Origin of the sequence: Magnetospirillum fulvum MGU-K5 (genome assembly GCF_000442515.1) — a bacterium.
GTDB lineage: Bacteria > Pseudomonadota > Alphaproteobacteria > Rhodospirillales > Magnetospirillaceae > Phaeospirillum > Phaeospirillum fulvum_B.
This window is the reverse complement of record NZ_AQPH01000004.1, coordinates 1-56769: the sequence shown is the minus strand read 5'-3', so window position 1 is coordinate 56769 and position 56769 is coordinate 1. Positions and strand designations below refer to the sequence as shown.

General features: G+C 64.2%; 51 protein-coding genes and 1 pseudogene. 28 read left to right on the top strand and 24 right to left on the bottom strand.

All coding sequences use genetic code 11. The features are described from left to right. Window positions 1-184 precede the first annotated feature (184 nt). Complete coding sequence (locus K678_RS02035; RefSeq protein WP_021130794.1) at window positions 185-721, top strand: DUF3833 domain-containing protein; 537 nt, start codon at window positions 185-187, stop codon at window positions 719-721. Window positions 722-791: 70 nt separating this feature from the next. Here K678_RS02035 and K678_RS02030 read toward each other — a convergent pair whose 3' ends face one another. The 9 genes and pseudogenes from K678_RS02030 to pap all read right to left on the bottom strand — a co-directional run bounded on the left by K678_RS02030 (window position 792) and on the right by pap (window position 13083). After that, a complete protein-coding gene (locus tag K678_RS02030) occupies window positions 792-1625 on the bottom strand; it encodes a peptidylprolyl isomerase (RefSeq protein WP_021130793.1) in 834 nt (277 codons plus the stop codon). Between the two features lie 136 nt (window positions 1626-1761). Then, window positions 1762-2520 (bottom strand): precorrin-4 C(11)-methyltransferase, encoded by a 759-nt coding sequence (cobM, locus tag K678_RS02025; RefSeq protein ID WP_021130792.1) that lies wholly within the window; start codon window positions 2518-2520, stop codon window positions 1762-1764. A gap of 70 nt (window positions 2521-2590) precedes the next feature. Then, window positions 2591-3781 (bottom strand): phosphoglycerate kinase, encoded by a 1191-nt coding sequence (locus K678_RS02020; protein ID WP_021130791.1) that lies wholly within the window; start codon window positions 3779-3781, stop codon window positions 2591-2593. An 18-nt stretch (window positions 3782-3799) separates the two neighbouring features. Continuing rightward, window positions 3800-4807, bottom strand: a complete 1008-nt coding sequence (gene gap, locus K678_RS02015) for a type I glyceraldehyde-3-phosphate dehydrogenase (RefSeq protein WP_021130790.1) — start codon at window positions 4805-4807, stop codon at window positions 3800-3802. Between the two features lie 368 nt (window positions 4808-5175). Next, a complete protein-coding gene (locus K678_RS02010) occupies window positions 5176-5841 on the bottom strand; it encodes a LolA family protein (protein ID WP_021130789.1) in 666 nt (221 codons plus the stop codon). Window positions 5842-5855: 14 nt separating this feature from the next. Next, window positions 5856-8230: pseudogene (locus K678_RS02005) on the bottom strand (FtsK/SpoIIIE family DNA translocase). A gap of 4 nt (window positions 8231-8234) precedes the next feature. Beyond that, complete coding sequence (locus K678_RS02000; RefSeq protein WP_021130787.1) at window positions 8235-9437, bottom strand: aminotransferase class I/II-fold pyridoxal phosphate-dependent enzyme; 1203 nt, start codon at window positions 9435-9437, stop codon at window positions 8235-8237. A gap of 129 nt (window positions 9438-9566) precedes the next feature. Beyond that, a complete protein-coding gene (lepA, locus tag K678_RS01995) occupies window positions 9567-11369 on the bottom strand; it encodes a translation elongation factor 4 (RefSeq protein ID WP_021130786.1) in 1803 nt (600 codons plus the stop codon). 178 nt (window positions 11370-11547) lie between these two features. Beyond that, window positions 11548-13083 carry a polyphosphate:AMP phosphotransferase gene (gene pap / locus K678_RS01990; protein WP_021130785.1) on the bottom strand — a complete coding sequence of 512 codons (1536 nt, stop codon included), beginning with the start codon at window positions 13081-13083 and terminating at the stop codon, window positions 11548-11550. A 239-nt stretch (window positions 13084-13322) separates the two neighbouring features. Between pap and K678_RS01985 the strand changes: the two genes are divergently transcribed. The 6 genes from K678_RS01985 (at window position 13323) to recN (ending at window position 21450) form a co-directional block, all read left to right on the top strand. After that, complete coding sequence (locus tag K678_RS01985) at window positions 13323-14555, top strand: LL-diaminopimelate aminotransferase (RefSeq protein WP_021130784.1); 1233 nt, start codon at window positions 13323-13325, stop codon at window positions 14553-14555. Beyond that, a complete protein-coding gene (locus tag K678_RS01980; protein ID WP_021130783.1) occupies window positions 14552-15844 on the top strand; it encodes a homoserine dehydrogenase in 1293 nt (430 codons plus the stop codon). The genes K678_RS01985 and K678_RS01980 overlap by 4 nt, the downstream gene beginning before the upstream one ends. Window positions 15845-15892: 48 nt before the next feature. Beyond that, complete coding sequence (gene glpX, locus K678_RS01975; protein WP_021130782.1) at window positions 15893-16885, top strand: class II fructose-bisphosphatase; 993 nt, start codon at window positions 15893-15895, stop codon at window positions 16883-16885. Further along, on the top strand, window positions 16882-18660 hold the full coding sequence (recJ, locus tag K678_RS01970) for a single-stranded-DNA-specific exonuclease RecJ (protein WP_021130781.1): 1779 nt from the start codon (window positions 16882-16884) through the stop codon (window positions 18658-18660). Before glpX ends, recJ begins: the two co-directional genes overlap by 4 nt. 188 nt (window positions 18661-18848) lie before the next feature. Beyond that, window positions 18849-19775, top strand: a complete 927-nt coding sequence (locus tag K678_RS01965; protein ID WP_021130780.1) for an outer membrane protein assembly factor BamD — start codon at window positions 18849-18851, stop codon at window positions 19773-19775. A 4-nt stretch (window positions 19776-19779) separates the two neighbouring features. Further along, window positions 19780-21450, top strand: a complete 1671-nt coding sequence (gene recN, locus K678_RS01960; protein WP_021130779.1) for a DNA repair protein RecN — start codon at window positions 19780-19782, stop codon at window positions 21448-21450. A gap of 20 nt (window positions 21451-21470) precedes the next feature. Here the strand turns inward: recN and K678_RS01955 are convergent, their stop codons facing one another. Continuing rightward, a complete protein-coding gene (locus K678_RS01955) occupies window positions 21471-21836 on the bottom strand; it encodes a response regulator (protein ID WP_039851840.1) in 366 nt (121 codons plus the stop codon). 242 nt (window positions 21837-22078) lie between these two features. Here K678_RS01955 and nadA point away from each other — a divergent pair, with 242 nt between their 5' ends. The 8 genes from nadA to dnaQ all read left to right on the top strand — a co-directional run bounded on the left by nadA (window position 22079) and on the right by dnaQ (window position 30344). Beyond that, on the top strand, window positions 22079-23098 hold the full coding sequence (gene nadA / locus K678_RS01950; protein ID WP_021130777.1) for a quinolinate synthase NadA: 1020 nt from the start codon (window positions 22079-22081) through the stop codon (window positions 23096-23098). Next, window positions 23088-23939, top strand: a complete 852-nt coding sequence (gene nadC / locus K678_RS01945; protein ID WP_021130776.1) for a carboxylating nicotinate-nucleotide diphosphorylase — start codon at window positions 23088-23090, stop codon at window positions 23937-23939. The genes nadA and nadC overlap by 11 nt, the downstream gene beginning before the upstream one ends. Before the next feature lies 1 nt (window position 23940). Then, window positions 23941-25563 carry an L-aspartate oxidase gene (nadB, locus tag K678_RS01940; RefSeq protein WP_021130775.1) on the top strand — a complete coding sequence of 541 codons (1623 nt, stop codon included), beginning with the start codon at window positions 23941-23943 and terminating at the stop codon, window positions 25561-25563. A 5-nt stretch (window positions 25564-25568) separates the two neighbouring features. Next, complete coding sequence (locus K678_RS01935) at window positions 25569-25955, top strand: cyclic nucleotide-binding domain-containing protein (RefSeq protein WP_021130774.1); 387 nt, start codon at window positions 25569-25571, stop codon at window positions 25953-25955. Between the two features lie 11 nt (window positions 25956-25966). Further along, entirely contained in the window at window positions 25967-26368 is a 402-nt protein-coding gene (locus K678_RS01930) for a hypothetical protein (RefSeq protein WP_021130773.1), read from the top strand. 276 nt (window positions 26369-26644) lie between these two features. After that, window positions 26645-28327 carry a sensor domain-containing diguanylate cyclase gene (locus tag K678_RS01925; RefSeq protein ID WP_231376187.1) on the top strand — a complete coding sequence of 561 codons (1683 nt, stop codon included), beginning with the start codon at window positions 26645-26647 and terminating at the stop codon, window positions 28325-28327. A gap of 9 nt (window positions 28328-28336) precedes the next feature. Continuing rightward, entirely contained in the window at window positions 28337-29620 is a 1284-nt protein-coding gene (locus tag K678_RS01920; protein WP_021130771.1) for a DUF2336 domain-containing protein, read from the top strand. Between the two features lie 34 nt (window positions 29621-29654). Next, window positions 29655-30344, top strand: coding sequence for a DNA polymerase III subunit epsilon (dnaQ, locus tag K678_RS01915; protein WP_021130770.1), 690 nt, complete (start codon window positions 29655-29657; stop codon window positions 30342-30344). 212 nt (window positions 30345-30556) lie between these two features. Here the strand turns inward: dnaQ and secB are convergent, their stop codons facing one another. Beyond that, window positions 30557-31021: a protein-export chaperone SecB gene (gene secB / locus K678_RS01905; RefSeq protein WP_021130769.1), complete on the bottom strand. Its 465-nt coding sequence runs from the start codon at window positions 31019-31021 to the stop codon at window positions 30557-30559. Window positions 31022-31148: 127 nt separating this feature from the next. On the opposite strand from secB, the gene K678_RS01900 reads away from it, so the two are divergent. Further along, window positions 31149-31655: a mismatch-specific DNA-glycosylase gene (locus K678_RS01900; protein WP_021130768.1), complete on the top strand. Its 507-nt coding sequence runs from the start codon at window positions 31149-31151 to the stop codon at window positions 31653-31655. Here K678_RS01900 and K678_RS17505 read toward each other — a convergent pair. Together K678_RS17505 and K678_RS01890 are read right to left on the bottom strand one after the other, a co-directional pair. Further along, window positions 31652-32068 (bottom strand): hypothetical protein, encoded by a 417-nt coding sequence (locus tag K678_RS17505; protein ID WP_021130767.1) that lies wholly within the window; start codon window positions 32066-32068, stop codon window positions 31652-31654. The two genes, K678_RS01900 and K678_RS17505, sit on opposite strands and share 4 nt — an antisense overlap. Beyond that, entirely contained in the window at window positions 32065-32757 is a 693-nt protein-coding gene (locus K678_RS01890) for an EI24 domain-containing protein (protein ID WP_021130766.1), read from the bottom strand. The genes K678_RS17505 and K678_RS01890 overlap by 4 nt, the downstream gene beginning before the upstream one ends. 129 nt (window positions 32758-32886) lie before the next feature. Here K678_RS01890 and K678_RS01885 point away from each other — a divergent pair, with 129 nt between their 5' ends. From K678_RS01885 to dapB, 3 genes are all read left to right on the top strand, one after another. Beyond that, window positions 32887-33633 carry a 3-deoxy-manno-octulosonate cytidylyltransferase gene (locus K678_RS01885; RefSeq protein WP_021130765.1) on the top strand — a complete coding sequence of 249 codons (747 nt, stop codon included), beginning with the start codon at window positions 32887-32889 and terminating at the stop codon, window positions 33631-33633. Between the two features lie 11 nt (window positions 33634-33644). Then, the gene (locus K678_RS01880) at window positions 33645-34514 is read left to right on the top strand and encodes a prephenate dehydratase (protein WP_021130764.1); all 870 of its coding nucleotides are present in this window, start codon (window positions 33645-33647) and stop codon (window positions 34512-34514) included. Between the two features lie 96 nt (window positions 34515-34610). Next, window positions 34611-35408 carry a 4-hydroxy-tetrahydrodipicolinate reductase gene (gene dapB / locus K678_RS01875; protein WP_021130763.1) on the top strand — a complete coding sequence of 266 codons (798 nt, stop codon included), beginning with the start codon at window positions 34611-34613 and terminating at the stop codon, window positions 35406-35408. Between the two features lie 33 nt (window positions 35409-35441). Here dapB and K678_RS01870 read toward each other — a convergent pair whose 3' ends face one another. From K678_RS01870 to K678_RS01850, 5 genes are all read right to left on the bottom strand, one after another. Continuing rightward, complete coding sequence (locus tag K678_RS01870) at window positions 35442-36317, bottom strand: glucosaminidase domain-containing protein (protein ID WP_021130762.1); 876 nt, start codon at window positions 36315-36317, stop codon at window positions 35442-35444. A gap of 238 nt (window positions 36318-36555) precedes the next feature. After that, complete coding sequence (locus K678_RS01865; protein WP_021130761.1) at window positions 36556-37101, bottom strand: NifU family protein; 546 nt, start codon at window positions 37099-37101, stop codon at window positions 36556-36558. Window positions 37102-37193: 92 nt separating this feature from the next. Continuing rightward, window positions 37194-38972, bottom strand: coding sequence for a patatin-like phospholipase domain-containing protein (locus K678_RS01860; protein WP_021130760.1), 1779 nt, complete (start codon window positions 38970-38972; stop codon window positions 37194-37196). Between the two features lie 199 nt (window positions 38973-39171). After that, complete coding sequence (typA, locus tag K678_RS01855; protein ID WP_021130759.1) at window positions 39172-40995, bottom strand: translational GTPase TypA; 1824 nt, start codon at window positions 40993-40995, stop codon at window positions 39172-39174. Window positions 40996-41046: 51 nt separating this feature from the next. Then, the gene (locus K678_RS01850) at window positions 41047-42066 is read right to left on the bottom strand and encodes an adenosine kinase (RefSeq protein ID WP_021130758.1); all 1020 of its coding nucleotides are present in this window, start codon (window positions 42064-42066) and stop codon (window positions 41047-41049) included. Between the two features lie 324 nt (window positions 42067-42390). Here K678_RS01850 and K678_RS01845 point away from each other — a divergent pair, with 324 nt between their 5' ends. The 3 genes from K678_RS01845 (at window position 42391) to hslU (ending at window position 45384) form a co-directional block, all read left to right on the top strand. Further along, window positions 42391-43410, top strand: coding sequence for a DNA/RNA non-specific endonuclease (locus tag K678_RS01845; protein ID WP_021130757.1), 1020 nt, complete (start codon window positions 42391-42393; stop codon window positions 43408-43410). Between the two features lie 109 nt (window positions 43411-43519). After that, window positions 43520-44068, top strand: coding sequence for an ATP-dependent protease subunit HslV (gene hslV, locus K678_RS01840; protein WP_021130756.1), 549 nt, complete (start codon window positions 43520-43522; stop codon window positions 44066-44068). After that, a complete protein-coding gene (gene hslU, locus K678_RS01835; protein WP_021130755.1) occupies window positions 44065-45384 on the top strand; it encodes an ATP-dependent protease ATPase subunit HslU in 1320 nt (439 codons plus the stop codon). The genes hslV and hslU overlap by 4 nt, the downstream gene beginning before the upstream one ends. 337 nt (window positions 45385-45721) lie before the next feature. Here the strand turns inward: hslU and K678_RS01830 are convergent, their stop codons facing one another. Then, window positions 45722-46351, bottom strand: coding sequence for a LysE family translocator (locus K678_RS01830; protein WP_021130754.1), 630 nt, complete (start codon window positions 46349-46351; stop codon window positions 45722-45724). Window positions 46352-46424: 73 nt separating this feature from the next. Further along, entirely contained in the window at window positions 46425-47285 is an 861-nt protein-coding gene (pdxY, locus tag K678_RS01825; RefSeq protein WP_021130753.1) for a pyridoxal kinase PdxY, read from the bottom strand. 103 nt (window positions 47286-47388) lie between these two features. On the opposite strand from pdxY, the gene K678_RS01820 reads away from it, so the two are divergent. Both K678_RS01820 and K678_RS01815 read left to right on the top strand, forming a co-directional pair. Beyond that, entirely contained in the window at window positions 47389-48285 is an 897-nt protein-coding gene (locus K678_RS01820; protein WP_021130752.1) for an HpcH/HpaI aldolase/citrate lyase family protein, read from the top strand. Then, complete coding sequence (locus K678_RS01815; protein WP_021130751.1) at window positions 48282-49352, top strand: MaoC family dehydratase; 1071 nt, start codon at window positions 48282-48284, stop codon at window positions 49350-49352. The genes K678_RS01820 and K678_RS01815 overlap by 4 nt, the downstream gene beginning before the upstream one ends. A 58-nt stretch (window positions 49353-49410) precedes the next feature. On the opposite strand, the gene coaE is transcribed toward K678_RS01815, so the two are convergent. From coaE to K678_RS01795, 4 genes are read right to left on the bottom strand one after another with little or no spacing between them, the layout of a single operon-like run. After that, complete coding sequence (gene coaE, locus K678_RS01810) at window positions 49411-50025, bottom strand: dephospho-CoA kinase (RefSeq protein WP_021130750.1); 615 nt, start codon at window positions 50023-50025, stop codon at window positions 49411-49413. Beyond that, on the bottom strand, window positions 50022-50864 hold the full coding sequence (locus K678_RS01805; RefSeq protein WP_021130749.1) for a shikimate dehydrogenase: 843 nt from the start codon (window positions 50862-50864) through the stop codon (window positions 50022-50024). Before K678_RS01805 ends, coaE begins: the two co-directional genes overlap by 4 nt. After that, window positions 50861-51451 (bottom strand): Maf family protein, encoded by a 591-nt coding sequence (locus tag K678_RS01800; protein ID WP_021130748.1) that lies wholly within the window; start codon window positions 51449-51451, stop codon window positions 50861-50863. Before K678_RS01800 ends, K678_RS01805 begins: the two co-directional genes overlap by 4 nt. Next, the gene (locus K678_RS01795) at window positions 51448-52278 is read right to left on the bottom strand and encodes a pyruvate, water dikinase regulatory protein (RefSeq protein ID WP_021130747.1); all 831 of its coding nucleotides are present in this window, start codon (window positions 52276-52278) and stop codon (window positions 51448-51450) included. Before K678_RS01795 ends, K678_RS01800 begins: the two co-directional genes overlap by 4 nt. 408 nt (window positions 52279-52686) lie before the next feature. Between K678_RS01795 and hemE the strand changes: the two genes are divergently transcribed. From hemE to rho, 4 genes are all read left to right on the top strand, one after another. Further along, entirely contained in the window at window positions 52687-53727 is a 1041-nt protein-coding gene (gene hemE, locus K678_RS01790; protein ID WP_021130746.1) for a uroporphyrinogen decarboxylase, read from the top strand. Then, window positions 53724-54755: a ferrochelatase gene (hemH, locus tag K678_RS01785; RefSeq protein WP_081673139.1), complete on the top strand. Its 1032-nt coding sequence runs from the start codon at window positions 53724-53726 to the stop codon at window positions 54753-54755. Before hemE ends, hemH begins: the two co-directional genes overlap by 4 nt. Further along, window positions 54749-55186, top strand: a complete 438-nt coding sequence (hemJ, locus tag K678_RS01780; RefSeq protein WP_021130744.1) for a protoporphyrinogen oxidase HemJ — start codon at window positions 54749-54751, stop codon at window positions 55184-55186. Before hemH ends, hemJ begins: the two co-directional genes overlap by 7 nt. A gap of 254 nt (window positions 55187-55440) precedes the next feature. Next, a complete protein-coding gene (gene rho / locus K678_RS01775; protein WP_002728900.1) occupies window positions 55441-56697 on the top strand; it encodes a transcription termination factor Rho in 1257 nt (418 codons plus the stop codon). The last annotated feature ends 72 nt before the right edge of the window (window positions 56698-56769 follow it).

The window sequence follows — 56769 nt, the reverse complement described above, 5'->3', positions numbered from 1 at the left end:
TTGTCCGGGAGGGTCACCCCTCCCGGTTTTCTTTTGCGGCCGGAACCGAGCGCCCGGACGGTGGGCGCGATCCGCCGTCCGTATTTATCGTCGCTTGCTCAATCGCCCTGGCTCCGGTCACGATGACCCGACGGGCTCGTCGGTCTCTCGATCATCCGCCGACAGCCATGGAGGGTTCGACACCATGACTACCCTGCTCACCCTTGTTGCCATCGTCGTTGCGCTGATTTTTCTGCGCAGCTTCATCCGGATGCGGCCGTCCGACTTCGCCGAATCCGCCACTCCGCTGCGGCTGGAGGAGTATTTTACCGGCCGGGCTCGGGCCTGGGGGATGTTCGAGGATCGCTTCGGCCGAATCCGTCGCCAATTCACCGCCGAGACAATCGGACGGTGGGACGGCCAGACGCTCGAACTCGAGCAGGACTTCACTTACAGCGACGGCGAAACTCTGCGGCGGGAATGGGCCATCACCCGGCGCGAGGATGGCAGCTATAACGCCACCGCCAACGATGTGATCGGCAGCGCCAACGGGCAGTCGTCAGGCAATGCCCTGTCGCTGCGCTACATCGTGAAGCTCAGCTATTTCGGCATTCCGCTGCGGGTCAATGTCGAGGATTGGATGTTTCTGCAACCCGGGGGCGTGCTGCTCAACCGGGCCAGAGTGTCGAAATGGGGCGTGACGCTGGGACGGGTAACCCTGGTCTATGCCACCGATTTCTAGATCGGTAAGGCCGACACCCCGCCGCGAGCCCGCAACCGGACCGCGACGGGGGTAAGCCTCAGACGTCAGATTACTTCTTGTCGCCTTCGGGCAGAGCCGCGCCGTCGGGACCAAAGCGCTTGATCTTCGCCTTGTCGCGCAGTTCGGTCACCGTCTGCTGCGCCACCACTTCGGCGAGCTGCTGGCTGATCGGGCCCTTGGCCTGTTCGAAGCTGGGCAGCGACGACATGCGACGGTCTTCGACCTTGATGACATGCCAGCCGAACTGGGTCTTGACCGGGGTCTTCGACACCTGACCGGGCTGCATCGCAAAGGCGGCGGCGGCGAATTCCGGCACCATGTCCTTCTGAGCGAAGTAACCGAGGTCGCCGCCATTCTGGGCACCCGACGGGTCCTTCGACTTGGTGCGGGCCAGATCGGCGAAATCGACGCCCTTGTTGAGATCGGCGATCACCGCCTTGGCGGCGTCTTCGGTCTCAACCAGGATGTGGCGGGCGTGGACTTCCTCGGCCGGGACGAAATCCTTGGCCAATTGGTCGTAGCGGGCGCGGACCGCCTCTTCGCTGACGGCGGAGCGCATCTTACGGGCGATCCAAGCCTGGCGCATCAGCGAGCTTTCCGCCTGCTTCAGGGCCGCCTTGACCTCGGGATCGGCGTCCAGCTTTTCTTTCTTGGCCTGCTCGAGCACCAACTGATTGTTGATGACGACCTCAAGCAGAGCCTCATAAGGGGGCTGGCCGAGGTTCGGAGGCAATTGCCGGGCGAAATCCGCCATCTGCGACATACGCAGTTCGGTCCCGTTGACCACGGCAACAACCGTGTTCTTGTCGGCGGCAAGGGCGGGGGCGGCGACCAGGCCCAAGGCCAGGACCAGCGCCTGACCGCTCGCGGACAGCTTGTTCATTGGCGGTTTTTCCTTTTTGCGCGAAAGACCGGAGGGCGTTCAAACTGCCACGGCCTGACTAGGATAGTAGGGGTTGAAGCACAACCGGAGGTCCGGCACAAGGCCCGCGATGACGTCGCCGCCCAAGCAAAACCGTTCAGGCCAGCTGTTCGGCGGTTCGACCATGACCGCGGGAATAAAGGCATGAATCCTTGAAATCCTTCGCCCCGAGAACGCGGCCGACCAAAATCAGCGCGGTCCGCGTCACCCCGGATTCGGCGACCTTGCCCTCGATATCGGCAAGGCAGCCCCGCACCAGACGCTGGTCGGGCCAGCCGACCCGAAAGGCAACCACAACCGGGCAATCGGCACCGTAACGCGGGGTCAGCTCGGCGACGACATGGGCGATGTTATGAACGGACAGATGGATCGCCAGGGTGGCGCCGCTGGCCCCCATCGTGGCCAGGGTCTCGCCGTCCGGCATCGGGGTCGCCCGCCCGGTGGTGCGGGTCAGCACCAGCGACTGGCTGATTCCCGGCAGGGTCAGTTCGGTCGCCAGGGCGGCGGCGGCGGCGGCAAAGGCCGGAACGCCGGGAGTGACGTCATACTCGATGCCCAAATCATCAAGGCACCGCATCTGTTCGCCAATTGCGCTGTAGATCGACAGATCGCCGGAATGCAGCCGGGCAACATCCAGACCGGCATCGCGGGCGGCGGAAAATTCGGCGGCGATCTGATCCAGCTCCATCAGAGCAGTATCGACGATCCGGGCATCGGCAGGGGCTTCGGCGATCACCTCGCGCGGGACCAGGGACCCGGCATACAGCACCACCTTGCAGCGGCGGATCAGGTTGAGTCCCCGAACGGTGATCAGGTCGGGGGCTCCGGGTCCGGCCCCGATGAAATGGACCTTCATGACGGAACGGACTCCGGTACCCCTCTCCCGCCCAGGCGGAAGAGGGGAAGCGAGTGACGGGAACCTGGGATCAGGCCCCCTGGGACAACGCAACGATACCGGGCAGTTCCTTGCCTTCGAGCCATTCGAGGAAGGCACCGCCCGCAAGCGAGACATACGAGAACTTGGCTTCGACGCCCGCCTTGGCCAAGGCCGAAACGGTATCGCCACCGCCCGCGACGGTCAACAGGCGACCCTGAACGGTCCGCTCCGCCGCCCACACCGCGACCGCGTTGGTCGCCTTGTCGAACGGCACGATCTCGAACGCACCGAGCGGGCCGTTCCACACCAGGGTCTTGCAGCCGCCCAGGCGATCAATGATCGCTTCGGCCGACGCCGGGCCGGCATCCAGGATCATCTGATCTTCCGGCACCGCATCGACGCTGACCACCTGGGTCTCGGCATTCTCGCCGAAACGGTCGGCCACCACGACATCGACCGGCAGGACGATGTGGCAATGGGCCTCGCGCGCCTTGTCGAGAATCTCGCGGGCAGTATCGGCCAGCTCGCGCTCGCACAACGACTTGCCCACCGCCTTACCCTGAGCGAACAGGAAGGTGTTGGCCATGCCGCCGCCGATGATCAGATAATCGACCTTGGTGACGAGGTTGCCGAGCAGATCGAGCTTGGTCGAAACCTTCGACCCGCCGACGATCGCGGCCACCGGCTTCTCGGGCTTCTCCAGCGCCTTCCCCAGGGCCTCAAGCTCGGCCTGCATCAGCAGACCGGCCGCCGACGGCAGCAGGTGAGCCAGTGCCTCGGTCGAGGCGTGGGCGCGATGGGCGCAGGAAAACGCGTCGTTGACGTAGAAATCACCGAGCGCCGCCAGTTCACGGGCGAAAGTGGGGTCGTTCGCCTCTTCCTCGGGATGGAAGCGGACGTTTTCCAGCAGGCAGATTTCACCGTCGCGCAACGATCCGACCAACCGGGCGGCGTCGCGGCCAACGCAATCGTCGGCCCACAGCACGGTCTGACCGACCGCCTGTGACAGCGGATCGACCAGAAAGCGCATCGAGAAGGCGGCATCGACGCCCTTGGGGCGGCCGAAATGGCTCATCACCACGACGCGGGCGCCGCGCCGGGCCAGATCGCAAAGGGTCGCGGCCGAGCGCTCGATCCGGGAGGCGTCGGTGACGATTCCGTCCTTGGCCGGAACGTTGAGGTCGGCGCGGACCAGGACGCGCTTCCCTCTGACGTTCAGCTGATTGAGAGTACGAAACATCGCGGCGATCCTTTCGCGTCAGATCAGCTTGGCGATGGCAATCGCGGTGTCGGCCATGCGGTTCGAGAAGCCCCATTCGTTGTCGTACCAGGACAGAACCCGGACGAAGGTGCCGTCGATGACCTTGGTCTGGGTCAGATCGAAGGTCGAGGAATTGGGGTTGTGGTTGAAATCGACGCTGACCAGTTCGGCGGATTCGGCACCGAGCACGCCCTTCAGGCGGCCCTTGGCGGCGTCGGCCATCGCCTGATTGATCTGCTCGGCGGTGACCGGACGTTCGGTGACGACGACGAGATCGATCATCGAGACGTTGGGGGTGGGGACGCGGACCGAGGTTCCGTCCAGCTTGCCCGCCAGTTCCGGCAGAACCAGACCGATCGCCTTGGCCGCGCCGGTCGAGGTCGGGATGATCGACAGCGAGGCGGCACGGGCGCGACGCAGATCCTTGTGCAGGGTGTCGACGGTGCGCTGATCGCCGGTGAAGGCGTGGACGGTGGTCATGAAGCCGTGCTTGATGCCGCCCAGCTCGTTGAGGATCTGCGCCACCGGAGCAAGGCAATTGGTGGTGCACGAACCGTTCGAGACCACGAGGTGATCGCGGGTCAGCTTGTCGTGATTGACGCCATAGACGACGGTCAGGTCGGCACCGTCGGCCGGGGCCGACACCAGAACCCGCTTCGCACCGGCGGTCAGATGCGCGGCCGCCTTATCGCGCTTGGTGAACAGCCCGGTGCATTCGAGCGCCACATCGACGTTCAGTTCTTTCCACGGCAGCTGGGCCGGGTCGCGTTCGGCGATGACGCGGATCGCCTTGCCGTCGATCGTGATCGAATCGGCGGTGGCCGAAATCTCGTTGGCAAGAACGCCGTGAACCGAGTCGTACTTCAACAGATGGGCGTTGGCCTCAGCCGACCCCAGGTCGTTGATTCCGACGACTTCGATATCGCTGCGCTTCGATTCGACAATGGCTCGCAACACCAGGCGGCCGATGCGGCCGAAGCCATTAATGGCAACGCGAACAGTCATAGAAATCCTCCACAGGGTCCGGGACGGGGCGGGAGATCATATTGCACAGACTCGGCCCCAAATCCAGCCCTCAAACCGGAATTTTCCATCCCGATCAAGGGGGAGAGCATGGGGATAAACCGAGGGGACGCCCGGCCATGGGGGATAGCCGGGCGTCGCGCTCCTTGGGGGGGAGCGTGCGGCGGGGGCGTGCGCGGAGGGAGGGGAAGCGCCCCGCCGCAACCGGGCCGCCGGTGAAAACGGCCCGGTCTCGATCCATAAGAGGTAGGCCGTCGCGCCCCTTAACGCATCCCTGACCTCGGCATGGCTTACATGCCCAATCGACATGAAGCAGGGCGAGCGAGGCGCGAAAGCGGCTCTGCTCCGGCTTAATGATCGTTCAGGTTGAGAGGCGATTTCGTCATGTTGGGATCGACGAACTTGAACAGCTTGGGATCGAGCGTCACGCCGGTCCGGCTTTCGAACAGCGACACCGTCGTCACCTGATGCTGGGCGTCGCGCACCTGCCACTGGCGCAATTCGAACGGGCGGTCGGAAAACACCAGGGTGATCTCGCCCGAGCTCGGGTCTTCGGTCTCGACCGCCGAAATCCGCACCACACCGGGCAGCCGCGCCACCCGCGTCACCGTGACCGAGCCGCCGGTCAGGCGCAAATTAGGCTGCACCAGCATCCCGGCCGGGGTCGAGCCGAGCGGAATATAACTGGGCGCGCCCAGCTCGCGGTCGTGAACGATCAGAAAGCTGCCATCGGCGACCACCAGCAACGGGCTGGGCGGATCGTATTGCATCCGCAACCGGCCGGGCCGCGACAGATAGGCATCGCCTTCGACCGAAACGCCGTTAGGCGAGGTCTGGAGAAAGCGGGCCTTGAGCGTGGTGATCGCGTTCAGATAGTCCTCGGCGCGAACGACATCGGCGCGGTCATCGGCCGACAGCGGCACCGCCTTCGGTTCGGCCGCCACCGCCGCGCCGGTGGTCAGCGCCAACCCCAGCAGCAGCGCCAGGAAGATCGTCCGGAACCTGTCCCGGGTCATGGTGTCGCCTTTCATCAATACTCGCCTCCGCCGCGGGCCAGAACCTCGCGCTTGCCGACATGATTGGGGCGGCTGACCACCCCTTCGGCTTCCATCCGCTCGACCAGCCGGGCGGCGCGGTTATAGCCGATCTGAAGGTGCCGCTGGCAAAACTGGTCGAGGCCTTGCCTTCCCGGATCACCAGCGCCACCGCCTGATCGTACAGATCGTCGCCGGAGCCGCCTTCAGCCCCACCACCCGCGCCGGGGCTGGCCTCTTCCTCGGTCACCGCCTCGATATAGGTCGGTTCGCCCTGAGCGCGAAGGAATTCGACCACCGTCTCGACCTCGGAATCCGAAACGAACGGACCATGGACGCGGGTGATCCGCCCGCCCGAGGCCATGTAGAGCATGTCGCCCTGACCCAGCAATTGCTCGGCCCCCTGTTCGCCCAGGATGGTGCGGCTGTCGATCTTCGAGGTGACCTGGAACGAAATGCGGGTAGGGAAGTTGGCCTTGATCGTTCCGGTGATGACATCGACCGAAGGACGCTGGGTCGCCATGATCAGATGAATCCCGGCGGCGCGGGCCATCTGGGCCAGCCGCTGCACCGCCGCCTCGATCTCCTTGCCCGCGACCAGCATCAGATCGGCCATTTCATCGACGATGATGACGATGAAGGGCAGCGGTTCGAGCGCCAGGGTCTGGTCTTCGTAGAGCGGCTTGCCGGTCTCGGGATCGAAACCGACCTGAACGGTCCGGGTCAGCACCTCGCCACGCCCGCGCGCCTCAAGCAGTCGGTTGTTGTACCCGGCGATATTGCGGACACCCAACTGGCTCATCGCGCGATAGCGATCTTCCATCTCGCGCACCGCCCATTTCAGGGCCAGTACCGCCTTCCCCGGTTCGGTCACCACCGGGGCCAGCAGATGGGGAATGCCGTCATAGACCGACAATTCCAGCATCTTGGGATCGATCATGATCACCCGGCATTCTTCGGGCGGCAGCCGGTACAGCAGAGACAGGATCATCGTGTTGATCGCCACCGACTTACCCGAGCCGGTGGTGCCCGCGATCAGAAGATGCGGCATCCGGGCCAGATCGACCATCACCGGGCCGCCGCCGATATCCTTGCCCAGCACCAGGGTCAGCCGCGCCGGAACCTTTTCGAACGGCTCCGAAGCCAGCAACTCACGCAAATAGACCGTTTCGCGCCGGGCGTTGGGCAGTTCGATTCCGATCACGCTACGACCGGGAATGGTGGCGATCCGCACCGACAGCGCGCTCATCGAGCGGGCGATGTCGTCGGCCAGACCGATCACCCGACTGGTCTTGGTCCCCGGCGCGGGTTCGAGTTCGTACAGCGTCACCACCGGGCCGGGGCGAACCTTGACCACCTTGCCGTTGACGCCGAAATCTTCCAGCACCGCTTCCAGCATCCGGGCGTTCTGGGTCAACCCCTCGGGATTGAAGCGGGGACCGCCTTGTTCCGGACTGGGGGTCAGCAGGGTCAGCGGCGGCAATTGATAGGTTGCCGACGGCGTGGCAATCGGACGGGTCGGCGGCGGCTCGCGCCGGGCAGCGGCAGGAGCCGGGCGGGGCGGGGCGATCGGCACAACCGGAACGGCATCGGAACGATCTTCGTCCTCGTCGTCGATCTCCTCTTCATCCGCCGGAGCAAACGGATAGGGCTGGGGGATCGGATGCGGCGGCGCGGCAGCCTGAGCCGGAGCCTGGGTCGGGATCGTCCGCGCCACCGGCGATCCCCGCCGCGCCGGAATCGCCGCGCTGACCAGCCGCAGCAGAGTGGCGGGGAACCGGCGGAACAGCCCGATCCATTCGCCCGGCGACAGACCGACGACGAACAACATCAACCCCAGCGCCAGCAGCGCCGCGCCGGACCCGACCACGGCGTCCAATCCGTCGGGCAACAGCGCGATCAATCCGTCCGAGATCAAATGACCGAGCGCGCCGCCCCATCCGGCCGGCAAAGCCTCGGATTCGGCCAGCGGCAACGCCGCCAGAGTTACCGCCAAGGCCACCATCGCCAACGGCAACACCGCCAGTCGGGCCGCCCAGGCGCGGGGCGGCACGGCGCGGATCAGGATCAGCCCGCCCCACACCAGGGCGGCAAGGATCAGCCCGGCCGCACCCCAGCCCACCGTCTGCAACAGCAAATCGGCCAGCGTCGCACCGGGACGGCCGAGCAGATTGTGGATCGGCCCTTCGGCGGCAGTGTTAATGCTGGGATCGTGGGAATCCGCACTGGCGAGCGCCGTGCCCAAGGCGGCGGCAAGCGCAATCAACACCAGACCGCCGGATTGGGTCAGGCGGCGGCGGAGGAATTCGACCGAACCACGCGGCAGAAAGCCGCCCCGGCTCTTGGACTTGCGGACAGGAGCCGCCGCCATCGCGTTAGCCGTCGAGCAACGCGCCGAGACGGGACAGTGCCGTCTCGGTGGTCTGAAGATCGTGGACCAGCGCCACCCGGATATAACGCTGTCCCGGATTGGACCCGTCGGCCCCGGTCCCGGCAAGATAGGCACCGGGCAACACCCGGATCGCCGCCTCGCGCCACAGAATCTTCGCCGCCGCTTCGCCATCGCCGACATCGAGCCAGAGGAAGAAGCCGCCTTCGGGACGGACGAAGCCGAAACGGCCGCCCAGCAGCCGTTCGGCGATATCGGTCTTGGCGCGGTAGAGGTCGCGGTTGACGACAACGTGGTCTTCGTCGTTCCACAAAGCGGTCGCGGCGGCCAGCACCGGCAACGGCGTCGCCGCCCCACCATAGGAGCGCAGGCGCGCGAACGCGGCGATCACCCGCTCGTCCCCGGCAACGAAGCCCGAACGCAGACCGGGCAGGCTGGAGCGTTTCGACAGCGAATTGAACACGACGACATGGGACAGCCCCTCGCCCAGCGTCGCGCAGACGGACAGCGCGCCGGGCGGCGGGGCCTGATCCCAAATCTCGGAATAGCATTCGTCGGCGGCCAGGACAAAGCCATAGCGCCGCGCCGCCTGGATCGTCCGTTCCAGCAGGGCGGTATCGGCGACCTTGCCCTGGGGATTGGCCGGGCTGCACAGATAGGCCAGCGCGGTCCGCTCCAGCAAAGCGGGCGGCAGGGTCGAATAATCGGGCAGTCCGGTCGGACCGTCGGCGCTGGGCACGAACACCGGCTCGGCTCCGGCCATCGCCGCCGCTCCGGCATAAACCTGATAGAACGGGTTGGGCAGCAACACCACCGGCGGCGTGCCATCGTCGCGGCGACCACAGACCGCCTGGGCGATCAGAAACAGCGCCTCGCGGGTGCCGGCCACCGGCAAAATCGCCCGGTCGGGATCGACCAGACCGGCGGGCAGATCATAGCGGCGGCCCAGCCACCCGGCGACGGCGTGGCGGAACGCCTCGGTGCCGGTCGCGGGCGGATATTTGTTCCACAGCCCGGCATGGCGGGCGAGCGTCTCGGCAGCCAGCGGCGGGGGCGCGTGCTGCGGCTCGCCGATCGACATCACTGTTGCCCCCGGTCCCGACGGCGCGCCCAGCAAGGCGGTCAGCCGCGCAAACGGATAATCCGGAAGCGTACCCAGTCGGTCGTCAAGCAGCAGCGGTTTCACCATGGCTCCAGAAGAACAGGAAAGGAACGGACTGTTGTTTTACCCTATTCCCCCTCCGCCCCCCAACGGAAAGTTGGCGAAGCCGCCCTCCCACCCGGTCGCAAGGGGAGGAACGGCCCCGTCGGAACCGGTCTAATCGTCACCCATTTTGAGCGCGGCGAGGAAGGCGCTTTGCGGAATTTCGACCTTGCCGAACTGACGCATCCGCTTCTTGCCCTCTTTCTGCTTCTCGAGCAGCTTGCGCTTACGGGTGGCGTCGCCGCCGTAGCATTTAGCGGTAACGTCCTTGCGCAGCGCGCTGATCGATTCGCGGGCGACGATGCGGCCGCCGATCGCCGCCTGGATCGCAATCTGGAACATCTGGCGCGGAATCAGCTCCTTCAACCGCTGGCAGATGCCGCGCCCGCGCGCTTCGGCATTGGCGCGGTGGACGATGAAGGACAGCGCATCGACCGGCTCGGCATTGACCAGGATCGACACCTTGACCAGATCGCTTTCGGTATAGGAATCGATTTCGTAATCGAAACTGGCATAACCGCGCGAAATCGATTTCAGCCGGTCATAGAAATCGAACACCACTTCGTTCAGCGGCAGACGATAGACCGCCATCGCCCGCGCCCCGGCATAGGTGAGGTCAAGCTGCTGGCCGCGCCGTTCGGTGCACAGCGTCAGCACCGGCCCGAGATATTCGTCGGGGACCATGATCGTCGCCTTGATCCACGGCTCGTCCATCCGCTCGATCCGGCCCTGGTCGGGCATATCGGCGGGATTGTGCAATTCGTGCAATTCGCCGTTGGTCAGGTGGACGCGGTACACCACCGACGGCGCGGTCGTGATCAGATCGAGGTTAAACTCGCGTTCCAGCCGCTCCTGGATGATTTCGAGATGGAGCAGGCCAAGGAAGCCGCAACGGAAGCCAAAGCCCAGCGCCGCCGACGTTTCGGGTTCGTATTGAAAGCTGGCGTCGTTCAGACGCAGCTTGGCCAGCGAATCGCGCAGATCTTCGTAATCGGCAGCGTCGATCGGGAACAATCCGCACCACACCACCGGCACGCTGGGCTTGAAGCCGGGCAGCGGTTCGGAAGCCGGGCGCTTGTCGTCGGTGACGGTATCGCCGACCTTGGTCTCCGCTACCGCCTTGATCCCGGCGGTGAAGAAGCCCATCTCGCCCGGCTTCAGCTCGGCACACTGAATCATCTTGGGGGTGAAATAGCCGACCGTATCGATCTGATAGGCCGCCCCGGTCGCCATCATCCGGATCTTCTGGCCCTTCTTCAGGACACCATTCTTGATGCGGACCAGAATGATGACGCCCAGATAGGAATCGTACCAGGAATCGACCAGCAGAGCCTGCAACGGCTCGTCGATCTCGCCTTCCGGTGCGGGCAGGCGCTTGACCAGCGCTTCGAGCACGTCGCCGATGCCCAGCCCGGTCTTGGCCGAGATCATCACCGCGTCGGTGGTGTCCAGCCCGATCACGTCCTCGATCTGCTGCTTGATCCGCTCCGGCTCGGCGGCGGGCAGGTCGATCTTGTTCAGCACCGGCACCACTTCGTGCCCGGCGTCCAGCGCATGATAGACGTTGGCCAGCGTCTGGGCCTCGACCCCCTGACTGGCATCGACCACCAGCAGCGAGCCTTCGCACGCCGCCAGCGAGCGCGACACCTCATAGGCGAAATCGACGTGGCCGGGCGTGTCCATCAGGTTCAACTGATAGGTTTCACCATCCTGGGCGCGGTACATCAGGCGCACCGTCTGGGCCTTGATGGTGATGCCGCGTTCGCGTTCGATATCCATCGAATCGAGAATCTGTTCCTTCATGTCGCGCGCCTCGACGGCGCCGCAAGACTGGATCAGCCGGTCGGCCAGGGTGGATTTTCCGTGGTCGATATGAGCGACGATGGAAAAATTGCGGATGTGGGTCAGTTTGGTCATGGCGATCGGTTTATCCTGAAGCTGCCGGACCATAAAGCCCGCCGGACATTTTTGGAAGGGGGGACGCAAAGGGCATCGGCCACGTCGGTCGGCCGACCGATCGCGCTCATCGCCCCTATATACCGCGCCGGTGCGGGCGACGGAAGGACCGGCCCCGACCAAGGCGGCCGGGCCGGGATTATTTCTTGTGCTTCTCCAGCCGATCCAGCGCTTTTTCCAGGGCGTCGGCGACGGTCTGCATCACCTTGACCCGGGCAAAGGATTTCGAATTGGCCTCGACCAGGGTCCAGGGCGCGGCGCTGGTCGAGCTGCGTTCGACCATATCGTTGACCGCCTGCTCGTACTCGGACCATTTGCCGCGATTGCGCCAATCCTCGTCGGTCAGCTTCCACTTCTTGTAATCGATCTCGCCCCGCGCCGTGAAGCGGGCCAACTGCTCCTCCGAAGTGATGTGCAGCCAGAATTTGCACAACACGATGCCGTGGCAGGTCAATTGCTCTTCGAAATCGTTGATCTCGTTATAGGCCCGCCGCCACGCCTCTTCTGAACAAAACCCTTCGACCCGCTCGACCAGAACCCGGCCATACCAGGAGCGGTCGAACACCGTCACCCGTCCGGCGCGGGCGATGTGACGCCAGAACCGCCACAGATAATGCTGGGCGCGCTCTTCCTCGGTGGGGGCGGCGATCGGGATCACCTGATAATCGCGGGCGTTCAGCGCATTGGTCAGGCGGCGGATGGTGCCGCCCTTGCCCGCCGCGTCCCAGCCCTCGAACACCAGCACGGTGGAAAGTCTCGCCTCGATCGCGGCGCGGTAAAGATGGGCCAGCCGCGCCCGCTGCTCCTGGAACAGATGGGCATAGGCGGTGCTGTCGATCGCCTGGGTCATGTCGAGCGAGGACAGGATCGTCGGCTGCGGCGGCAATGCCACTGGAACCGTCGCCTCCTCATCCGTGCCGCGGGTCGCCTGCTTCATCTCGGCGGCGACCTTGCGAGCCGCCGCGCGGGCGGCGAGATGGGCGGTGATCGCCTCCTTGATCGTTTGCAGCACGACCGCCGAGCGATAGCGGGAATCCGCCCCTTCGACGATCCGCCACGAGGCATGGCCCTTGCTGGTCTGCATGATCATCCGCTCGGCGGCGGCAACGAACTTGTCGTAAAGCTCGTAATGCTTCCAGTCGGTCTCGGTGACCTGCCACGCCGTCAGCGGCTCTTTTTCCAGGCTCTTCAGCCGCTTTTTCTGAGCCGGGCGCGACAGATGCATCCAGAATTTGAGGATCAGCGCGCCTTCGTCGGCCAGCGTCTTTTCGAACCGGATGATCGGCCGCAGCGATTCGTCGAACTCGACCGCCGACGCATGGCCGTGGACCCGGGCGATCAGCGGATCGTGGTACCACGAGGACAGGAACAGCCCGATCTTGCCCTTGGGCGGCAGATCGCGCCAGAAGCGCCAGAAGGCGGGGCGCTCGGCCTCTTCGTCCGAGGGCTTGCCATAGGCCCGGGTCACGATCCAGCGCGGGTCGAGCCATTCGTTGATCAGGTTGACGCTTTCGTTCTTGCCCGCGCCATCGACCCCGGCAAAAACGATGATGACGGGAAAATCCGCCTCGCGCAGTTGCTGCTGCAAATCGAGCAATTCGGTGCGGAGCGAGGGCGCCAGGGCGTCAAACTCTTCCCGCGAAATCTTGCGTCCCAGTTCCGCCGCTTCGAACATCCCCGTTCTCCCGCTCCGGTCCGAACCATCCTCAGAGCCTAGGCCGAACGGCAGGGTCGAGCAAGCCCGTTACCGCGCCAACCAGGGCGGGGCGAAAGCCGAATTGCGGCAATGATGTCATACGATTGACGGATGGGACGGCCAGAAAGCAGTCGATTCTTCGACCGCGCCGCGCTAAACATGACCCCTTTCCCGAGGCCACACGCGCCCCGTCCCGTCCGTCACCCGCAGGTTCGGCCATGAGCATCGAGCAGGATTTCCATCGTATTAAACGTCTTCCGCCCTATGTGTTCGCGGAGGTCAACGCGATGAAGGCCCGAGCTAGGGCCGCCGGTGACGACATCATCGATTTCGGGATGGGCAATCCCGACCAGCCGACGCCGCCGCACATCGTTGACAAGCTGATCGAGGCGGCGCGCAATCCCCGCGCCCACCGCTATTCGATGTCGCGCGGCATTCCCGGCCTCCGAAAGGCGCTATCCGGCTATTATCAGCGCCGCTTCAACGTCGATATCGACCCCGAATCCGAGGCGATTGTTACCCTGGGCTCGAAGGAAGGGCTGGCTAACCTCGCCAACGCGATCACCAGCCCCGGCGATATCGTGCTGGTGCCCAACCCCAGCTATCCGATCCACCCCTACGGCTTCATCATCGCGGGCGGCTCGTGCCGCTATGTCCCGGTGACCCCCGATGCCGAGTTCCTGAAGGCGCTCGACCGCGCCGTCCGCCACTCGGTGCCCAAGCCGATCGCGCTGGTGCTGAACTATCCCAGCAACCCCACCGCCTTGCTGGCCGATCTCGATTTTTACGGCCAAGTGGTCGAGTTCTGTCGTTTCCACAAGATCTGGATTTTGTCCGATCTGGCCTATTCCGAGATTTATTTCGACGTACCACCCCCGCCGTCGATCCTTCAGATTCCCGGCGCCAAGGACATCGCCGTCGAGTTCACCTCGATGAGCAAGACCTACAACATGCCGGGCTGGCGCATCGGCTTTGCCGCCGGCAACAAGACGCTGGTCGCCGCCCTGGCCCGGATCAAATCCTATCTCGATTACGGCGCGTTCACCCCGATCCAGGTCGCGGCCAGCGCTGCGCTGAACGGGCCGCAAGATTGCGTCGATGAAATCCGGGCGATGTACAAGGATCGCCGTGACGTGCTGATCGAAGGTCTGGCCGCCGCCGGGTGGGATATCCCCAGCCCCCAGGCGACGATGTTCGCCTGGGCCCCGATCCCGCCCGCCTTTGCCCATCTCGGTTCGCTTGAATTCTCGAAGCTTCTGATGCAGCACGCTCAGGTCGCGGTGGCGCCCGGCATCGGCTTCGGCGAATATGGCGACGGCTTCGTCCGCATCGGGCTGGTCGAAAACCGTCACCGCACCCGTCAGGCGGTGCGCAACATCAAGACTTTCCTCGCCAGCGCTGACACGCTGATCGAGTCCTCGGAAAAACAGCGCGCAGGAACCGACCGATGACGTCCTCTCCTCTGAAGATCGCGATCGCGGGCCTTGGCACCGTCGGCGGCGGCACCGTTGAGCTGTTGACCGAGCAGGCCGATCTGCTGGCCGGACGCGCCGGACGGCGGCTGGAGATCGTCGCCGCCTCGGCGCTGGAGCGCCCGGCCGGTCTGGCGCTCGACGGCGTGCAGTTCTATACCGACGCCCGCGTGCTGGCCCGCGAGGCCGAGTATGACGTGCTGGTCGAACTGATCGGCGGCGCCAGCGGCGTTGCCCTTGACGTCGTCCGCGCCGCGTTGGAACGCGGCAAGAGCGTCGTCACCGCCAACAAGGCGATGATCGCCCATCACGGCGTCGAACTGGCCCGTCTGGCCGAGCAGACCGGGGCCAATATCGGCTTCGAAGCCTCGGTCGGCGGCGGCATTCCGATCATCAAATCCCTGCGCGAAGGGCTGGCGGGCAACCACGTCACCACGGTGATGGGGATCCTCAACGGCACCTGCAATTTCATCTTGTCGACGATGCAGGACACCGGGCGCGATTTCGCCGACGTCCTGGCCGAAGCCCAGGCGCTGGGCTATGCCGAGGCCGATCCGACCTTCGACATCGACGGGATCGACACCGCCCACAAGCTGGCGATCCTGGCCAGCCTCGCCTTTGCGATGCCGGTCTCGATCGACGCGGTGACCTGCGAGGGTATCCGCCACGTCAGCGCGCTCGACATCCGCTATGCCCAGGAACTGGGCTATCGGATCAAGTTGCTGGGCGTCGCCTCGATCACCAGCGAAAAGGCGGTCGAGTGCCGGGTCTATCCGGCGATGGTGCCGCTCAGCTTCCCGCTGGCCCATGTCGAAGGCCCGTTCAACGCGATCGTTACCGAGGGCGATTTCGTCGGCCGCACCGTGCTGGAAGGCCGCGGTGCCGGAGCGCGCCCGACCGCCTCGGCGGTGGTTGCCGATCTGATGGACCTTGCCACTGGCCGCGTCGGCCCCACCTTTGGCGTTCCGGTCGACCGGCTGGAGCCGCGCCCGGCCGCCTCGCGCGGCACCGGCCGCAGCGCCTGGTACATCCGCCTGATGGTCAAGGACGAGCCCGGCGTGTTCGCCGACATCGCCGCCGCCTTGCGCGACGAGAAGGTCTCGATGGAACAGATCATCCAGCGTGGCCGCGCCCCCAACCAGACGGTGCCGGTGGTGATGACGGTCCACGAAACCGACGAAGCGGCGATGTTGCGCGCCGTGGCGCGGATCAACGGCCTGTCCTCGGTCGCCGAACCGCCGCGCCTGATCCGCATCGAGAAACTGTAACCGCCGATCCGCGACGAAGCGGAGACGATCCGGGAGAGCACGACCGACATGTCCGTCCACACCCAATTTACCCCGGTGTTGGACCGCAACCTCGCTCTTGAGGTGGTCCGCGTCACCGAAGCCAGCGCCCTTGCCGCCGCCCGCAGGACCGGGCGCGGTGACGAGAAAGCCGCCGACGAGGCCGCCTGTAGCGCGATGCGTCGTGCCCTCAACGGCGTGTCGATGACCGGCGTCATCGTCAATGGCGAGGGCGAGGACGACGCCCAGCCGCTGCATACCGGCGAAAAGGTCGGCACTGGCAAGGGACCGAAGATCGACATCGTGCTGACCGCGCTGGAAGGCCGCTCGATCTGCGCCCGGGGCGCCAGCAACGCGCTGTCGGTGGTGGCGATGACCGAAGAGGGCTCGTTCCTCAAGGTACCGCAGCACACCTATATGGAAAAGCTGGCGGTCGGCCCCGGTCTGCCGCCCGGCGTGATCGATCTCGATTCGACGCCCGAAGAAAATTTGGCCCGGATCGCCGCCGCCCGGAAGGTCGAGATCGCCGATCTCACCGTCAGCATTCTCGACCGCCCCCGCCATGTCGATCTGATCGACCGGGTCCTGGTCGCCGGGGCGCGGGTGATGCTGTTCGACGATGGCGACGTCTCGGGCGCGCTGGCGACCGGCCTGCCTGACACCGGGATCGACGTCTATATGGGCTCGGGCGGTGCGGCCCAGGGCGTTCTCGCCGCCGCCGGGCTGAAATGCCTGGGCGGGCAGATGCAATGCCGCCTGCTGATGCGCTCGGAAGCCGACCATGCCCAGGCCCGCCGCGCCGGGATCGCCGATCCCCGCCGTAAGTGGGACATCGACGACATGGTCAAGGGCGAGGTGATGTTCGCCGCCACCGGGATCACCGATGGCCACGTCCTCAAAGGGGCGCGTCTGCTTCCCGGCAACCGGGCGATCAGCCATTCTCTGGTGATGCGCTCGCTGTCGGGCACCATCCGCTATCTGACGGTGCAGCACGACCTGACCCGAGGTCTGCTCGCGTTATGAGCGCCGCCCCGGGCGACGCCTTTCTTGGCGTCGAGCGCTCCCTGACCGGGCGGCGCTGGCAGGCCCGTCCCGGTGACGGCCGCGTCGCCCAGGCTTTGTCGCAGCGTCTGGGGCTGCCCGAACTGGTCGGCCGCGTCCTGGCGGCGCGCGGCATCGGCCTTGACGAGGCGGAAGCCTTCCTGTCTCCCACCCTGCGCGACCTGCTGCCCGATCCGGGCCACCTCCGCGACATGGACAAGGCGGTCGCCCGGCTGGCCCAGGCAGTGCAGGCGGGCGAGACGATCGGCATTTTCGGCGATTACGACGTCGACGGCGCCACCTCGACCGCCGTTCTGACCCTCTATCTCGAAGCGGCGGGAGCGCGGGTGCTGACCCACATTCCCGACCGGGTGGTCGAGGGTTATGGCCCCAATGCCCCGGCGCTGGCGCGGATGCAGGCCGAAGGGGCCCGACTGGTGATCACCGTCGATTGCGGCACCACCGCCTTTGCCGCACTGGAAGCCGCCGCCGCCGCCGGGCAGGAGGTGATCGTCGTCGATCACCATGTCGCCGAATCCAGCCTGCCCCCCGCCTTGGCGGTGATCAATCCCAACCGCCTGGACGAAGACAGCCCGCACCGCCACCTTGCCGCCGTCGGTGTCTCGTTCCTGTTGGCGGTGGGGCTGAACCGCGCCCTCAAACAAGCGGGCTGGTTTTCGACCCGGCCCGCGCCCGATCTGCTGCGCTGGCTCGATCTGGTCGCGCTCGGCACCGTCTGCGACGTCGTGCCGCTGGTCGGCGTCAATCGCGCCCTGGTCGCCCAGGGGCTGAAAGTGATGGGACGGCGCGGCAATGCCGGTCTGGCCGCCCTGTCCGACGTGGCCGGAGTGAAGGAACGCCCCGACGCCTATCATCTTGGCTATGTGCTGGGGCCACGGGTCAATGCCGGGGGCCGGGTCGGCGAAGCCGGGCTGGGAGCTCGGCTGATGACCACCACCGACACGATCGAGGCGGGCGACATCGCCCGGCGGCTCGACGGCTATAACAAGGACCGCCAGGAGATCGAGGCGGCGGTGCTGGCCGAGGCGATCGAGCAGGTCGAGACCCGCCCCGACGACGGTCTGCCCCTGCTGCTGGCGGCGGGCGAGGGCTGGCACCAGGGGGTGATCGGCATCGTCGCCGGACGGCTGAAGGAACGCTATGGCCGCCCCGCCTGCGTCATCGCGCTCGACGGCGACACCGGCAAGGGCTCGGGCCGCTCGGTGATCGGGCTTGATCTGGGAGCGGCAATCATCGCGGCGCGGCAGGCCGGGTTGCTGGTCGCCGGTGGCGGTCACGCGATGGCGGCGGGCTTCACCCTGGAACGCGACAAGCTAGAGCCGTTGCGCGCCTTTATCGCCGACCGGCTTCAGGCCCAACTGAGCGGGGAATTGGTGCCGCTGCTTGACCTCGACGGCGCGTTGGATGCCGGGGCCGCCTCGGTCGAGTTGATCGAGACCCTGGCTGGAATCGGCCCGTTCGGATCGGGCAACCCCGAACCGCTGTTCGCCGTCACCAACGCCCGCATCGTCCGGGCCGATGTGGTGGGATCGGGCCATGTCCGGCTGATCCTGACCGGAGCCGGGGGCAAGCGGTTAAAGGCGATCGCCTTCCGCGCCGCGGATTCCGAAATGGGTATGACCTTGCTGGGGTCGGCCGGGGCGTCGTTCCATCTGGCCGGAACCTTGCGCGTCGATAGCTGGCAAGGTGCCAACACCGCGCAATTGGTGGTGACCGACGCCGCCCTGGCCCGCTAACAGGCTGCGGAAAATTCCGCTTCGCGGTCGGGCGACGGCCCGAACCCGTTCGGAGACGCAGCCCCCGAATTTTGAGTTTTTCCGCACCCCGCTAAAAGCAACCCCGCTCTTCCCCCCCGGCGATGGCGTGGTATAGTTTCGCCGCCTCCGGCCTTGACGACCGCCCCCTCGCATCCGAACGAGCCCCCATGAGCCCAGCCGCCCTTTTCCCGCGTTTCGCATGCCGCCGTCTCCGGCTGGCCCAGGCGATGGGCCTCGGCCTGCTGATCCTTGTCGCCGGTTGCGCCGACAAGAAAGAAGAGTATGTCGAGAAGCCGGTCGAGGAGCTGTATAACGGCGCCATGGACCTGATGGACAAGAACGAGTACCAGCGGGCAGCCAAGCAGTTCGAGGAAGTCGAGCGCCAGCATCCCTACTCGGCCTGGGCGACCAAGGCGCAGTTGATGTCATCCTATGCGCTGTACGAGCGCAACAAATATGACGAGGCGCTGATCGGGCTGGACCGTTTCATTCAGCTCCATCCCGGCAACAAAGATGCCGCCTATGCCTATTACCTGAAGGGACTCTGCTATTACGAGCAGATTTCCGACGTCGGTCGTGACCAGAAGATGACCGAACAGGCGCTGAAAAGCCTTCAGGAAGTGGTGGATCGCTTCCCCGCCAGCCCTTATGCCCGTGACGCCCGGCTGAAAATCGACCTGTCGCGCGATCACATGGCGGGCAAGGAAATGTCGGTCGGCCGCTATTATCTCAACACCAAGCAATATCTGGCCGCGCTCAACCGCTTCAAGATCGTGACCGAGCAATTCCAGACCACCAGCCACGTCCCCGAGGCGCTGCACCGGATGGTTGAGATTTACACCATCCTCGGCCTTGACGACGAGGCGCGGCGCACCGCCGCCGTGCTGGGCCACAATTTCCCCGGCACCGATTGGTACCAGGACAGCTACGCGATCGCGGTCGAAGGCGACCACGACCCGTCGAAGAGCCTGCTGCAATCGAGTTGGACGGATTCCCTGGCCTTCTGGTCCGACGGCAAGAAAAAGGCACCGCCGCCCGGCGACGACCCGGCCAAGACCAGCGGCGGCTGGTTCAACTGGGCCAAGTTCTGGTAGGCAAATGCTGGCCTCGCTCGCCATCCGCGACATCGTCCTGATCGAGCGCCTCGATCTCGGCTTCGATCCCGGATTGTCGGTCTTCACCGGCGAAACCGGCGCGGGGAAATCGATCCTGCTCGATTCGCTCGGGCTGGCGCTGGGAGCGCGAGCCGAATCCGGACTGGTCCGCCATGGCGCGGCCCAGGGCAGCGTCATCGCCGAATTCGATCTGCCCGCCGACCATTCCGTCCGCACCCTGCTGACCGAACAGGACGTCGATAGCGGCGAAGGCGGCCCGGTGCTGCTGCGCCGGGTGTTGACCGCCGATGGCCGCTCGCGCGCCTATGTCAACGACCAGCCGGTCAGCATCACCTTGCTGCGGCGGATCGGGGCGCAATTGGTCGAAATTCACGGCCAGTTCGAAAGCCACGGCCTGCTCGATGCTTCGACCCATCTGGGGGTGCTCGACGCCTTTGCCGGACTGGACAAGACACGGGGCGCGGTCGCCGCCGCCTGGGATTCCTGGAGGGCTGCCCGCGCCGACCGCGCCGAGGCCGAAGCCGCCTTGGCCGAAGCCCGTGCCGAAGAAGAGACCCTGCGCGCCACCGTCGAGGATCTCGCCGGACTCGACCCCAAGCCGGGCGAGGAAGCCGAGCTGGCCCGCTCCCGCGCCATGCTGATGCAGGGCGAAAAGCTGATCGAGGCGATGAACGCCGCCCAGACCGCGCTGAACCGCAGCGGCGACGTCGAAGGCAGCCTGCGCAACGCCCGCCGCGCCCTGGAACGGGTCGCCGACCGCGCCGAAGGGCGGCTGGACCCGGTGATCGCCGCCCTGGACCGCGCTGCGATCGAAGCGGCCGAGGCGATTGGGCAGTTGGAACGGGTGTCGGCGGGAATCGATCTTGATCCCCGGCGGCTGGAAAAGGTCGAAGAGCGGCTGTTCGCCCTGCGCGCCGCCGCGCGACGCCACGGCATCGCCGTCGACGATCTGCCCGCGCTTCGCCAGCGCCTGACAAGGCGCCTGGAACAACTTGACGATGGCGGCGGCGATCTGGCCCGGCTGGCCCGCGCCGAAGAGGCGGCCCGCACCGCTTATGTCGAAGCCGCCCGCGCTTTGTCCAAGGCCCGGACCAAGGCCGCTCGCTCGCTTGACAAGGCGGTGGCGGCGGAACTGCCGCCGCTGAAGCTCGACAAAGCGACCTTTCACACCCTCGTCGCGGCGCAGGACGAAGCGCAATGGGGACCGGACGGACTGGATGCGGTTGGATTCGAAGTCGCCACCAATCCCGGCAGCCCGCCAGGGCCGCTCGGCCGCATCGCTTCGGGCGGCGAGCTTGCCCGCTTCATGCTGGCGTTAAAGGTGGTGCTGGCCCGGATTTCGCCCACCGCCACCATCGTCTTTGACGAGGTCGATGCCGGAATCGGCGGCGCGGTCGCGGCAGCGGTGGGGGAACGGCTGGGCCGTCTCGCCGCCGAATTGCAGGTGCTGGTGGTGACCCATTCGCCCCAGGTCGCGGCACGCGGGGCTCATCATTTCCGCGTCGCCAAGCGTAGTTCCGGCTCCACCACAGTGACCGGGGTCGATATTCTGTCCCCCGAGGCACGGCGCGAGGAAATCGCCCGGATGCTGGCGGGCGAGACCGTCACCGATCAGGCCCGCGCCGCCGCCGATTCGTTGATGACGAACGGGTAGGGGAAAAACCGACTCGGCCTTCAGGTCTTGAAGGAACGAGTCAGCAATTCCTGAAGCTGGCGGCCATTGACCGGCTTGTGCAGGATCGGCATCCCTTCGGACGCAGCCAGACGCAGACGATCCACCGTCACCGTGGTATCGCCGGTGACCACCACCCCGGGAATATCGGGGCCGAACGCCTGACGGACCCGCTCGATCGCCTCGGTTCCGGTCTGGCCGTCGCGGAGACGGAAATCGGCCAGGATGAAACCGGGCGGCATCGATCCAGCCTCCAGCATCCCCAACGCTTCGTCGGCGGATTGGGCGGCGATCACGACATAGCCCCAGCTTTCGAACAGCATCTGGTAACCGGCAAGGACGATTGCCTCGTCCTCAATGACGACCACCAGGCGAACCCCGGGGCCAGGACCACCGGGGCCGGCGATTTCATTGCCGAGCGCAGACACCTTCAAGGTCTCCCCAGGAGATTTGAGTTAACATCATGTGGGAAAGCAGGGGCCAGAGAAAACATGCCTATGGGCATAGTTCATTCGCATGAGGGTTGCGTACCCTACCAAAAATGCCCTTATACTTGCCGCCCTTGACCGCACACGGGGCTAAATTAGCCCCCGGGAGACGCCAACCCGAGATGACCGACACCATCGTCCTGCCGCCCGCCGGGGCGAAGACAGAGCGCGACATCGATCCTTCGCTGGACCTTGTCGCCGAAATCAACCGTTTGCGACGCGAGCGCAACGCGGTCATTCTGGCTCATTATTACCAGGATGGCGAGATTCAGGATCTGGCCGATTTCGTCGGCGATTCGCTTGACCTGTCGCGCAAAGCCGCCGCCACCGACGCCGACGTTATCGTCTTTTGCGGCGTCCGCTTCATGGGCGAGGTGGCGAAGATCCTGTCACCCACCAAGACAGTGCTGATCCCCGACGCCGAAGCGGGCTGTTCGCTGGAAGAATCCTGTCGGCCCGAAGCGTTCCGCGCTTTCCGCGAACGCCACCCCGACCATATCGCCGTCACCTACATCAATTGCTCGGCCGAGATCAAAGCGCTGTCCGACGTGATCGTCACCTCGTCGAATGCCGAGGCGATCTTGCGCCAGCTTCCCGCCGACCGGCCGATCCTGTTCGCCCCCGACCGCCATCTCGGCAGCTATCTCGCCCGCATCTCGGGGCGCGAGATGACGCTGTGGCCGGGCAGTTGCATCATTCATGAGCAGTTTTCCGAACGCGAGTTGGTCAAGTTGAAGGTGCGCCACCCCAACGCCCTGGTCGCCGCCCATCCGGAATGCCCCGAGGCGGTGTTGCTCCATGCCGACCATGTCGGGTCGACCCGCGCCATTCTCGATTATGTGCTGGCCAGCGACCGCGATGAGTTCATCATCGCCACCGAGCAGCACATCATCCACCAGATGACCAAGGCCGCGCCGCACAAGACCTTCCTGCCCGCGCCGGGAGCCGATGGCGGCTGTTCCTGCTCGAACTGTCCGTTCATGGCGCTGAACACGCTGGAAAAGATCTATCTTTGCCTCGTCAACGACGCCCCGGCGATCACCGTGCCCGAGTCGTTGCGGCTGGAGGCGCTGAAACCGCTGGAGAAAATGCTGGAGATGAGCCGGTCGGTGCCGATGTCGGGGAACGCCCATGCCTCCTGAAATCGATTGGGATGACGCCCGGCGGGTGATTGATGCCGCCTTGGCCGAGGATACCGGCGCGGACAAGGGCGGCCCCGGTGCCGATATCACTTCGACGCTGGTGATCCCGGCCGATCTGCGCTTCAAAGGCGTGATGCAGGCCCGCCACGCGATGGTTGTCGCCGGTCTGCCGGTCGCCGAAGAATCGTTTCGCCGGGTGGTGCCCGACGCCCGCTTCACTCCTCGCGTCGCCGATGGCGACCGGGTCGCGGCCGGAACCGTGCTGGCCGAGATTGAGGGACCGGCGCGCGGGCTGCTGACCGCCGAGCGCACCGCTCTTAACCTGTTGCAGCTTCTGTCCGGCATCGCCACCGAGACGGCGCGCTATGTCGAGCGGATCGCTGGAACCGGCTGCACCTTGCTCGATACCCGCAAGACCATTCCCGGCCTGCGGCGGCTGTCGAAATATGCCACCCGCTGCGGCGGCGCGACCAACCACCGGATGGGCCTGTTTGACGGCGTCCTGATTAAGGACAACCATATTGCCGTCTGTGGCGGGATCGGTGCGGCGGTGCGGCGGGCCAAGGCCGGCGGCGTCACCGTCGAGGCCGAATGCGACACCCTGGACCAGGTTGCCGAAGCGGTCGAGGCGGGGGCCGATATCGTTCTGCTCGACAACATGCCGCCCGATATCTTGCGCCAGGCGGTGGCGTTGGTGGCCGGACGGTGCGAAACCGAAGCGTCGGGCGGCGTGACGCTGGAGACGATCGGTGCCATCGCCGCGACCGGCGTCGATTATGTCTCGGTCGGTCGGATCACTCAATCGGCACCGGCTGTGGATATTGGCCTGGATTGGACCTGACATGAGCGAGATGGAAACAGCGCCCTTCGACCTTCTGGTAATCGGCTCGGGCGCGGCCGGGATGTCGGTGGCGCTGGGGTTGTTGGCGCTGCGTCCCACCGCGCGGGTCGGGGTGCTGTCGAAGACCGACCTGTCCGAAGGCAGCACCAAATATGCCCAGGGCGGCATCGCCGCAGTGTTGGACGCCACCGATTCGATCGAGGCCCATATCCGCGATACCCTGATTGCCGGTGGCGGTCTGTGCTACGAACCGGCGGTGCGGGCCGTCGTCGAAGGGGCTCCGGCGGCGATCCGCTGGCTGATCGCCAATGGCGTGATGTTCGACCACGAAGATGGTGGCCTTCACCTGACCCGCGAGGGCGGCCATTCCCACCGCCGCATCGTCCATTCCGCCGATGCCACCGGTCTGGCGGTTCAGACCAGCCTGGAATCCCGGCTGCGCGACAGCGGCGCGATCCTGTTCGAAAATCATAACGCTGTCGATCTGATTCGCGAGAAGCTTCCGCAGGGCCGTCAGGGCCGCTGCGTCGGGGCCTATGCGCTTGACCGCCGCGACGGGCGGGTCCACCGCTTTCCCGCCCGCTCGGTGCTGCTGGCCAGCGGCGGCGCGTCGAAGGTCTATCTCTATTCCTCGAACCCCGACGGGTCGACCGGCGACGGCATGGCGATGGCGTGGCGGGCGGGCTGCCGGGTCGCCAACCTGGAATTCAGCCAGTTTCACCCGACTTGCCTGTACCATCCCCGCGCCAAATCCTTCCTGGTCACCGAAGCGGTGCGGGGCGAGGGCGGGCGGCTGCTGCGCCCCGACGGGACCCGCTTCATGGACGAGTACGACCCGCGCGGCGAACTGGCACCGCGTGACATCGTCGCCCGCGCCATCGACGATGTGATGAAGCGTCTGGGCTGCGAGTGCGTCTATCTCGACATCAGCCACCGTCCGGCCGAGTTCATCACCCACCATTTCCCCACCGTCTATGCCGAGGCGCTGAAGTTCGGCTTTGACATGACCCGCGAGCCGCTGCCGGTGGTTCCGGCGGCGCACTATACCTGCGGTGGGGTAATGACTGACCTGTCCGGCCATACCGACGTCGACAATCTGTATGCAGTGGGCGAGGTGGCTTGCACCGGGCTGCATGGGGCCAACCGGATGGCCTCGAACTCGCTGCTGGAATGCCTGGTGATCGGGGCCGCCGCCGCCCGCGACATCGCCGAGCGGCTGGACACCATCCCGCCGCCGCCGCCGCTGGCACCGTGGGACGAAACCTGGGTTACCGATTCCGACGAAGAGGTGGTGGTCGCCCACAATTGGGACGAACTGCGCCGCTTCATGTGGGATTACGTCGGCATCGTCCGTTCGACCAAGCGGCTGGAGCGGGCCCGTCACCGGGTCAAGCTGCTGCTGAACGAGATCGGCGATTATTACGGCAGCTTCCGCGTTACCAGCGATCTGCTTGAGCTGCGCAACCTCGCGATGGTCGCCGACCTGATCATCCGCTCGGCCTTGGCCCGGCGCGAGAGCCGGGGTCTGCATTACACCATCGATTTCCCCACCCTCGACACCGTCGCCCCGCCGCAAAACACCATCCTGGTCCCCAAGACCTTCGCCATCCGCCGGGTGGGCTGAGCGCGATGGCACCGCGCCGCCTCGTCTTCCCGCCCGGCACGGTGATCTTCACCGAAGGTGAGGCCGGGACCACCGCCTTTGTCGTCGAACTCGGCAAGGTGCGGATCTACAAGACCCGCGAGGGCCGCCAGATTGAACTGGGCGAGGTTCGACGCGGCGGCATTTTCGGCGAGATGGCGCTGATCGACGATCAGCCCCGGATGGCAACCGCCGAGGCGGTCGAGGAAACCACCTGTGTGCTGATCCCCAAGGATCGGCTGGCTGGTCAGCTTGAGCTTGCCCCCAAGGGGGTCAAGGTGATCGTCAACGCCCTGCTTGGCAATATCCGCGCCATGGGGGCCGAACTGGCCGAAGCCGCTCTGCTGCTCGCCCAGTACGACAAGAAGCCGTAAAGGAAATCCCGATGCGCCGCCGCACCTTCGTCCTCGCCGCCCTGGCCGCCCTCAGTCCCCTCAGCCTCCGCGCCGAGGAGAAAAAGGAAAAGAAAAACGACCGCCTGCCGGTTCCCGGCAAGGGCGAGCGCTATGTCCGCCTGCCCACCATCGCGCTGGAACTGTACGACAAGGCCGGGCAATACCACATGTCGTCGATCGACCTGATTCTTCTGGTTCCCGAGGAAGCGAAGTTTTCGGAAAAGCACCTGTCCGACAAGATGCGGATGGCCTTCAACGTCATTCCTTACGACGAATACGCCCAGGCCAATCCGGCACCGATGGTGAAATCGCTGGCGCTCGAAATCGCCCGCAAGGAACCGGGCAGCGAGAATACCCGCGACGTGCTGATCTCGAAAATGCTGTTCCGCTAACCCACTCCGGCGCGGCGCGAGCGTGGGGAAGAGTTGGCGGCGAACGCGTTTCAATGGAATCGGAATACGGTCAACATCGTGGTTCAGGCGAAGACGACACCTCACACAAAAAGTCCGCCTGAGCAATAATTCACAATCGTAAAATCAGATTGCCCGCTTTTGACCATAGGGATCATGAGGGGCGGAAGACGGCATCGCCATAGTCAAGGGGGTCGTTTCCCGGCCTTGCCTATGGTATGTATCGGGTCTGTCGGGGACTATCCTGGATTTGCTGACATGGTGGCACGCGACCACAATCCACGCGGCGGATCGTCACACGGGGGACAGCTTGCTTTGTCCCTGGGAGCGGACGGGCTGTCCGCGTTTCCCGGGCCAGCGGTTGTCCTGGATGCCCACGGATCGGTGATTGCCAGCAATGGACGCGGCGAGGGATTGGCCGCCGCCGTCACCCAGGGACGGATCGCCTGCCTGTCCGATCTGCTGTCAATGCCGGGAACCACCTCGCTTGAATGCCTGCCCCTGGCGGGCGGCGGCGCTTTGGTGTTCGATCTCGTCGCCCTGCCAGCCCAGAGCGGGCTATCGATTCTGCTGGGACGCGACGTAACGCTGGAGCGCAATCTGCGCGCCGCTTTGGTTGAATCCCGGCAGCGTTATAAGGATCTGGTCGAAATCTCCAGCGACTTCGCCTGGGAGATCGGAGCCGATGGCCGCTTCGTTTTCGTCAGTCCCAAGGGGGCGCTGGGCCATGCCGCCGACGAACTGATCGGCCGCCGTCCCGCCGAATTCGTCGTTCAGGATAATTCCCCCGCCGCCGCCAACCCGTTCGAAGCCAATGGCCCGATCGAGGATGTCGAGGTGTGGATGCGCCAAAGCGACGGGGCTCAGGTCTGCGTGCTGATTTCGGCGATGCCGCTGCACGGTGATACGGGCGAGTGGCGCGGCACCCGTGGGGTCTGCCGCGACGTAACCCAGGAACGACTGCGCGATGCCGCCTTGTCGCGCGCCAACGCCCGCGAACGGCTGCTCAGTTATATCGTCCGCACCATTCGCGACGAGGTCGAACCGGCCGGTATGCTGCAAGCCGCAGCCGAAGCCACCGCCCGCGCCCTGGGCGCGTCGGGATGCCAGATCTTCCGCCTGCGGCCCGAGGATGGCGGCTTTTCCCTGGCCGCAGCGTTCGGCGAGGCGGGGCCAGAGCAAATCGTGCTCGAATCCCTGGCCGATTCCGATCATTTCGATAACGATCACGAGAGCTGGCGGGTGCTGGCGACGGTGTGCCGCTATCGCCATTCGGTCAATGGTGCAGTTCTGCTGTGGCGGACGGCGGAGCGCGCCGCCTGGGGCGACGATGACCGCCTGCTGATCGACGATGTCGCCAATCAGGTCGGGTTGGCCGCCGAGCAGATCGCCAATCACGAACGGGTGCTGAAATTGTCGCGGACCGATGGGCTGACCGGCCTGTTCAACCGCCGCGCCTTTTTCGAGGAGATCGCCCGCCGCTTCCAACGCCTGCTGCGCGAAGGCCGCCCGGCGGCGCTGATCTATGTCGATCTCGATAATTTCAAGGCGGTCAACGACGTCCACGGCCACCAGACCGGCGACCGCGCGTTGCTGGCGGTGCGCGACCTGATGGTCCAGCACACCCGGCCGACCGACCTGATCGCCCGGCTGGGCGGCGATGAATTCGCCATCTGGCTGGAAGCCGCCGAGGAAAAGATCGCGGTGCGCCGCTGCGAGGAATTGCTGACGGCGGGGGCTCAACTGGCCTGCTATTCCGGCAGCCCGGACAAGCCGTTGCTGTTCTCGCTGGGGGTCGCGGTCCATTCCGGCGGCGAGGCGGAAACGATCGAAGCCTTGATCGCCCGCGCCGACAAAGCAATGTACGAGGTCAAACGGGGAGGCAAGGGGGCCTGGCGGCTGGCACCGCCGTCGCCCGCAACGGTTCGGATCGGAGAGTAGAGGCGCATCGTGGCGGGATTCCTGAAGCGGCTGTTTGGTGGCGGCGCTCCCCCGATCGATTACGACCGGGCCAAGGATCTGGCCGCCCACCCCGATTCCAAAATCCGTTCCGATCTGGCCCGACGCGCGGATATCCGCCCCGAAATCCTCTATTTCCTCGCCGAGGATAGCGACCCCGTCGTCCGCCGTTCGGTCGCCGCCAACGATTCCGCTCCGCCCCAGGCCAATTTGCTGCTGGCCGCCGATTGCGATGATTCGGTTCGTGGCGATCTGGCCGCCAAGATCGCCCGGCTGGCCCCCGGCCTGTCCGCCCACGATCAGGACCGCCTGCGCCGCCTGACCTTCGAGGCGCTGGAGATCGTCGCCCGCGATCAGGTGCCGCGCATCCGGCAAATCCTGTCCGAGGCGTTGAAGGACGTCGCCAACGCCCCGCCCGAAGTGATCCGCCGTCTCGCCCGCGATGCCGAACTGGTGGTGGCCGGACCGATCCTGCGGTTCTCCCCGGTTCTCACCGACGAGGATCTGCTCGAGATCATCGGGGCGGGACCGATCCCCGGCGCACTGGCGGCGATCTCGCGCCGCGCCGGAATCAACACCCAGGTCTGTGACGCGATCGCCGCCACCGACGATACCGAAGCGATTGCCGTCCTGCTTGGCAATCCACTGGCACAAATCCGCGAAGAGACGCTGGACCGGCTGGTCCATCGCGCCGCCGACATCGAAGCCTGGCACCGTCCCTTCGTCGAACGGCCCAAACTTCCGGCGCGGGTGGCCCAGCGTCTGGCCCGGTTCGTCGCCGCCGATCTGCTCCGCACCCTGGCCGAGCGGGACGATCTTGAACCAGAAACCGCCTCGCTGGTGGCGCAGGCGGTGGAAAAGCGGATCGCCGAAGCCGCCGCCGCCTCGCCCGAGGCCAAGGCCGCCGACCGCAGCAAGGCCGAGCGCAACGAGGCAGAAGCCCGCGCCCTGGCCCTGAGGGACAGCGGGCAATTGACCGAAACGACGATCGACACCGCGCTGGCTTCGGGCGATTTGTCCTTTGTCACCGCCGCCCTGATCTTGCTGGCGCACTTGCCCGCCAAGAGCGTGACCAAGGTGATCGACACCCAAAGCGCCAAGGGCATCATTGCCGTCACCTGGAAAGCCGGTCTGTCCGCCGGACTGGCGTTGCAGCTTCAGACCCGGCTGTTGCGTCTGCCCGCGGCACGGGTGATCCCGCCCAACGGCGGCGATTTCCCGCTGACCATCCGGGAAATGGAGTGGCAACTCGAATTTTTCGGTGCCACCGAGTAGGGTTCCCCGTCCGCGTCCCCCTGGAGCGCCCCCGATGCGCGAAATTGTTCTCGATACCGAAACGACCGGCTTTGACCCGCTGTCCGGCCACCGTCTGGTCGAAATCGGCTGCGTCGAGTTATTCAACCACCTCCCCACCGGCGAGGTGTTCCACCGTTACGTCAATCCCGAGCGCGACATGCCGGAAGAGGCGTTCAAGGTCCACGGCCTGTCGGCGGCGTTTCTGGCCGACAAACCGCTATTCTCCGATATCGCCCAGTCCTTCCTCGACTTCATTGCCGACTCGACGCTGGTGATTCACAACGCCGAGTTCGACATGCGCTTCCTCAACGCCGAACTGGCGCGGATCGGGCGGCCGACCCTGCCGATGTCGCGGGCGATCGACACAGTGGCGATGGCGCGCAAACGGTTTCCCGGCGCCCAGGCCAATCTCGACGCGCTGTGCCGTCGCTTCGACATCGACAACACCCACCGCACCCAGCACGGAGCCTTGCTCGATTCCGAGCTGCTGGCCGAAGTCTATCTGCAATTGATCGGGGGACGTCAGCCCGGTCTTGAACTGGGCGTGCTCGACCGGCAAGGGGCGTCACGCGGCACCCCGGTCGTGCGGATCGCCCGCCCGGCCCGTCCGCACAGCGTCCCCGAAGCCGAGGCCGAGACCCATGCCGCCTTCATCGCCAAGCTGAAGAACCCGATCTGGACGCGGGACGGCACGAGCGAATAAGTGAATTTATACCAAGCTGCTCTTTGAGCCGCTTGGGTCTAGGCCCAAAGGGCCACGCGCCGCCCGACTTCGTCGGCAAACATATGTTGCACGCCGTTGCGTGCGTGGCGCGGAGCCAAGCGGCCCGGATGGGCCGCGCCCGGCGAATGAGGGGCTCGCGCGGATTAAATCTCTCTCCCCCGCGGGGGAGAGAGACAAACCCTTCGGACGGATCAGGCAGTGCCAGCGGCAGCCTGTTCCTCGAGACGGGTGCGGTAGAGTGCGACGAAATCGAGCGGCTGAAGCACCAGCGGCGGGAAGCCGCCATCGCGGGTCACGTCGGCGATGATGGCGCGGGCAAACGGGAACAGCAGACGCGGGCATTCGATCAGCAGGTAGGGAGCGATCTGATCCTCCGGCAGGTTCAGCGCGAACAACCCGGCGTAATCGAGTTCGACGATGAACAGCGCCTTGCCGCTGGTCCGCGCTTCGACACGCAGGCGCAAAACGACCTCGAACAGATTCTGCCCGACATTGCCCGCGCTGACATCGACCTGGATCGGAATTTCCGGAGCCTCACCCTGCGCTTCCAGGAACACCTGGGGAGCATTCGGAATTTCGAACGAAAGATCCTTGATGTACTGTCCGTGAATCTTCAGCGCCGGAGCATTCTCCGTCGGGTTTTGGGAATCGGTCATCTTCTTCTCCTGCGGATTGTGCGGGCCGACGCAACCGGCACAGTTCGGGTAGCACGGATCGCGGTCTCGTACAATACGAGCCACCACCTTATGCTACACTGTCTTTGTTCTGTCCCAATCGGTCGCGATGATTATCCCGGATTTGCTTACCGAGGGATTATCCCTCGTCCTGTGCGGCACCGCCCCCAGCCGAGCCTCGAAAGAGGCCGGGGCCTATTACGCCCATCCCGGCAACATCTTCTGGAAAACGCTGCACGCAATCGGTCTGACGCCGCATCAGCTCGAACCCGGTCAGTATCCGATGCTGACCCGCTTCGGCATCGGCCTGACCGACCTTAACAAAGTCGAATGGGGGGCGGATTCCGATCTCAGCCGCTCCGGCTTCGACGTGCCGTCTTTTACCGCCAAAATGCGTTGCTTCCGCCCCGGCCTGATCGCCTTTGACAGCAAATATGCCGCCGCGACTTATTTCGGCAAGAAAACGATCTCCTACGGCCTTCAGGCGGAAAGCCTGGACGGAATCCCGTTGCTGGTGGTTCCTTCGACCTCGGGGCGGGCGCGGGGCTATTTCGATCTCGCCCCCTGGCACGATTTGGCCGAGCGGGTCCGCGCCTTACGCCTTTCCGCCCCCTAATTCTCCCCGGCGCGGGCGGTCTGCACCGCCTTCAGACACTCGGCCTCGCCGATTTGTGCCCCGGACGGGCCGCGCACGGCGGCATACGACACCGTCACGCTTTTATTGGGCTGACGGTACAGAAACACGTCGAGCGAACAGGTGCGGGTGCGGTACTGCCAGATTTCGGCGGTCGCTTCGCTACGGCGTAAAGCGGGCGTGCCGAACCGTCGCTCGATATCGGCCTTGCTCAGTCCCTTCAGTTCCTCCAGCACGGTGGCGGCCGGACGGCCGGAGAAGCCGCCCCCCGACGCCCCGCCGGATCGATCCAGCCCGCCATCGCCGCCATCGCCGGGCGAGCGCGACGGCCCGCCGGCGCAGGCGGACAGCAACAAAGCCAGCCCGCCCAGAACGGCGGCACGCAACGGACTCATGCCGGCACCTGTTCCGGCGGCGGGGCGGGCGGCAGGGATTGGGCGACATGGACCATGAAGGCGGTGCCGAGCACCGGGGCGGCCAGATTGAGCAACGGCACCTGGAACAGGAAGTTGATCACCGCACCGCTCAGCCACAGCTTGGTGAAATGAAGATGGAGCTGGGCGCGGACCTGATCGGGGGTCAGACGCCGCCCCGCCACCAGTTCGTAATATTCACGCCCGAGCAGATAGCCGTTGACCAGATAATTGAGGATCAGCCCCAGGCCGAAGAACAGCAGGGCCAGATAGACCGGAGCCGCCAGCATCGTCACCGCGACCATCACCACCAGGAACCGGGTCGAGGAAACGAGAATTTCCCGCCAGCCCGGCCGACGCGACGGACCGAGATCGGGATAATGGCGGGATTCGACCACTTCGGCGATGTCTTCGAGAAAGAAGCTCATCACAAAGGTCGACAGCGCCGAGAAAAACAGCACCGGCACCACCACCCCGATCGCCCCCAGGGCAAAGCCGGTCCCGGCATCGGCCCAGGATTCGTCGAAGAAATGAGTGTGTTTCACCACCAAGGCGGCAACCACCGCCAACGTGGCCCAACAGGCCAGCGCGGACAGGATGCCGATGCGCAGCACCCGTCTCATCCGGGGGTCGCTCAATTGGGCGAAAGCCTTGAACAGGGCGGAAATCACGGCGGGGGGCCTTTCTGCTAGGGACGAAATGCAATTCAATCATGATCGTCGCACCCGGCCAAGCCTGTCGCAAAGCCGATCCGGTAAGGGTATGGTCTGGCCTTCGCTTCCGCCATCCGGACTTTCGCCATGACCGATTCCGTTCCGCTGATCGTGATCCCCGCCCGCCTGCACGCAACCCGTCTTCCGGGTAAGCCGCTGGCCGACATCCATGGCGTGCCGATGATCGTTCACGTCTGGCGCCGCGCCGTCGAGGCCGGTCTGGGTCCGGTTCTGGTCGCGGCGGGCGAGCCGGAAATCGCCGATGCGGTGCGCGCCCATGGCGGCGAAGCGGTGCTGACCGACCCCGATCATCCCTCCGGCTCCGACCGGGTGTGGGAGGCGGTGCAACGCTTCGACCCCACCGGGCGTCACGACGCGATCGTCAATCTTCAGGGCGATCTGCCCACCCTTGACCCGGCTCTGGTCAGCGCGGTGCTGGCCCCGCTGGCGGTGCCCGAGGTCGATCTCGCGACCCTGGTGGTCGAGATCGTCCGGCCCGAAGAACGCACCGATCCCAACGTCGTCAAGGCGGTCCTGGGCCTCGCACCCGGCCAGAAAATCGGCCGCGCCCTCTATTTCAGCCGCGCCACCGTCCCCGCCAATGACGGGCCGCTTTATCATCATCTCGGCATCTATGCCTATCGCCGCGCCGCGCTGGCCCGCTTCGTCGCCTTGCCTCCGGCGATTCTCGAACGACGGGAAAAGCTGGAACAATTACGCGCCCTTGAAAACGGCATGAGAATCGATGCCGCCCTGGTTGACACCGTTCCCCTCGGTGTCGATACTCCGGCCGATCTTGAGCGGGCCAGACACCTGCTTGCCGCGCATTCCTGAAAGCGGTGATGATGAACGACATTCCCGATCCCGGCTGCGCCATCGCCTTTCAAGGCGAGCCCGGCGCGTATTCGCACCTGTCTTGCCGCAATGCCTATCCGGGAATGGCGCCGCTCCCCTGCCGCACCTTCGAGGACGCCTTTGCCGCCGTCCGCGAGGGCCGCGCCCGCTATGCGATGATTCCGATCGAAAACTCGCTGGCCGGGCGGGTTGCCGACGTTCATCACCTGATCCCCTATGCCGGGCTGCACATCATCGCCGAGCATTACGAACGGATCAGCCACCATCTGCTCGGTATCCCCGGCGCGACGATTAACGATATCCGCACCGTCAAAAGCCACGTTCACGCTTTGGGACAGTGCCGCAATCTGGTCCGCGAACTGGGCCTGACCGCGATTGTCGGGGCCGACACCGCCGGAGCCGCTGCCGAAGTCGCCGCCCGCAAGGATCCGTCCTTTGCCGCGATCGCCTCGGAACTCGCCGCCGAAATCCACGGTCTGGTGTCGCTGCGCGCCCATATCGAGGATGCCGAGCACAACACCACCCGCTTTGTCGTGCTGGCCCGCGAAGCCCGCGAACCCAATCCCAACCTGCCCTGTGTCACCACGTTTGTGTTCCGGGTGCGTAACGTTGCCGCCGCTTTGTACAAGGCGCTGGGCGGCTTCGCCACCAACGGGATCAACATGACCCGGCTGGAAAGCTATATGGTCGGCGGCGAATTCGTTGCCACCCAGTTCTACGCCGACGTCGAGGGCCATCCCGCCTCGCACGCTTTGCGCACCGCGCTTGAGGAACTCGATTTCTTCAGCCACGAGGTCCGCATCCTCGGCGTTTATCCCCAGCACCCCTTCCGTATCCACAAGCGGTTTTCGTTCGAATAATCCGCCGATCCCACCTCGGGCCTGATCCCCTCTTCACGGAAGCGGGGATGTGATCTAAACCTGTCGTCAGGGCTTTTTTCAAAAGACGAGGATGACATGAAGATCGGGATCTGCGGCTGTGCCGGGCGGATGGGTCGGATGCTGATGGACTCGGTGCTGGACACCGATGGCTGTGACCTGTCCGGCGGGTCCGAGCGGAGCGGGTCGCCCACGATCGGCCGCGATCTGGGCACCTTGATCGGCCGCGATGCCCTGGGGCTGACTGCTTCCGACGATATCACCGCCTTGTTCGAGGCCTCGGACGCCCTGATCGACTTCACCGCTCCGGCGGCGACAGTGGCTCATGCCGCCCTGGCCGCCGAACACGGCAAGATTCTCGTTGTCGGCACCACCGGCCTGACCCCGGAAGACGAAAAGGCGCTGGCCGCCGCCGCCCAGCGCACGATTATCGTTCATGCCCCCAATTACAGCGTCGGCGTCACCCTGTTGACCGCGCTGACCGAACGCGCCGCCCAGGTTCTGGGTGATGATTTCGATATCGAAATTGTCGAGATGCACCACCGCCACAAGGTCGATGCCCCCAGCGGCACCGCGCTGGGTCTGGGCCGCGCTGCCGCCGCCGGGCGCAAGGTCGCGCTCGATCAGGTCTGGTGCAAAAGCCGCGATGGCCACACCGGAGCGCGTCGGCGGGGCGAAATCGGCTTTGCCACCCTGCGCGGCGGCGATGTCGTCGGCGATCACAGCGTGATCTTCGCCGCCGAGGGCGAGCGGGTCGAACTGACCCACAAGGCGTCAAGCCGGGCGATCTTTGCCCGCGGCGCGGTGCGGGCCGCCTTGTGGGCTGAGGGACGCGCTCCCGGCCTTTACACGATGCGCGACGTTCTCGGGCTGTAAGGCCACCGACCGGAAGCGCGTCCGCCCGTCACCCTATGGGGCAAAGCCCGCCGAGGCGAGCCTGACCGGCAACACCCGACCCAGTCGGGCGTTGTCGAGGGCGACGAGATCGTTGCGACGGATCAGCGAGCGGATCGTGCCGACATAGGCTTCGCCCCGTTCGGAATAAGCACGCAGCGCATCGGCCAATTGATGGCCGTCGGGCTGGTGCCCTTTGGCGCGGGCCTTCATCCGGGCCCGGCGCAGCCCGTCATAGGCGCGATGGGTGTTGAGATTGAGCAGATAGGCCCGCACCGCATCCTGCAACGACCCGAACTGGCGCATCCCGGTTTCGTCGCTGGCGGTATCCGCGGTATGGCCGAACAGGTTGCGGCTGCGGCGCACCAGACGCGAGGTGCCCCAGCCGGTTTCCTCGGCAGCCTGGGCCAACGCCAGAGACGGCGGCACGATGTCGACCCGGGCCAGCAGACGGTTCATATCGCCGTCTTCAACCTCATAACGCTCGGCCAGCGCCTTCAGCCACACCTGATCGGGATGGGTCAGCGATTGACGGGCCGCCTTGCGCGCCAGCAGCGACTGAAGCCGGGCGCGATCTTCGGCAATCTCTTCGTTCGCCGCCAGCACCAAGGGCAGCATCACCCGCAGGAACAGCGCCTTGCGGCTGTCGGGGTCGGGCATGTCATCAAGGTCGTGGGGAACCTGCGCCAGAAACAGCGGCGGAACCTCGGCGGTCCCGATCCGGATCGCATCGAGCTGATAGCCCATCCGGCGGAAAGCCCGATCCAACCGGGCAGCACTGGCGACGTCTTCGCCGCTCAATCCGACCGGCACCTCGGCGACAACAGCCGGGGCAGGGCGGACGGCCACATCGACCGGAGGCCGCGATCCCTGCAAAACCGTGGCGTACATCCCAACGGTTCCGCCGATCACGGCGCTTAGACAGAGTATTGAAAACAGCTTTGAACCGTGTGAACCGGTGGCCATGCCGGCTGCGCCTCCCTCATGTTGCACTGCAATATTAAGGTGTATATTAACGGCGTGTTTACAAAAGTGCAACCTAACCAAACGGACGAGGGTCCCAGACGCAAAACGGGCCCCGGTCTGACAAGACCGGAGCCCGTAGAAAAACCTGGAAAAGTGGCAGAACCTAGGCGACCGCCTGCACCGCCTGAACCTCGGGGACATAATACTTAAGCATGTTCTCGATCCCGTGCTTCAGAGTGGCACTGGCACTGGGGCAACCCGAGCAGGCACCTTGCAAACGGAGATAGACGATGCCGTCGCGGAAACCACGGAAAGTGATGTCGCCGCCGTCCTGAGCCACCGCCGGACGCACCCGAGTCTCGATCAATTCCTTGATCTGAGCGACCAGGGCATCATCCTCACCCGCTTCGTCGGCATCGGCGAGACCTTCGATCACCGGCTGACCCGAGGCGAAATGCTCCATGATCGCGGCCAGAACCTGCGGCTTGATCACCTGCCACTCGGCCTCGTCGGTCTTGGCGACCGAGATGAAGTCAGCGGCCAGAAACACCCCGGCGACACCGTCGATGGCGAACAGGCGCGAGGCCAGCGGCGACGACGCGGCGGACTCGGCAGTGTCGAAATCGGCGGTTCCACTCGGCATCACGTCGGTGCCGGGCAGGAACTTCAGAGTGGAGGGATTGGGGGTCGGTTCGGTCTGGATGAACATGGCGATCCTTCGCGGTCGAGCATGAATTGTTTGTAGATGGTCCCTGACGCGCGCCAAGTCAAGCCGGGTCGGGCCGAACCGGCCACATCGGCTTAATATCGCGGCGTGATCCGCAACAGACCGGACCGCTTGGGCAACAGTTTGTATTTCGGATCGCGCAATTCCGGATCCCAGCCCTTCACCAGACTCATCAAATCATCGATCCGTTTGAAGGCCATCAGCCGGGTGGCCAAACTCGAATTCCCATAGGACGCGGGATCGTTCAGATAGTCCGCGATGAAATCGCGGAAGGTGCCGGGGGTATCCGCATCCCCCCAACTGGCCTGGGCTTCGAGCAACACTTCCTCCAGCGCGCCATAGGCACTGAGGAACCGCCGCCAACGGTGATCGTCGAAATCGAACGGGTAACGGTCCTTATCCTCGGCGGCGATGGCGATGGTGGCGGGGTCGGTCGGTGCCGTTGCGGTCATCAAATGACCGGCCCGCAACCCCAGATCCAGTAGGGTGTCGATCCGTTCGGGCGGCATGTTGAGGTTGAGCCCGCCCTCGTCATCCTTCAAATAAATGTGAGCAACCCGCTCGCGATAGCCGGGCAGAACGGTGCGAAGCTGATCCTGCCAATCCTTCGCCGCGTTGAGCAGCGCCATCGCGAAGGCCCCGACTCCGGGAATTTTGCCAATCGAAAGATCCCGTTCCGTTCCGTCACGGGCGGGCATCGGCAGATAGACCCGGCGGGTCTTCTTGTCCTCGTCGAACTCTTCGAGGCTGATGCCAAAGGTGGGACGGGTCGGGAACAACGAATCGAAAAAGTGGATCGGGAAGTTGCTCGACAGGCCGCCATCGCTGAACAACACCCGCCGCACCGGCGGAATCTCCGCCACCGCATAATCGATCCGATAGAGCGGCACCGCCGCGATCAGGAAGGGAAAACTAAGGCTCATCCGCGCCGTCACCACCACCGGCAGGTCGTCGGCAAGCGGGAAGGGGATCAGAACGTCATCACCATCGCGGCGCACCTCTTGCGCTTTGTCACGAGTGGCGGTGACCATCTGATCGACGACGCGCTTGGGGAAGATGCGGAGAAACTCACACTCTTTAAAGTAGTAATTGCGGTCGTTCATATTGGGCAGGGTATAGGGACGGCGCATGTTGAGATTGGTCGTCACCGTCCGCAGATCAATCGCCGGGCGATGCGGTTCACCGACTCGTCCTCCCGGCCCGCCAGCTTTCAGATCGCGGATCAGCAGCGGCCCTCGCTGGGTCGGGTCCAGTCCGGCAATCGTGTCGATCGCGTCGGTCAGCCAGTCGGACAGCGGCGGAAACGAGGTGTCCTCGCTGTTTTCCGCCCGCGATCCCGGGCACAATCCGTAATCGAGCTCGGGCAGGAGGTTGCGCAGCTTGACCACCAGCGCCACCAGAGCGAACAGCAATCCGAGGATCACCGCCCCGACCAGGCCAGTCAGCCACGCCCCGATTCCGCCGATCAAAATGGCGGGCAGCACTCCCACCCCCACGCCGAGGAGGGTCCAGGGCAGACCGACCCGGGCGATCCGCAGCACCATCGTTCCATACTTTTTGTCGAGCACCGCCCTGAACACGTCATACACGCCTTGGGCGCGGCGGTCGGGCTGGAACAGATCGATCAGATGGGGGCGAAGATCGGCAGTAACGCTGTCGAGCCGCTGATACCCGCCGCTGTGGCGGCCATATTCCGCCGCCGCCGTCACCACCGCGACCACCGCCCCGGCCGAGGTCCCGCCGATGCAGCGGAAGACATAAGACTCACTTAGGGTTTTGATCGCCTTGGGATAGACCAACCCCGAGGTGATCCCACCCTTCATGATGATGTCGCACTCTTTCAACGCGCTCATCCGCCCCTCCGCAACCTGTACGGAACAATATTGGGAATTATTGCGCCTTTACGGATTGGAATTCCACTGTCACACCCGCGACAGGGCCAAAGAGGGGAGATGAAACGACACAAGGGGCGAACCGCGTCGGCGGCCGCCCCTTGTCATCTTCTGTCCTGCCCGAACCGGGAATGGCCCGGTCCGGTCAAAACTTTTGGTCTTAATCGCTATTCTTCGAAGCGCGATCGGCCTTCTTCCGCTCGTTGGGATCGAGCAGACGCTTGCGCAGGCGGATCGATTTCGGCGTCACTTCAACCAGTTCGTCGTCCTCGATATAGGCGATCGCCTGCTCGAGGCTCAACCGGCGATGCGGGGTCAGCTTCACCGCTTCGTCCTTGCCGGCGGCGCGGATGTTGGTGAGCTGCTTGGCCTTCAGCGCGTTGACTTCAAGGTCGTTACCGCGGGTGTGTTCGCCGATGATCATGCCTTCATAGATGCGCACGCCACCGGGAATGAACATCGTGCCGCGATCTTCCAGGTTCCACAGCGCATAGGTCACCGCCTCGCCGGTGCCGTTCGAGATCAGCACGCCGTTGCGGCGGCCGTCGATCGGACCCTTGTAGGGGGCGTAGCCGTGGAAGACGCGGTTCATCAGGCCGGTACCACGGGTATCGGTGAGGAACTCACCGTGATAACCGATCAGGCCGCGCGACGGAGCGAGGAAGGTGACGCGGGTCTTGCCGCCGCCCGACGGACGCATCCCGGTCAGCTCGGCCTTGCGCAGGCTCATCTTTTCAACGACGACGCCGGAATATTCCTCGTCAACGTCGATGAAGACTTCTTCGATCGGCTCGAGCCGCTTGCCGTTATCGTCGGTCTGGAACAGCACGCGGGGACGGGACACGCCAAGCTCGAAGCCTTCGCGACGCATCGTCTCGATCAGCACGCCCAACTGAAGTTCGCCACGACCGGCGACTTCAAAAGCGTCCTTGCCCGGGGTCTCGCTGATCCGGATCGCGACGTTGCTTTCGGCTTCGCGATAGAGGCGGGCCCCGATCACGCGCGAGGTAACCTTGTCGCCTTCCTGACCGGCCAGCGGGCTGTCATTGACCGAGAAGATCATCGCGAGAGTCGGCGGATCGATCGGCTGAGCGTGCAGCGCTTCGGTCATTTCGGGAGCGCAGATGGTATCGGCGACGGTGCACTTGGTCATACCGGCCAGGGCGACGATGTCACCCGCCTCGGCGCTTTCGACCGGCACCCGCTCGATGCCGCGGAAAGCCAGAATCTTCGAGATACGGAACTGTTCGAGCAGATCGTTGTCGCGCGACAGCCCCTTCACCGCCATGTTCAGGCGCGCCGTGCCGGAATGAATCCGCCCGGTCAGCACGCGGCCGAGATAGGGGTCGGCTTCCAGCGTCGTCGCCAGCATCGCGAAGGGCGCGTCAAGATCGCGCTTGGGCGGCGGAACGTGACGGACGATCAGGTCGAACAGCGCCGACAGATCCTTGCGCGGGCCTTCGAGCGAATCGTCGGCCCAACCGTCGCGGCCGACCGCGAACATGGTGGGGAAATCAAGCTGATCGTCGTCGGCGTCCAGCGCCGCGAACAGATCGAAGCATTCGTCATGAACCTGATGCGGCCGGGCGTCGCCACGGTCGACCTTGTTGACGACGACGATCGGACGCAGGCCAAGGCCCAGCGCCTTGCCGGTCACGAACTTGGTCTGGGGCATCGGGCCTTCGGCGGCGTCGACCAGGACGACAACGCCATCAACCATCGACAGGATCCGTTCGACTTCACCGCCGAAATCGGCGTGGCCGGGGGTGTCGACGATGTTGATGCGGATGCCGCGCCATTCGACCGAGGTGCACTTGGCCAGGATGGTGATGCCGCGTTCTTTTTCCAGGTCGTTCGAGTCCATCACCCGTTCGGCCACGAGCTGGTTCTCGCGGAAAGTGCCCGACTGTTTCAGCATGGCGTCGACCAGAGTGGTCTTGCCGTGGTCAACGTGGGCGATAATGGCGATGTTGCGCAGTTCCATGAACGGGCCTGTGAATGAGGGGGGAAGGGTGAAGCTGCCAGCCGACGATATTTATTGACGACGTTCCGTAAGGTAACCGGCACCCAGTCGGGCCCGGGCCAGATCGGCCAGCGGCGCCACGGGACGGGCACCGAAATGCGAGATCACTTCACCGGCGGCAACACCGCCCAGCAAAGCACAGGTCGGCAGGTCGAGACCCTGGGTGAAACCGTAGAGAAAACCGGAAGCGTAAAGGTCACCGGCTCCGGTGGTGTCAACCACCGTATCAACCGGATCGGCAGCAACGACATGGGTGGTATCGGCGGTGACGACGACCGAGCCACGCGGGCCACGGGTCACGGCCGCGATTTGAACGTGACCGCGCACCTGCCGTACCGCGTCGTCAAACGAGTCGGTGCGATAAAGCGCACACAATTCCGCCTCATTTGCGAACAAAATATCAACATGGCTGGCGATCAGATTAAGGAAAGCATCGCGGTGGCGATCGACACAGAACGGATCGGACAGCGACAGCGACACCAGCCGCCCGGCCCCGTGGGCGATTTCGGCGGCGCGCAGGAAGGCGCGCTTCGCCTCGGGCGGATCGTAAAGATAGCCTTCGAGATAGGTGACGGCCGCGCCGGAAATCATCTCGGCATCAACGTCGTCGGGACCCAGTTCGACGCAGGCCCCAAGGTAGGTCAGCATCGTGCGCTGGGCGTCGGGGGTCACCAGAATTAAGCAGCGCGCTGTGGGCGATCCGCTGGTGGCATCCTTGGTATTGAATGCGATTCCGGCGCTGCGGATATCGTGGCGGAACACCTGACCAAACTGGTCGTTGTGCACCTTGCCGATATAGGCGGCGCGACCGCCCAGGGCGGCGATTCCGGCGATGGTGTTGGCGGCGGACCCGCCGGAACATTCGACTGCGGCGGGCAGGCGGGCATAAATCGCCTCGGCCTGGTCGGCGTCGATCAAGGTCATGATGCCCTTGGTCAGTCCCAGTTCGGTCAGCAGTGTTTCATCAACCTGGACAAGCACATCGACAATCGCGTTGCCGATACCGGCGACGTGGGTATGGGACTCAGCCATCGTCAAAAGGAGCCTTTCGCGCGGTTCGACCGGTATTCCAACCGGTCATGCCGCCGGGGTAACGCAGACCCGGGCGGCGACAGTGTCGGCACTCTATAACGTCGGTCCGGGCGGGAACAACGAAAAACTGCCGGACCGCGACAATCTCGCCGCTTTGAACGCATCTCCCCCGTGGGGGAAGTCCGCCGCCGACTGCTCTTTTTAGGTGCTGTTTTTATTTTAACAGCAGTCGCTTGGTTGATTACAACCTGTCAAATACCTAAATTCAGGTTTTGTAACGCCTATAGAGGCGCCCACCCGAGGCCATAACGCCTTAAAAAGATCATGCGACATTTAAATCTCTCTTTACGTGTCGTTCTGACCGTCGCGGCGCTGCTGCTTCCCGTCGTCGCTCAGGCACGGGACGGCCTGTCCTGTCGCGCTGCTGCCACCCCGCTCGATCTGCCCTATCACAGCGACGTGCCGCCGGGCTGGGAACATGACCGCTTCGGCACCGAACCGGTTGGCGAGCGTCAGATCGTCGCCGGACCGTTCGTCAGCGCCTTTCCCGGTCCCGAGGCCGAGCGCAGCGGATCGCCCTATCGCGCTGTGCCGCGCTGGGTCGCCTATGAAATGCGCGCTTTGCTCGATCAAAACGGACACCCGCGTCATCCACAGGCGGCCAAGCGGCCCACCCGCTGGTACGAATTACGCCAGACCGCGTTTTTGTGGACCGACCGCCCCGAAATCGCTTCGCCTGGACTGGATTCGTCCTATCGCGGCTTTGCCGCAATGTGGAATCGCGGCCATCTTGCCGCCCGCGCCCACGCCAACCGGATCGCCTGGCAGGAAGGCTGCAACAGCCATGTCTTCGTCAACGCCCTGCCGCAACATGCGCGGCTGAATCAGGGCGACTGGCTGGCGCTGGAGAATTATGCGGCGGCGGCGGCCAATCGCTTTGGCCGGGTGTGGACCATCGCCGGACCGGTGTTCGAGTCCGGGCGTCCGGTCAAAACGATTGGCCGACCGGGAACCGTCCCGGTGCCGATCCCGCACGCTGTGTTCAAAATCCTGGCTATCGAAACCGAGGCCGGAATCGAAGCCCGCGCCTTTCTATTTCCCCAGGCCGACGAGGGCGACGTCGCCGCCTATCGCCGTTGTGCCGGCGCCCGTCAGGATTCCTATGACTTCAGCCGTTACGCCGTCACCGTCGCCCGATTGGAAGCGCTGACCGGGCTACAATTTTTTACTCTCCTTGACGAATCCCGCCGCAACGCCATCTCTTTGTCCTCGGACACGACCCCCTGGCCGATCGCGCCCGACTTTTACGATGATCGGTGCGGAGGACGGACGGCTGAACGGTAAGCCTTTGGTTTTTCAAGGCTCCATCACCTTCAACCGCTCCCACGGGGGATTGCGCCCGGCTGCTGGCTGGGCCATCATTGCGTTTTACCCAGGAGAATCCAAAACGATCATGGCGGACTCGTCTCCTCCTTCGTGGCACGGCACCACGATCCTGTCGGTTCGCAAGGGCGGCCGGGTTGTCATCGCCGGTGACGGTCAGGTCAGCCTGGGGCCGACTATCATCAAAGCCAACGCCCGCAAGGTGCGGCGGCTCAGCGGCGATCAGATTCTGGTCGGCTTTGCCGGTGCCACCGCCGACGCCTTCACCCTGCTGGAACGACTGGAAGGCAAGCTGGAAAAATATCCGGCGCAATTGACCCGCGCCTGCGTCGAACTGGCCAAGGATTGGCGCACCGACCGTTACCTGCGCAAGCTGGAAGCGATGATCGCCGTCGCCGACAAGGATGTCTCGCTGGTTCTGACCGGCCAGGGCGACGTGCTGGAGCCCGAAGACGGGCTGATCGGCATTGGCTCGGGCGGTAATTACGCCCTGTCGGCCGCCCGCGCCCTGATCGACATCGATGGCCTCGACGCCGAAGCGATCGCCCGCAAGGCGATGACGATCGCCGCCGACATCTGTGTCTATACCAACCGCAACTTTATTGTCGAAAGTCTATGAGCTCCGCCTTCAGCCCCCGCGAGATCGTCTCCGAACTCGACCGCTATATCATCGGCCAGCACGACGCCAAGCGCGCCGTCGCCATCGCGCTGCGCAACCGCTGGCGTCGTCAGCAACTGACCGATTCGTTGCGCGAAGAAGTGCTCCCCAAGAACATCCTGATGATCGGCCCGACCGGCATCGGCAAGACCGAGATCGCCCGCCGTCTCGCCCGTCTGGCCCAGGCCCCGTTCATCAAGGTCGAAGCGACCAAATTCACCGAGGTCGGCTATGTCGGCCGCGATGTCGAACAGATCGTCCGCGATCTGGTCGAAGTCGCGATCACGATGACCCGCGAGCGCCTGCGCAAACAGGTCGTCGCCAAAGCCGAGATCGCCGCCGAGGAACGTCTGCTTGACGCCCTGGTCGGCGAGAACGCCGGTCAGGACACCCGTCAGAAATTCCGCAAGATGCTGCGCGAAGGCTCGCTGGACGACAAAGATGTCGAAATCCAATCGAGCGACGGGGCCGGCCCGATCCCGACCTTCGATATTCCCGGGATGCCGGGATCGCAGATGGGGATGGTCAACATCAACGAAATCCTGGGCAAGGCGCTGGGCAACCGCACCAAGACCCGCAAGATGCCGGTCAAGGATGCGATGGTGGTCCTCACCGCCGAGGAATCCGACAAGCTGCTCGACCAGGACCGCGTCGTCAAAGACGCAATCTGGGCGGTGGAAAATAACGGCATCGTCGTCATCGACGAAATCGACAAGATTTGCGCCCGCTCGTCCGAACATCACATCGGCGGCGATGTCAGCCGCGAAGGGGTTCAGCGCGATCTGTTGCCGCTGATCGAAGGCACCACCGTCGCGACCAAGCACGGATCGGTCAAAACCGACCATATCCTGTTCATCGCTTCGGGCGCGTTCCACCTCGCCAAGCCGTCGGACCTGCTGCCCGAGCTTCAGGGCCGCCTGCCGATCCGGGTCGAGTTAAAGCCGCTCGACCGCGACGATCTGGTCCGCATCCTCACCGAGCCGGAAGCCAGCCTGATCAAGCAGTACAAGGCCCTGCTCGCCACCGAGGATATCGAACTCGATTTCGAGCCCGACGCCATCACCGCGATCGGCGATCTGGCCGCCGAAATCAACGCGACGGTCGAAAATATCGGAGCGCGGCGGCTGCATACCGTGATGGAACGGCTGTTGGAGGAAATCAGCTTTTCCGCCCCGGATCAGCCCCCCGGCACCCGGATCACCATCACCGCCGCTTTGGTCCGCGACCGCGTCGGCGAGTTGTCAAAGCAGGCCGATCTGGCCAAGTTCATTTTGTAGCTGGGAAAAGGGGGCGCGGGCGAAGTTCCTTCGGGGGCGTTCGCCCCCGCACCCCCAATCGGGAGGCAAGCCTCCCGAACCCTCCCTCTCATTTATTCATAAGAAACGGGAGGCTCGGAGGCCCTAAGCCTCCGAACGGGTCAGGGCAGTCGCCCTGTCGCGATAGCGAAACTCGGCCAAAGAAAGCACCTCTTCGGGGGCGTTCGCCCCCGCTCCCCCAATCGGGAGGCAAGCCTCCCGAACCCTCTCTCATTTCTTCATAAGAAACGGGAGGCTCGGAGGCCCTAAGCCTCCGAACGGGTCAGGGCGGTCGCCCTGTCGCGATAGCGAAACTGGGCTACAGCAGCAGACTACCCATCGCGGCGGCACCGAAAATAATCAGCATCGCCCCCGAACCGTGATTGAACAGCTTCATCCGCACCGGCGTGACGTGGCCGCGCGCGGCGGCGGCGGCGGCGGACAGCACCAGCCACCACAGCGCCGATCCGACAAACACGCCGCCGATCAACAGCCAGGATTGCACCTGTCCTTCGGCACGGGTTGACGGTCCCAATGCCGCGAACACGCCCGCGACCCCTAAAATGGTGCCGGGATTGGTGATGGTAATGAAGAAGGTGGTGACGAAATCACGCCACTTGCCCGATTTTTCCGAATCCGGGCCGATATCGAAGCTGGCGCTGCGCCAAGTATGCAAGCCCAGCCCGATCATGAACAGGCCGCCGACCAGTTTCAGCGTCGCGGTCTGACCCTGCAACCCTTCGACCACCGCGCCGATTCCCAGCACCGCGACCGCGCCAAACAGGGTATCGGCCAACGCCGCCCCCAGCCCGGCGACGAAGGCGGCCAGCCGACCCTCTGCCAACGCCTTGCGAATACAGAGGATTCCCACCGGGCCGATTGGCGCGGCGACGGCAAAGCCGATCGCGATACCGCGCAGAAACAAGATCAGATCGACATCAAAGTCCAAGATCGAATGCCTTTGCGGTCACGCTGCGGGCGCCAGCAAAAACCAATTGGCCGCACAAGGCAACCTCCTTGGTTCAAAGCTCGAGCGCGACGGCGGCAAAGCGGCGGGGCGGGGCGATCATCGCATCCTGGGCGGCGACCAGCGCCAGTTCCTGGCGCGGCAACGCCACACTCTGTTCCAGCACCGCAAACAGACCCGACACGGCAAGATCAAGCGCCTCGGGCACGGCATAACCGGACAGAAGACGACCGAACAGCAGCGCCGCCAGCACATCGCCGGTTCCGCTCGGTTCGGGAGAGAAGGGCAGACGCGGGGTGCGGACCTGCCAGACATGCTCGGCCGTGACCGCCAGCACGGTCATGTCGCGACCGATGTCCAGTCCAGTGACCATCGCCAGCCTTGGCCCGCGCCGGTCCGGCCCGCCCAACAGTGACCGCGCCGCTGCCGCCGCCTCGGCCGCATCGGCGACCGAGCGACGGGTCAGCCAGTCCAGCTCGAACCGATTGGGAGTCACGATATCGGCCAGCGGCAGCAGGCGGTTTCGGAATGCTTCAGGCAGATCGGGATCGACATAAAGGCCGTGCGGCGCATCCCCGATCACCGGATCGCACAGATACAGCGCATCGGGTCGTTTGCTGCGGATCAGATCGGCGGCCAGAACCGCCGCTTCGACCGTTCCGGCCTCGCCCAGATAGCCGGTCAGCAACCCGTCGCACTCCGCCAGCGCGCCGACCGCCGCCAGACCTTCGATCATCGCGGTCAGATGGGCGGCGGGAAGCCGCATCCCCCGAAATCCGCCATAGCCGGGATGGTTGGAAAATTGAACGGTATCGACCGGCCACACCTCGTGCCCCAGCCGCTGCAACGGCAGCAACGCGGCGGAATTGCCGACATGCCCATAGGCGACGGCTGATTGGAGAGAAACAATCTTCATCGCTCACCCCGTATATACGACGCAATGTTGCGCCGCAACCTTGCCATCAATAGGGAGGATTGTTACGCTCCATCCCCTTGTTTAACGATCGGAGGATTTGCCCATGGCCGCCACGACCCGGCCCCGCCGTTCCGTCCTGTATATGCCGGGGTCTAACCCGCGGGCTCTCGACAAGGCGCGCACTTTGGCTGCCGACGGCCTGATCCTCGATCTTGAAGACGCGGTTGCGCCCGACGCCAAGGACGACGCCCGCCGCCAGGTGGTCGAGGCATTGAAGGCGGGCGGCTATGGTGGCCGCGAGCTTCTCGTCCGCGTTAACGGTCTGGCCACGCCCTGGGGGCAAAGCGATATCGTCGCCGCCGCGAAATCGGGAGCCGACGCGATCCTGATCCCCAAGGTCGAAAGCGCCGACATGGTCCGTCAGGTCGAAGCGGCGATGGTCGCTGCCGGGGCGCCTGCCGAGATGGCGATCTGGTGCATGATCGAAACCCCGCGCGGCGTGCTGCGTTCGGCTGAAATCGCCGATTCGTCGCCGCGTCTGGCCGGATTCGTGATGGGAACCTCGGATCTTGCCAAGGATCTGCATTGTGCCCACACCCGCGACCGCCAACCGATGCTGACCTCGCTGGGGCTCTGTCTGCTGGCGGCCCGGGCCAGCGGATTGGCCGCGCTCGACGGCGTTCATCTCGATCTCGACGATGACGAAGGGTTCGAATTTTCGTGCCGCCAGGGCCAGGAGCTCGGCTTCGACGGCAAGACCCTGATCCACCCCAAGACCATCGCCACCGCCAACCGGGTGTTCGCGCCGAGCGAAAAGGAAATCGAATGGTCGAAGGCGATTATCGCCGCGCATACCGAAGCGGTTGCCGCCGGTAAGGGCGTCGTTGTCGTCGGGGGTCGGCTGATCGAACTTCTCCATGTTGAAAATGCCCGCCGTTTGGTCGATCTGGCCGCCCGCATCGCCCGGCTGGAGTCCGACCTGAAGGATACCGCGTCATGAGCAAGACCAATCAAGGCAATTTCCTTGAGGATTTCCGCCTCGGCCAAGTGATCCGTCACGCCACCCCGCGCACTGTGACCGAGGGCGATGTCGCTCTGTACACCGCGTTGTACGGGTCGCGCTTCGCCTCGCACTCTTCGGCGAAATTCGCCGTCGCGATCGGGCTGGCCGAAAAGGGCCGGGCGCCGGTCGATGATCTGCTCGCCTTTCATATCGTGTTCGGCAAAACCGTCCCCGATATCAGCCTCAACGCCGTCGCCAATCTTGGCTATGCCGCCGGACGTTTTGGCGTTCCGGTCTTTCCCGGCGATACCCTTTCGGCGATTTCGACCGTGATCGGGATCAAGGAAAATTCGAATCGCCAGACCGGCGTCGTTTATGTCCGCACCACCGGCCTTAATCAGCGCGGCGAAACCGTGCTGGAGTACATCCGCTGGGTGATGGTGCGCAAACGCGATCCCAATGCCACACTGGCCGAAACCCTGGTGCCCGAGCTTCCCGCCGCCGTCGCCGCCGCCGATTTGATCCTGCCTGCCGAGCTTCAACTCGAACGCTACGACACGATTCTCGCCGGAAGCCCCTATCTCTGGGACGATTACGCGCCCGGCGAGCGGATCGATCACGTCGATGGCAGCACGATCGAAGAAGCCGAACACATGATGGCCACCCGGCTGTGGCAGAACACCGCCCGGGTCCATTTCAACCAATTCACCGAAGGCCAAGGCCGGTTCGGCCGCCGCCTGATCTATGGTGGCCATATCATTTCGCTGGCCCGGGCCTTGTCGTTCAATGGTCTTGGCAATGCCTTCAAGCTGGTCGCAATCAATGGCGGCCGCCATGCCAACCCGACCTTCGCCGGTGACACGATTTTCGCCTGGTCCGAAGTGTTGGAGAAAATCGAAATCGCCGGGCGCACCGATGTTGGAGCCCTGCGTCTGCGCTTGATCGCCACCCGCGACCGGCCGTGCGCTGATTTCCCGCTGTTTGCCGACAACGGGCGCGACACCGACCCGGCCGTCGTGCTCGATTTCGACTACACCGTGCTGATCCCCAGACGGAAAGGATAATTTTTGCAGGGCTCTGCCCTGCACCCGCTGGGGCCTGGAGGCCCCAGACCCCCAGAAATCAAGGGGCCGATGGCCCCTTGTGGGTTCGGGCAGAGCCCAGCGACAAACCCCGTTTCAGCAATCGCAGCGCCGGGCCACGTCCTAATCCGGTAGGAATAACGATATCGGCGCAGCGAATTTTTTCTGCTTCGGGCATCTGTCGCGCGCGAATTTGGGCCAGACGTTCGGGACTCATCCCGGGACGGGCCAAGACCCGTTGCGCCTGAAGAAAACGCGGGCAGGTGACAACGACAACAACGTCACACCGGCGCGCGCCGCCGGTTTCGAACAGAAGCGGGATATCGAGAACGACCGCAGAAACCCGGCGGCGCCGTTGGCGCCTTAGAAATTCCTGCTCGGCAGCGCGGACCAAGGGATGAACAATCGCCTCCAGCCGCTTCAGCGCCGCACGATCGCCAAACACCATCCGACCCAGACCAGCGCGATCGACGCTGCCGTTAACGACCGCGCCGGGAAAAGCGGCGTCGATCGCCGCAACCGCCTTGCCACCACGGGCAAACAAAGCGTGGACCGTCGCATCGGCATCGTGGACTGGCAGACCAAACCGGGCCAGCATCCGCGCCGCCGTGCTTTTCCCGGTACCGATCGAGCCGGTCAGGCCGATGATCTTCATGGCTCGGACAGGACAAAAGCGCGCAACGCGTCGGTCACCTCGGGCTGAGGCCCGAACCAGGCGGTAAAGCCCGGCACCGCCTGCCACAACAACATCCCCAGCCCGTCCACAACGCGATTTCCGCGCTGGCGCGCCGCCGCCAGCAGCGGGGTTTCGAGCGGAACGTAAACGATATCGGTGACGACGGCGGAACCGGGCAGGGCGGCAAGATCGAGATCAAGCGGCGGTTGTCCCGCCATGCCAAGAGAGGTGGTGTTAACCACCAATGCCGCTCCATCGAGCAAATCGGCGCGGCTGTTCCAATCGCCGACGACAATCGGACCGCCGAGATCAAGCGCCAAACGCTCGGCCCGATCGCGGCTGCGATTGACCAGACGAAGTTCGCCAACACCGGCATCGGTCAGAGCAGCAATGACGGCGCGTGCCGCGCCGCCCGCGCCGATCACCACCGCCGGGCCGTCCTGCGGCTGCCAGTCCGGCGCACCCCGCCGGACATTTTCCAGAAAGCCGAAAGCATCGGTATTGCGGCCTTCGATCGTTCTATCTTCCTTGATAATCAAGGTGTTGACCGCACCGATTCGCGCCGCCAACGGATCGATTGTATCCAGCAGCGGGATCACCGCTTCTTTATGGGGAATGGTCAGATTGACGCCGCGAAAGCCCAGCTTGGGCAGGGCGCGAACCGCCTCGGCGAGATCGTCGGGAGCGACCGCAAGGGGGAGATAGGCTCCGTCGATCCCCATCTTTTCCAGCCAATAGCCATGCAATCGGGGCGAACGCGAGTGCCCCACCGGCCAGCCGATCACACCGGCCAGCCGGGCCTTTCCCGTCAAAATCATCTCGGCAACTCTCCGTCGATCCGTAAAAATTCGAGCAGCGGCAATAACGGCAGCCCGAGAATGGTGAAAAAATCGCCCTCAATCGCGCTGAAAAGCTGGGCGCCCAACCCTTCAAGCTGATAGCCGCCAACCGAGGACAGCACCGCTTCGCCAGCCTGATCGAGATAATCGTCTAAAAATGCGTCGGAAAAATCGCGCACCGTCAGGGTCGCCGAGGCGACGTGGCACCAGCGGGTTTGACCGTCCCGTACCGCTGCCGCCGCGCTGTACAGATGATGGGTCCGTCCGCGCAAAGCCTGAAGCTGCGACCGGGCCTCAGCCCGGTCGCGCGGTTTATCGAAATCGGTTCCTTCCAGCGCCAGGGTCTGATCGGCCCCAATCACCAGCGCTCCCGGCCGCCGCGCCGAAACCTCGCCAGCCTTGAGAACGGCGAGATGTTCAGCAATCGCGGCGGGATGGGTAAACCGATCGCGCAGAATTTGCTTTGCCGGAGCTTCATCAAGCTGGGCCGGATCGATCTCCAGCGTCACTCCGGCGGCGGCCAGCATCGCCCGGCGGGCGCTGCTGGCCGAGGCGAGAACGATCATTGTTCAGACTCGCGCAGCTTGGCCAAACGCTGATCATGCAACTGAATGATCGTCGCCGAAGCTTCCTCAATCGATTTCCGGGTGACATCGACCACCGGCCAGCCCAGACGGGTGAACAGGCGGCGGGCGATCTGCACCTCTTCCTTGACCCGTTCGTACTGGGCGTAATCGGCTTCCTCGGTCTGATTGAGCAGGCGCAGCCGGGCGCGTCTGATATCGGACAGGCTTTTGGGATCCTTGGTCAGACCGACCACCAGGGGATTTTTGGCGTTTTCCAATTCGGGAGGAATCGTGACCCCCGGCACCAGCGGGTAGTTGGCACATTTCAGCCCGCGATTGGCGATATACATACTGGTCGGGGTTTTCGAGGTTCGGGATACGCCGACCAGGACAACGTCGGCTTCCTCGACCAGTTCGATCAACTGGCCGTCATCGTGGGCCAGGGTGAATTGCATCGCGTCAATGCGGCGAAAATATTCAGCATCAAGCTGATATTGCCGCCCCGGCAAAGCGTTAACGGTGGTGCCCAGAAACGCCGACAGCCCGGCCATCACCGGATCGAGCACCGAAATGCACGGAATCGAGCGGCGGCGACAGGCGTCTTCGAGCATCACCCGGACGGTTCGATCGACCAGAGTGAACAAGACGAGTCCGGGTTTTTCCTGAATTCCGGCGATAACGCGCTCGACCTGGCCCTGGGTGCGGACCAGAGACCAGTGATGCAGCACCGGATGGACGGTTTCAAACTGGACCAGACAGGCGCGCGTCACCGAAGTGATGGTTTCGCCGGTGGCATCGGAAACGAGGTGGAGATGAAAGTCGGCCATGCCAGTGGACAAGTTCCAATCATGGGGATAACCGGGGTCTGGGCGAGAGTCGCTGGATTCGCTCCCCGTTGGCTCATATTCCACGCGCCGACCGATGAGTCTGTCCAAAAGTTTTCTGCCCTTCCCCGAGAATAACGTGAATCAGCACCGCGGCCACGAGTTTTCCCCATTATCCCCAGCTTTATCCGCAAGGCCGTGGGGTGCCTTGAATCAAGCACTTGGCAACAATTGCCCTCGAAAAGCCCACGATCAGTCGCTCTGCCTCGCCGCGACCGGACAAGCCTGGGGATAATCGGGGGAGAGGGGCTAATCCCCGTCATCCACAGGCATCCTCTACTCACTGCCTTCTTTTCCTTAACTCCTAAAGAAGGTAAGAGAGGGGGGACCACTCGAACCAAGGCTGACCCCGTGTCCAACTCAACCAAACCCTTCCTCCGCGCCCTTTCCGGCGAAATCCTCACCCCTCCGCCGTTCTGGCTGATGCGTCAGGCTGGTCGGTACCTTCCGGAATATCGTGCTACCCGCACTGAGGCCGGCAGCTTCCTCGATCTGTGTTACACGCCGGATCTGGCGGTCGAGGTGACGTTGCAGCCGTTGCGGCGTTATGGCTTCGATGCTGCGATCCTGTTCAGCGACATTCTCGTTGTCCCCGATGCGCTCGGACAGAAAGTCTCCTTCAAGGAAGGCGAAGGTCCGGTCCTGCCGCCGATTCGCTCAGCAGCGGACCTTGACCGCCTCAACCTCTCGGGCTTCCACGAGCACCTCGCGCCGGTCTATGCCACGATGGCCGGTCTGTCGAAGGCGATCCCCGCCACCACGGCTCTGATCGGCTTTGCCGGGGCTCCGTGGACGGTGGCGACCTACATGGTCGAAGGCAGCGGGTCGAAGGACTTCCCGAACGCCAAGGGCATGATGTTCTCGCAGCCGGAGCTGTTCGCCCGCCTGATGGCGCTGCTGACCCAGGCCACCGGCGATTATCTGATCCGTCAGATCGACAACGGCGCCGAAGTCATCCAGATTTTCGACACCTGGGCCGGTGCTCTGCCGGAACTCGAGTTCGACAAGTGGGTGATCGCCCCGACCCGCGCTTTGGTCGAGCGGATTCGTGCCGAACGTCCCGGCGTTCCGGTGATCGGCTTCCCGCGTGGAGCCGGTGTGCTGTACAAGCGCTACGTGCTTGAGACCAAGGTCGATGGCGTTTCGATCGATTCGTCGGTTCCGCTTGATTGGGCCGCCGCCGAATTGCAGCCGCATTGCACCGTTCAGGGCAATCTCGACCCGCTGTTGCTGGTCGCGGGCGGTGAAGCCCTTGATGCCGGGATTGATCGCGTCCTGTCCAAGCTCGGCAAGGGTCGGTTCATCTTCAATCTCGGGCATGGTATCGTCCCCCCGACCCCGCCGGAAAATGTTGCCCGGCTGGCAGAACGGGTCAAAAACTGGAAGGGATGATGACCGACGCAGCGGGCAGTAGAACAGCCGTTGTGCTGTTCAACCTCGGTGGTCCTGACAGTCCCGAGGCGGTCGAGCCGTTTTTGTTCAACCTGTTCAATGACAGGGCGATCATCGACGTCCCGGCCCCTCTGCGCTGGCTGATCGCCAAGATGATTTCCAAGCGGCGGGCGCCCGCTGCGCGCGACATCTATGCCAATCTCGGTGGGCGATCTCCTTTGGTCGCCCAAACCGAAGCCCAGGCCCGCGAGCTGGAAAGCTTGCTCGGTCCTGGTTACCGTTGCTTTATCGCGATGCGGTATTGGCATCCGTTTACCAGCGAAACGGTTGAATCCGTCAAAGCCTGGAAAGCGGATCGGGTTATTCTGCTACCGCTGTACCCGCAATTCTCGATGACGACCGGCGGATCGTCGCTGAAGGAATGGCAAACCCAGGCCAAGCGGTTGCGGTTGCGGATTCCATCGCGGCTGTCCTGCTGTTATCCGACCCAGCGGCACATGGTCACGGCCTTGGCCGATCTGGTCCGGATCGGCTATGACGAAGCCAAGGAAAAGGGCACGCCACGGATCTTGTTTTCGGCGCACAGTCTGCCCAAAAAGATGATCGATAATGGCGATCCCTACCAGGCGCAGGTTGAGCAGACCACCAAGGCGGTGGCCAAAGCGATCGGTATTCCCGATCTCGATTGGGCTTTGTGCTATCAAAGCCGGGTCGGATCGATGGAATGGATCGGGCCGTCGATCCAGAGCGAACTTGAACGCGCCGGGAAAGATCACGTTCCGGTTGTCGTGGTTCCGGTCGCTTTCGTGTCAGAGCATTCAGAGACGCTGGTCGAACTCGACATCGAATATCGAAAAGAGGCCGAAACGCTGGGAATTCCGGGCTATGTCCGCGTACCGGCGCTGGGCTGTCATCCCTTTTTCATCAAAGCCCTGGCCGAAGTCGTGCGCGATCCCAAGGCCGGATCGGGCGAAGGCGGATGCAGTTCCTTGGGCCAAACCTGTTTGGGAGGGGACTGTCAATGCTGAGCGGTGAAAGCTATTTGTGGGTTAAATCCGTTCACGTCATCGCGGTTATTTCGTGGATGGCGGGAATGTTGTATCTGCCGCGTCTGTTCGTCTATCACACCCAGGTTCAGCCCGGCTCGGAAGCGTCGGAAAAGTTCAAGATCATGGAACGCCGTCTGTTGAAGGCGATCATGACTCCGGCCATGATCCTCAGTTGGGCGCTGGGTCTGTGGATCGCGATCGATTTTGAGATGTTCAGCCAGCCCTGGTTTCATGCCAAACTGGCCTTTGTCGTCCTGATGACGCTGTCGCACCTGTTCTTGATCCGCTGCAAGAATGACTTTGCCGCTGACCGCAACAAACGTCCGGAAAAGTTCTTTCGCGTTCTGAACGAAGGTCCGACCCTGCTGATGATCGCAATCGTCATTCTGGTGATCGTCAAGCCGTTCTGATCCGATGGTCCCGGACCGTCCTAACGGTTCGGGACATCCTCTTTGGTGTTAATCCCGTTTGACAGCAGACGGTGGTTTGGCTAAAGGTGAGCAAATATTCCGGGTTTCCCCTCACCCCGGCTGATTTACCGTCCCGCCCCCTTGCCGGATCGATTCTGACCGGCCTTGCTTTGGCCCGTGGCCCGAGACCGTATCCGGTCAGCGCCCGTCGGACCGATGATCCGCTCCAAGGCATATGAACGGATACCTGCTCCATGCATCTTCAGGACCTGAAAAAGAAGTCTCCCGCCGAGCTATTGGCATTTGCCGAAGAGCTTGAGGTCGAGAACGCCAGCACGCTCAGAAAGCAGGACATGATGTTCGCTATTCTGAAGCAGCTCGCCGATAACGATACCCCGATCTACGGCGACGGCGTTCTGGAGATCCTTCAGGACGGTTTTGGTTTTCTGCGCAGCCCCGAGGCGAACTATCTTCCCGGTCCCGACGACATCTATGTCAGCCCGAGTCAGATGCGCCGCTTTGGTCTGCGGACTGGCGATACGGTCGAGGGACAAATCCGCGCCCCAAAGGATGGCGAGCGCTATTTCGCCCTGCTGAAGGTCAATTCGATCAATTTCGAGCCGCCGGAAAATGTGCGGCACCGGATCAATTTCGACAATCTGACCCCGCTTTATCCCGACGAAAAGCTGCGTCTGGAAATCGACGATCCGACCAAAAAAGATCTCACCACCCGGGTGATTGATCTGGTTGCGCCGATCGGCAAGGGCCAGCGCGCGTTGATTGTCGCGCCGCCGCGAACCGGTAAGACGGTGATGTTGCAGAACATGGCCCATGCCATTTCCGCCAATCACCCTGAAGTTTATCTGATCGTTCTCTTGATCGATGAGCGCCCCGAGGAAGTGACCGACATGGCGCGCTCGGTAAAGGGCGAAGTCATCAGCTCGACCTTCGATGAACCGGCATCGCGTCACGTCCAGGTTACCGAAATGGTACTGGAAAAGGCCAAGCGTCTGGTTGAGCACAAGCGCGATGTTGTGATTCTGCTCGATTCGATTACGCGTCTTGCCCGCGCCTACAACACGGTTGTTCCCAGCTCGGGCAAGGTGCTGACCGGCGGTGTCGATGCCAACGCGCTGCAACGTCCCAAGCGCTTCTTTGGTGCCGCCCGCAATATCGAAGAAGGTGGCTCTCTGTCGATTATCGCGACGGCCCTGATCGATACCGGCTCGCGCATGGACGAAGTGATCTTCGAAGAGTTCAAGGGCACCGGCAATTCGGAAATCATTCTCGACCGTAAGCTCAGTGACAAGCGGACCTTCCCGGCGATCGACATCACCAAGTCGGGCACTCGTAAGGAAGAATTGCTGGTCGAGAAGGGTACGTTGTCGAAGATGTGGGTGCTTCGTCGCATTCTGATGCCGATGGGCGTTGTCGATGCGATGGAATTCCTCGTCGACAAGCTGAAGCATTCGAAGAACAACGCTGATTTCTTCGATGCGATGAATTCGTAAGATGGTGTGAGGATCGGGGGGAGTTTCCCCCCGATTTTTGTTTAGGATTGGAGGTCAAGGAGGCGAGCCTCC

Excerpts from the sequence above, each read along its gene's own strand:
- K678_RS01880 (WP_021130764.1), top strand. The coding sequence starts at position 33,645 with ATGAACGACATTCCCGATCCCGGCTGCGCCATCGCCTTTCAAGGCGAG.
- K678_RS01965 (WP_021130780.1), top strand. The coding sequence starts at position 18,849 with ATGAGCCCAGCCGCCCTTTTCCCGCGTTTCGCATGCCGCCGTCTCCGG.
- hemH (WP_081673139.1), top strand. The coding sequence starts at position 53,724 with ATGATGACCGACGCAGCGGGCAGTAGAACAGCCGTTGTGCTGTTCAAC.
- recN (WP_021130779.1), top strand. The coding sequence starts at position 19,780 with ATGCTGGCCTCGCTCGCCATCCGCGACATCGTCCTGATCGAGCGCCTC.
- K678_RS17505 (WP_021130767.1), bottom strand. The coding sequence starts at position 32,068 with ATGAGTCCGTTGCGTGCCGCCGTTCTGGGCGGGCTGGCTTTGTTGCTG.
- K678_RS01985 (WP_021130784.1), top strand. The coding sequence starts at position 13,323 with ATGAGCATCGAGCAGGATTTCCATCGTATTAAACGTCTTCCGCCCTAT.
- K678_RS01925 (WP_231376187.1), top strand. The coding sequence starts at position 26,645 with ATGGTGGCACGCGACCACAATCCACGCGGCGGATCGTCACACGGGGGA.
- K678_RS01815 (WP_021130751.1), top strand. The coding sequence starts at position 48,282 with ATGAGCAAGACCAATCAAGGCAATTTCCTTGAGGATTTCCGCCTCGGC.
- K678_RS01820 (WP_021130752.1), top strand. The coding sequence starts at position 47,389 with ATGGCCGCCACGACCCGGCCCCGCCGTTCCGTCCTGTATATGCCGGGG.
- pap (WP_021130785.1), bottom strand. The coding sequence starts at position 13,083 with ATGTTCGAAGCGGCGGAACTGGGACGCAAGATTTCGCGGGAAGAGTTT.
- dnaQ (WP_021130770.1), top strand. The coding sequence starts at position 29,655 with ATGCGCGAAATTGTTCTCGATACCGAAACGACCGGCTTTGACCCGCTG.
- K678_RS02030 (WP_021130793.1), bottom strand. The coding sequence starts at position 1,625 with ATGAACAAGCTGTCCGCGAGCGGTCAGGCGCTGGTCCTGGCCTTGGGC.
- nadC (WP_021130776.1), top strand. The coding sequence starts at position 23,088 with ATGCCTCCTGAAATCGATTGGGATGACGCCCGGCGGGTGATTGATGCC.
- pdxY (WP_021130753.1), bottom strand. The coding sequence starts at position 47,285 with ATGAAGATTGTTTCTCTCCAATCAGCCGTCGCCTATGGGCATGTCGGC.
- dapB (WP_021130763.1), top strand. The coding sequence starts at position 34,611 with ATGAAGATCGGGATCTGCGGCTGTGCCGGGCGGATGGGTCGGATGCTG.
- recJ (WP_021130781.1), top strand. The coding sequence starts at position 16,882 with ATGAGCGCCGCCCCGGGCGACGCCTTTCTTGGCGTCGAGCGCTCCCTG.
- K678_RS01980 (WP_021130783.1), top strand. The coding sequence starts at position 14,552 with ATGACGTCCTCTCCTCTGAAGATCGCGATCGCGGGCCTTGGCACCGTC.
- hslU (WP_021130755.1), top strand. The coding sequence starts at position 44,065 with ATGAGCTCCGCCTTCAGCCCCCGCGAGATCGTCTCCGAACTCGACCGC.
- gap (WP_021130790.1), bottom strand. The coding sequence starts at position 4,807 with ATGACTGTTCGCGTTGCCATTAATGGCTTCGGCCGCATCGGCCGCCTG.
- typA (WP_021130759.1), bottom strand. The coding sequence starts at position 40,995 with ATGGAACTGCGCAACATCGCCATTATCGCCCACGTTGACCACGGCAAG.
- K678_RS01800 (WP_021130748.1), bottom strand. The coding sequence starts at position 51,451 with ATGATCGTTCTCGCCTCGGCCAGCAGCGCCCGCCGGGCGATGCTGGCC.
- K678_RS01930 (WP_021130773.1), top strand. The coding sequence starts at position 25,967 with ATGCGCCGCCGCACCTTCGTCCTCGCCGCCCTGGCCGCCCTCAGTCCC.
- secB (WP_021130769.1), bottom strand. The coding sequence starts at position 31,021 with ATGACCGATTCCCAAAACCCGACGGAGAATGCTCCGGCGCTGAAGATT.
- K678_RS01805 (WP_021130749.1), bottom strand. The coding sequence starts at position 50,864 with ATGATTTTGACGGGAAAGGCCCGGCTGGCCGGTGTGATCGGCTGGCCG.
- K678_RS01850 (WP_021130758.1), bottom strand. The coding sequence starts at position 42,066 with ATGGCTGAGTCCCATACCCACGTCGCCGGTATCGGCAACGCGATTGTC.
- cobM (WP_021130792.1), bottom strand. The coding sequence starts at position 2,520 with ATGAAGGTCCATTTCATCGGGGCCGGACCCGGAGCCCCCGACCTGATC.
- lepA (WP_021130786.1), bottom strand. The coding sequence starts at position 11,369 with ATGACCAAACTGACCCACATCCGCAATTTTTCCATCGTCGCTCATATC.
- hslV (WP_021130756.1), top strand. The coding sequence starts at position 43,520 with ATGGCGGACTCGTCTCCTCCTTCGTGGCACGGCACCACGATCCTGTCG.
- coaE (WP_021130750.1), bottom strand. The coding sequence starts at position 50,025 with ATGAAGATCATCGGCCTGACCGGCTCGATCGGTACCGGGAAAAGCACG.
- K678_RS02000 (WP_021130787.1), bottom strand. The coding sequence starts at position 9,437 with ATGGTGAAACCGCTGCTGCTTGACGACCGACTGGGTACGCTTCCGGAT.
- K678_RS01885 (WP_021130765.1), top strand. The coding sequence starts at position 32,887 with ATGACCGATTCCGTTCCGCTGATCGTGATCCCCGCCCGCCTGCACGCA.
- K678_RS02010 (WP_021130789.1), bottom strand. The coding sequence starts at position 5,841 with ATGACCCGGGACAGGTTCCGGACGATCTTCCTGGCGCTGCTGCTGGGG.
- K678_RS01860 (WP_021130760.1), bottom strand. The coding sequence starts at position 38,972 with ATGAGCGCGTTGAAAGAGTGCGACATCATCATGAAGGGTGGGATCACC.
- K678_RS01870 (WP_021130762.1), bottom strand. The coding sequence starts at position 36,317 with ATGTACGCCACGGTTTTGCAGGGATCGCGGCCTCCGGTCGATGTGGCC.
- hemJ (WP_021130744.1), top strand. The coding sequence starts at position 54,749 with ATGCTGAGCGGTGAAAGCTATTTGTGGGTTAAATCCGTTCACGTCATC.
- K678_RS01795 (WP_021130747.1), bottom strand. The coding sequence starts at position 52,278 with ATGGCCGACTTTCATCTCCACCTCGTTTCCGATGCCACCGGCGAAACC.
- K678_RS01845 (WP_021130757.1), top strand. The coding sequence starts at position 42,391 with ATGCGACATTTAAATCTCTCTTTACGTGTCGTTCTGACCGTCGCGGCG.
- K678_RS01900 (WP_021130768.1), top strand. The coding sequence starts at position 31,149 with ATGATTATCCCGGATTTGCTTACCGAGGGATTATCCCTCGTCCTGTGC.
- K678_RS02020 (WP_021130791.1), bottom strand. The coding sequence starts at position 3,781 with ATGTTTCGTACTCTCAATCAGCTGAACGTCAGAGGGAAGCGCGTCCTG.
- K678_RS01935 (WP_021130774.1), top strand. The coding sequence starts at position 25,569 with ATGGCACCGCGCCGCCTCGTCTTCCCGCCCGGCACGGTGATCTTCACC.
- nadA (WP_021130777.1), top strand. The coding sequence starts at position 22,079 with ATGACCGACACCATCGTCCTGCCGCCCGCCGGGGCGAAGACAGAGCGC.
- nadB (WP_021130775.1), top strand. The coding sequence starts at position 23,941 with ATGAGCGAGATGGAAACAGCGCCCTTCGACCTTCTGGTAATCGGCTCG.
- K678_RS01865 (WP_021130761.1), bottom strand. The coding sequence starts at position 37,101 with ATGTTCATCCAGACCGAACCGACCCCCAATCCCTCCACTCTGAAGTTC.
- K678_RS02035 (WP_021130794.1), top strand. The coding sequence starts at position 185 with ATGACTACCCTGCTCACCCTTGTTGCCATCGTCGTTGCGCTGATTTTT.
- rho (WP_002728900.1), top strand. The coding sequence starts at position 55,441 with ATGCATCTTCAGGACCTGAAAAAGAAGTCTCCCGCCGAGCTATTGGCA.
- glpX (WP_021130782.1), top strand. The coding sequence starts at position 15,893 with ATGTCCGTCCACACCCAATTTACCCCGGTGTTGGACCGCAACCTCGCT.